The sequence below is a fragment of the Paenibacillus sp. DMB20 genome, assembly GCF_000987955.1.
Taxonomy (GTDB): Bacteria; Bacillota; Bacilli; order Paenibacillales; family Paenibacillaceae; genus Paenibacillus_AQ.
This window is the reverse complement of sequence record NZ_LAZU01000021.1, coordinates 461,372-518,485: the sequence shown is the minus strand read 5'-3', so window position 1 is coordinate 518,485 and position 57,114 is coordinate 461,372. Positions and strand designations below refer to the sequence as shown.

Annotated in this window: 60 protein-coding genes and 3 pseudogenes (2 of these 63 only partly in view); 25 read left to right on the top strand and 38 right to left on the bottom strand. The window is 48.4% G+C overall.

Annotated elements, in window-relative coordinates; genetic code table 11:
- From XI25_RS09615 to XI25_RS09575, 9 genes and pseudogenes are all read right to left on the bottom strand, one after another.
- On the bottom strand, positions 1–34 hold the beginning of the coding sequence (locus tag XI25_RS09615) for a glycosyltransferase (protein ID WP_046678360.1). Its footprint begins 1,169 nt before the window's first position; only the first 34 of its 1,203 coding nucleotides appear in the window; it begins with the start codon at positions 32–34; its stop codon lies beyond the left edge, outside the window.
- A gap of 18 nt (positions 35–52) precedes the next feature.
- On the bottom strand, positions 53–295 hold the full coding sequence (locus XI25_RS09610) for a hypothetical protein (RefSeq protein ID WP_046678359.1): 243 nt from the start codon (positions 293–295) through the stop codon (positions 53–55).
- Between the two features lie 20 nt (positions 296–315).
- Positions 316–1,644: a glycosyltransferase family 2 protein gene (locus XI25_RS09605; protein WP_046678358.1), complete on the bottom strand. Its 1,329-nt coding sequence runs from the start codon at positions 1,642–1,644 to the stop codon at positions 316–318.
- Positions 1,641–2,693: a GT-D fold domain-containing protein gene (locus tag XI25_RS09600; protein ID WP_235439785.1), complete on the bottom strand. Its 1,053-nt coding sequence runs from the start codon at positions 2,691–2,693 to the stop codon at positions 1,641–1,643. The genes XI25_RS09605 and XI25_RS09600 overlap by 4 nt, the downstream gene beginning before the upstream one ends.
- Positions 2,694–2,777: 84 nt before the next feature.
- Positions 2,778–3,877: pseudogene (locus tag XI25_RS09595) on the bottom strand (glycosyltransferase family protein).
- 84 nt (positions 3,878–3,961) lie between these two features.
- Positions 3,962–4,672 (bottom strand): sugar phosphate nucleotidyltransferase, encoded by a 711-nt coding sequence (locus tag XI25_RS09590; protein WP_046678357.1) that lies wholly within the window; start codon positions 4,670–4,672, stop codon positions 3,962–3,964.
- Between the two features lie 31 nt (positions 4,673–4,703).
- The gene (locus tag XI25_RS09585) at positions 4,704–5,432 is read right to left on the bottom strand and encodes a glycosyltransferase family 2 protein (protein ID WP_046678356.1); all 729 of its coding nucleotides are present in this window, start codon (positions 5,430–5,432) and stop codon (positions 4,704–4,706) included.
- Between the two features lie 11 nt (positions 5,433–5,443).
- On the bottom strand, positions 5,444–6,433 hold the full coding sequence (locus tag XI25_RS09580) for a glycosyltransferase family 2 protein (RefSeq protein WP_235439782.1): 990 nt from the start codon (positions 6,431–6,433) through the stop codon (positions 5,444–5,446).
- A gap of 169 nt (positions 6,434–6,602) precedes the next feature.
- A complete protein-coding gene (locus XI25_RS09575) occupies positions 6,603–7,409 on the bottom strand; it encodes a glycosyltransferase family 2 protein (RefSeq protein WP_046678355.1) in 807 nt (268 codons plus the stop codon).
- Between the two features lie 441 nt (positions 7,410–7,850).
- Here XI25_RS09575 and XI25_RS09570 point away from each other — a divergent pair, with 441 nt between their 5' ends.
- The 5 genes from XI25_RS09570 to XI25_RS09550 all read left to right on the top strand — a co-directional run bounded on the left by XI25_RS09570 (position 7,851) and on the right by XI25_RS09550 (position 13,140).
- Positions 7,851–8,678, top strand: a complete 828-nt coding sequence (locus tag XI25_RS09570) for a right-handed parallel beta-helix repeat-containing protein (RefSeq protein WP_235439781.1) — start codon at positions 7,851–7,853, stop codon at positions 8,676–8,678.
- Between the two features lie 258 nt (positions 8,679–8,936).
- Positions 8,937–9,857, top strand: coding sequence for a right-handed parallel beta-helix repeat-containing protein (locus tag XI25_RS09565; RefSeq protein ID WP_046678354.1), 921 nt, complete (start codon positions 8,937–8,939; stop codon positions 9,855–9,857).
- A gap of 53 nt (positions 9,858–9,910) precedes the next feature.
- Positions 9,911–11,014: a right-handed parallel beta-helix repeat-containing protein gene (locus XI25_RS09560; RefSeq protein WP_235439799.1), complete on the top strand. Its 1,104-nt coding sequence runs from the start codon at positions 9,911–9,913 to the stop codon at positions 11,012–11,014.
- A gap of 143 nt (positions 11,015–11,157) precedes the next feature.
- Entirely contained in the window at positions 11,158–12,165 is a 1,008-nt protein-coding gene (locus tag XI25_RS09555) for a glycosyltransferase family protein (protein WP_046678352.1), read from the top strand.
- 27 nt (positions 12,166–12,192) lie between these two features.
- Positions 12,193–13,140 (top strand): phosphotransferase, encoded by a 948-nt coding sequence (locus XI25_RS09550; protein WP_046678351.1) that lies wholly within the window; start codon positions 12,193–12,195, stop codon positions 13,138–13,140.
- An 85-nt stretch (positions 13,141–13,225) separates the two neighbouring features.
- On the opposite strand, the gene XI25_RS09545 is transcribed toward XI25_RS09550, so the two are convergent.
- The 14 genes from XI25_RS09545 to XI25_RS09485 form a co-directional block, all read right to left on the bottom strand.
- Positions 13,226–14,824, bottom strand: a complete 1,599-nt coding sequence (locus tag XI25_RS09545; RefSeq protein WP_235439780.1) for a glycosyltransferase — start codon at positions 14,822–14,824, stop codon at positions 13,226–13,228.
- The gene (locus XI25_RS34460; protein ID WP_235439798.1) at positions 14,757–15,281 is read right to left on the bottom strand and encodes a UDP binding domain-containing protein; all 525 of its coding nucleotides are present in this window, start codon (positions 15,279–15,281) and stop codon (positions 14,757–14,759) included. Before XI25_RS34460 ends, XI25_RS09545 begins: the two co-directional genes overlap by 68 nt.
- Before the next feature lie 50 nt (positions 15,282–15,331).
- Positions 15,332–16,132 carry a nucleotide sugar dehydrogenase gene (locus tag XI25_RS34455; RefSeq protein WP_268794484.1) on the bottom strand — a complete coding sequence of 267 codons (801 nt, stop codon included), beginning with the start codon at positions 16,130–16,132 and terminating at the stop codon, positions 15,332–15,334.
- 349 nt (positions 16,133–16,481) lie between these two features.
- Positions 16,482–17,069: a GNAT family N-acetyltransferase gene (locus tag XI25_RS09535; protein WP_046678350.1), complete on the bottom strand. Its 588-nt coding sequence runs from the start codon at positions 17,067–17,069 to the stop codon at positions 16,482–16,484.
- Entirely contained in the window at positions 17,066–17,299 is a 234-nt protein-coding gene (locus XI25_RS09530; RefSeq protein WP_046678349.1) for an acyl carrier protein, read from the bottom strand. The genes XI25_RS09535 and XI25_RS09530 overlap by 4 nt, the downstream gene beginning before the upstream one ends.
- Positions 17,296–19,008, bottom strand: a complete 1,713-nt coding sequence (locus XI25_RS09525) for an HAD-IIIC family phosphatase (RefSeq protein ID WP_046678348.1) — start codon at positions 19,006–19,008, stop codon at positions 17,296–17,298. Before XI25_RS09525 ends, XI25_RS09530 begins: the two co-directional genes overlap by 4 nt.
- Before the next feature lie 33 nt (positions 19,009–19,041).
- Positions 19,042–20,220 (bottom strand): phosphotransferase, encoded by a 1,179-nt coding sequence (locus tag XI25_RS09520; protein ID WP_046678347.1) that lies wholly within the window; start codon positions 20,218–20,220, stop codon positions 19,042–19,044.
- Positions 20,221–20,525: 305 nt separating this feature from the next.
- Entirely contained in the window at positions 20,526–21,617 is a 1,092-nt protein-coding gene (locus XI25_RS09515) for an aminoglycoside phosphotransferase family protein (RefSeq protein ID WP_046678346.1), read from the bottom strand.
- A gap of 107 nt (positions 21,618–21,724) precedes the next feature.
- Positions 21,725–22,072 carry a hypothetical protein gene (locus tag XI25_RS09510; RefSeq protein WP_046678345.1) on the bottom strand — a complete coding sequence of 116 codons (348 nt, stop codon included), beginning with the start codon at positions 22,070–22,072 and terminating at the stop codon, positions 21,725–21,727.
- Positions 22,069–22,395 (bottom strand): hypothetical protein, encoded by a 327-nt coding sequence (locus XI25_RS09505; RefSeq protein WP_046678344.1) that lies wholly within the window; start codon positions 22,393–22,395, stop codon positions 22,069–22,071. The genes XI25_RS09510 and XI25_RS09505 overlap by 4 nt, the downstream gene beginning before the upstream one ends.
- The gene (locus tag XI25_RS09500) at positions 22,392–22,709 is read right to left on the bottom strand and encodes a hypothetical protein (RefSeq protein ID WP_046678343.1); all 318 of its coding nucleotides are present in this window, start codon (positions 22,707–22,709) and stop codon (positions 22,392–22,394) included. Before XI25_RS09500 ends, XI25_RS09505 begins: the two co-directional genes overlap by 4 nt.
- A gap of 35 nt (positions 22,710–22,744) precedes the next feature.
- Positions 22,745–23,080, bottom strand: a complete 336-nt coding sequence (locus XI25_RS09495; protein WP_046678342.1) for a hypothetical protein — start codon at positions 23,078–23,080, stop codon at positions 22,745–22,747.
- Positions 23,081–23,161: 81 nt separating this feature from the next.
- Positions 23,162–23,824 (bottom strand): glycosyltransferase family 2 protein, encoded by a 663-nt coding sequence (locus XI25_RS09490; RefSeq protein ID WP_052759539.1) that lies wholly within the window; start codon positions 23,822–23,824, stop codon positions 23,162–23,164.
- Between the two features lie 183 nt (positions 23,825–24,007).
- Positions 24,008–25,042, bottom strand: coding sequence for a glycosyltransferase family 4 protein (locus XI25_RS09485; protein ID WP_327204755.1), 1,035 nt, complete (start codon positions 25,040–25,042; stop codon positions 24,008–24,010).
- Positions 25,043–25,331: 289 nt separating this feature from the next.
- On the opposite strand from XI25_RS09485, the gene XI25_RS09480 reads away from it, so the two are divergent.
- Positions 25,332–26,432 (top strand): YheC/YheD family endospore coat-associated protein, encoded by a 1,101-nt coding sequence (locus XI25_RS09480; protein ID WP_046678340.1) that lies wholly within the window; start codon positions 25,332–25,334, stop codon positions 26,430–26,432.
- A 61-nt stretch (positions 26,433–26,493) separates the two neighbouring features.
- Here the strand turns inward: XI25_RS09480 and XI25_RS09475 are convergent, their stop codons facing one another.
- The 3 genes from XI25_RS09475 to XI25_RS33680 form a co-directional block, all read right to left on the bottom strand.
- Positions 26,494–26,895 carry a helix-turn-helix transcriptional regulator gene (locus tag XI25_RS09475; protein ID WP_046678339.1) on the bottom strand — a complete coding sequence of 134 codons (402 nt, stop codon included), beginning with the start codon at positions 26,893–26,895 and terminating at the stop codon, positions 26,494–26,496.
- A gap of 182 nt (positions 26,896–27,077) precedes the next feature.
- Positions 27,078–27,761, bottom strand: coding sequence for a hypothetical protein (locus XI25_RS09470; protein WP_235439797.1), 684 nt, complete (start codon positions 27,759–27,761; stop codon positions 27,078–27,080).
- A gap of 558 nt (positions 27,762–28,319) precedes the next feature.
- Entirely contained in the window at positions 28,320–28,478 is a 159-nt protein-coding gene (locus tag XI25_RS33680) for a hypothetical protein (protein ID WP_200901404.1), read from the bottom strand.
- 241 nt (positions 28,479–28,719) lie between these two features.
- Between XI25_RS33680 and XI25_RS09465 the strand changes: the two genes are divergently transcribed.
- The 6 genes from XI25_RS09465 (at position 28,720) to queF (ending at position 32,664) form a co-directional block, all read left to right on the top strand.
- The gene (locus tag XI25_RS09465) at positions 28,720–29,151 is read left to right on the top strand and encodes a hypothetical protein (protein WP_052759538.1); all 432 of its coding nucleotides are present in this window, start codon (positions 28,720–28,722) and stop codon (positions 29,149–29,151) included.
- Between the two features lie 47 nt (positions 29,152–29,198).
- Positions 29,199–29,891, top strand: coding sequence for an AIM24 family protein (locus XI25_RS09460; protein ID WP_200901407.1), 693 nt, complete (start codon positions 29,199–29,201; stop codon positions 29,889–29,891).
- Positions 29,892–30,183: 292 nt separating this feature from the next.
- Positions 30,184–30,864, top strand: a complete 681-nt coding sequence (gene queC / locus XI25_RS09455) for a 7-cyano-7-deazaguanine synthase QueC (protein WP_046678336.1) — start codon at positions 30,184–30,186, stop codon at positions 30,862–30,864.
- The gene (gene queD, locus XI25_RS09450) at positions 30,861–31,352 is read left to right on the top strand and encodes a 6-carboxytetrahydropterin synthase QueD (protein WP_046678335.1); all 492 of its coding nucleotides are present in this window, start codon (positions 30,861–30,863) and stop codon (positions 31,350–31,352) included. The genes queC and queD overlap by 4 nt, the downstream gene beginning before the upstream one ends.
- Complete coding sequence (gene queE / locus XI25_RS09445; RefSeq protein ID WP_152669105.1) at positions 31,345–32,142, top strand: 7-carboxy-7-deazaguanine synthase QueE; 798 nt, start codon at positions 31,345–31,347, stop codon at positions 32,140–32,142. Before queD ends, queE begins: the two co-directional genes overlap by 8 nt.
- A 24-nt stretch (positions 32,143–32,166) precedes the next feature.
- A complete protein-coding gene (gene queF / locus XI25_RS09440; protein WP_046678334.1) occupies positions 32,167–32,664 on the top strand; it encodes a preQ(1) synthase in 498 nt (165 codons plus the stop codon).
- 145 nt (positions 32,665–32,809) lie between these two features.
- Here the strand turns inward: queF and XI25_RS09435 are convergent, their stop codons facing one another.
- From XI25_RS09435 to XI25_RS09425, 3 genes are all read right to left on the bottom strand, one after another.
- A complete protein-coding gene (locus tag XI25_RS09435) occupies positions 32,810–33,709 on the bottom strand; it encodes an EcsC family protein (RefSeq protein ID WP_442950374.1) in 900 nt (299 codons plus the stop codon).
- Positions 33,710–33,861: 152 nt separating this feature from the next.
- Positions 33,862–34,335 carry a Dps family protein gene (locus tag XI25_RS09430; protein WP_046678332.1) on the bottom strand — a complete coding sequence of 158 codons (474 nt, stop codon included), beginning with the start codon at positions 34,333–34,335 and terminating at the stop codon, positions 33,862–33,864.
- A gap of 188 nt (positions 34,336–34,523) precedes the next feature.
- Positions 34,524–35,996: a potassium/proton antiporter gene (locus XI25_RS09425; RefSeq protein WP_046678331.1), complete on the bottom strand. Its 1,473-nt coding sequence runs from the start codon at positions 35,994–35,996 to the stop codon at positions 34,524–34,526.
- 246 nt (positions 35,997–36,242) lie between these two features.
- Here XI25_RS09425 and XI25_RS09420 point away from each other — a divergent pair, with 246 nt between their 5' ends.
- Together XI25_RS09420 and XI25_RS09415 are read left to right on the top strand one after the other, a co-directional pair.
- Positions 36,243–37,376: a GNAT family N-acetyltransferase gene (locus tag XI25_RS09420; RefSeq protein ID WP_046678330.1), complete on the top strand. Its 1,134-nt coding sequence runs from the start codon at positions 36,243–36,245 to the stop codon at positions 37,374–37,376.
- Between the two features lie 40 nt (positions 37,377–37,416).
- Entirely contained in the window at positions 37,417–37,677 is a 261-nt protein-coding gene (locus tag XI25_RS09415; RefSeq protein WP_200901403.1) for a hypothetical protein, read from the top strand.
- 104 nt (positions 37,678–37,781) lie between these two features.
- Here XI25_RS09415 and XI25_RS35745 read toward each other — a convergent pair whose 3' ends face one another.
- The 5 genes and pseudogenes from XI25_RS35745 to XI25_RS09395 all read right to left on the bottom strand — a co-directional run bounded on the left by XI25_RS35745 (position 37,782) and on the right by XI25_RS09395 (position 41,727).
- Positions 37,782–37,916 carry a hypothetical protein gene (locus tag XI25_RS35745; protein ID WP_268794482.1) on the bottom strand — a complete coding sequence of 45 codons (135 nt, stop codon included), beginning with the start codon at positions 37,914–37,916 and terminating at the stop codon, positions 37,782–37,784.
- 109 nt (positions 37,917–38,025) lie between these two features.
- Positions 38,026–39,020, bottom strand: a pseudogene (locus XI25_RS09410) (C40 family peptidase).
- 53 nt (positions 39,021–39,073) lie between these two features.
- Complete coding sequence (locus tag XI25_RS09405; protein WP_046678329.1) at positions 39,074–40,135, bottom strand: dipeptide epimerase; 1,062 nt, start codon at positions 40,133–40,135, stop codon at positions 39,074–39,076.
- Between the two features lie 21 nt (positions 40,136–40,156).
- Positions 40,157–41,323, bottom strand: coding sequence for a DUF819 family protein (locus tag XI25_RS09400; protein ID WP_046678328.1), 1,167 nt, complete (start codon positions 41,321–41,323; stop codon positions 40,157–40,159).
- Between the two features lie 83 nt (positions 41,324–41,406).
- Positions 41,407–41,727: a DUF3870 domain-containing protein gene (locus tag XI25_RS09395; RefSeq protein WP_046678327.1), complete on the bottom strand. Its 321-nt coding sequence runs from the start codon at positions 41,725–41,727 to the stop codon at positions 41,407–41,409.
- Positions 41,728–41,887: 160 nt separating this feature from the next.
- On the opposite strand from XI25_RS09395, the gene XI25_RS36805 reads away from it, so the two are divergent.
- A complete protein-coding gene (locus XI25_RS36805) occupies positions 41,888–42,076 on the top strand; it encodes a DUF6431 domain-containing protein (protein ID WP_442950370.1) in 189 nt (62 codons plus the stop codon).
- Here the strand turns inward: XI25_RS36805 and XI25_RS34450 are convergent.
- Positions 42,071–42,244 (bottom strand): annotated as a pseudogene (locus XI25_RS34450) (transposase); the annotation flags it as partial. The gene XI25_RS36805 and the pseudogene XI25_RS34450 overlap by 6 nt on opposite strands.
- A gap of 110 nt (positions 42,245–42,354) precedes the next feature.
- On the opposite strand from XI25_RS34450, the gene XI25_RS09385 reads away from it, so the two are divergent.
- From XI25_RS09385 to XI25_RS09375, 3 genes are all read left to right on the top strand, one after another.
- On the top strand, positions 42,355–42,729 hold the full coding sequence (locus XI25_RS09385; RefSeq protein ID WP_046678326.1) for a PilZ domain-containing protein: 375 nt from the start codon (positions 42,355–42,357) through the stop codon (positions 42,727–42,729).
- Between the two features lie 334 nt (positions 42,730–43,063).
- A complete protein-coding gene (locus XI25_RS09380) occupies positions 43,064–44,017 on the top strand; it encodes a class 1 isoprenoid biosynthesis enzyme (protein WP_046678325.1) in 954 nt (317 codons plus the stop codon).
- Between the two features lie 69 nt (positions 44,018–44,086).
- On the top strand, positions 44,087–44,326 hold the full coding sequence (locus tag XI25_RS09375; protein ID WP_046678324.1) for an NHLP leader peptide family RiPP precursor: 240 nt from the start codon (positions 44,087–44,089) through the stop codon (positions 44,324–44,326).
- Between the two features lie 96 nt (positions 44,327–44,422).
- Here XI25_RS09375 and XI25_RS09370 read toward each other — a convergent pair whose 3' ends face one another.
- Together XI25_RS09370 and XI25_RS09365 are read right to left on the bottom strand one after the other, a co-directional pair.
- Entirely contained in the window at positions 44,423–46,189 is a 1,767-nt protein-coding gene (locus XI25_RS09370) for a sensor histidine kinase (RefSeq protein ID WP_235439778.1), read from the bottom strand.
- A 378-nt stretch (positions 46,190–46,567) separates the two neighbouring features.
- Positions 46,568–48,535, bottom strand: a complete 1,968-nt coding sequence (locus tag XI25_RS09365) for a sensor histidine kinase (RefSeq protein ID WP_235439777.1) — start codon at positions 48,533–48,535, stop codon at positions 46,568–46,570.
- Between the two features lie 228 nt (positions 48,536–48,763).
- Between XI25_RS09365 and XI25_RS09360 the strand changes: the two genes are divergently transcribed.
- The 6 genes from XI25_RS09360 to XI25_RS09335 all read left to right on the top strand — a co-directional run bounded on the left by XI25_RS09360 (position 48,764) and on the right by XI25_RS09335 (position 54,477).
- Entirely contained in the window at positions 48,764–49,948 is a 1,185-nt protein-coding gene (locus XI25_RS09360) for a carboxylate--amine ligase (protein ID WP_046678323.1), read from the top strand.
- A 27-nt stretch (positions 49,949–49,975) separates the two neighbouring features.
- A complete protein-coding gene (locus XI25_RS09355) occupies positions 49,976–51,460 on the top strand; it encodes a UDP-N-acetylmuramoyl-L-alanyl-D-glutamate--2,6-diaminopimelate ligase (RefSeq protein WP_046678322.1) in 1,485 nt (494 codons plus the stop codon).
- Positions 51,450–52,172 (top strand): aspartate/glutamate racemase family protein, encoded by a 723-nt coding sequence (locus tag XI25_RS09350; protein WP_046678321.1) that lies wholly within the window; start codon positions 51,450–51,452, stop codon positions 52,170–52,172. Before XI25_RS09355 ends, XI25_RS09350 begins: the two co-directional genes overlap by 11 nt.
- Positions 52,173–52,440: 268 nt before the next feature.
- The gene (locus XI25_RS09345; RefSeq protein WP_046678320.1) at positions 52,441–52,980 is read left to right on the top strand and encodes a hypothetical protein; all 540 of its coding nucleotides are present in this window, start codon (positions 52,441–52,443) and stop codon (positions 52,978–52,980) included.
- Between the two features lie 278 nt (positions 52,981–53,258).
- Positions 53,259–53,651 (top strand): hypothetical protein, encoded by a 393-nt coding sequence (locus tag XI25_RS09340; protein WP_046678319.1) that lies wholly within the window; start codon positions 53,259–53,261, stop codon positions 53,649–53,651.
- A gap of 133 nt (positions 53,652–53,784) precedes the next feature.
- Positions 53,785–54,477 (top strand): peptidylprolyl isomerase, encoded by a 693-nt coding sequence (locus tag XI25_RS09335; RefSeq protein ID WP_046678318.1) that lies wholly within the window; start codon positions 53,785–53,787, stop codon positions 54,475–54,477.
- Positions 54,478–54,606: 129 nt separating this feature from the next.
- Here the strand turns inward: XI25_RS09335 and XI25_RS09330 are convergent, their stop codons facing one another.
- Entirely contained in the window at positions 54,607–56,775 is a 2,169-nt protein-coding gene (locus XI25_RS09330) for a class I SAM-dependent methyltransferase (RefSeq protein WP_046678317.1), read from the bottom strand.
- Positions 56,776–56,940: 165 nt separating this feature from the next.
- Between XI25_RS09330 and XI25_RS09325 the strand changes: the two genes are divergently transcribed.
- Positions 56,941–57,114: the 5' end (the start) of a 3-ketoacyl-ACP reductase gene (locus tag XI25_RS09325; protein WP_046678316.1), read on the top strand. Its footprint extends 546 nt past the window's final position; 174 of the gene's 720 nt are visible here — the first part of the coding sequence; the start codon lies at positions 56,941–56,943; its stop codon lies off the right edge, out of view.

The window sequence follows — 57,114 nt, the reverse complement described above, 5'->3', positions numbered from 1 at the left end:
CGGTTTTTATCCTCTGTTTTTTTCTCAGAGCCATCTTATCCTTCTCCTTTATTTAATTGGCTTCTTGATGGCCTGTGTTCATACCCTCCGTATAGCCAACGTTAAAACCTTCATTGTAAGCTTCATCAAACCCCTTGTCATAGGCTTCATTGTATTCAAGCGCTTGTTGCTCAGGCGTGACTGCGCTTACTACCCTTCTCGCTCTGACCCTTCTTCTTCCTATTAATTTTCTGCCTTTAGACACTCTTCTTTTCGGTCCTAATTTCGCATTACGGCTTTTTTTCACTCTTCTCATTAAATTCACCCTCTGCACTTTTAAATGTTCTCTGCCTTAATCACCGGAGGAGGTATAATCGGGGGACCCTCCTCGTAAACCTGCAGCTCGCAAGGATTCATGGACATCGGTTGATAGGAGTCAAGCTGCCAGACTGCTAATGTGAACGGATTGATAAACCGGTGAAGCTTCGCCCCCTTACGCTGATAGACGCTGCCATCCTGCATTCTCACAAGCCTGCCTTCTATAACCCTGTTATCATCGAACGCACGGTATACAGCATTCAAGCGACGGTTTACTTCCTCGACAGAGATAACCTCACCAAGCTGCCAGTTGTAAAGATCAATCCGGGATACCCGAACGGCCTGTTTGCCGCTGGTGCCATCGATCGGATAACGCGTCCCGTTTTCTATCCAATAGGTTTTAGAGCTTGATTCTTGCACAATCACGCATGTTGGGTAGGAATCGATCGTTTTCAGGTTAGGCATTTCCGCGCTGCACTGCCAATCAAGCAGCAGCATACCGTGAGGATCACTCCATTTATTGGAGTAAAAGCTCAAATTGTTGGCATATACTTCATCAAACCTGGAGTTTAATGATTTCATGCTTACACTGCCGTAATGATGAATAAATGTATCTTTGGCTATGATTAGCTGCATTCCCAGAAGCCGTGCCCGCAATCCGTAGTCATCGTCTTCACAGTTCCCGATCTCAAATCCCTCATCGAAATAACCTAATCGAATGAAATCCTCCCGCCGAAACAGCATGCAAAAACCTGTCAACCGTTTGGTTACGAACCATCGCCGCGCATCCGACTGATTATATAATTGGGAAAACCGCTGCATCTCCGCCATATCCGCATAACTGACATCGATCAATTGGTCGCCGCTGATGTAATTCGTGACGGGTCCGACAATTCCAAATTGAGAATTGCTGTGAAGGCAGGCGAGCAGGTTGGAAAGCCAATTGGTCGTAACGACTGCGTCATTGTTCAGGATCAATAATGTTGTTCCCTTTGCCATCAAAAGCCCCTGGTTTACGGCCCCTGCAAACCCCAAGTTTTCCGGATTGATCCGAAACCGGATCCCTTGCGCCGACTTCAGATACTCTGCTGTTCCGTCTGCCGATGCATTGTCGATAATAATCAATTCGTATGGCTCATTTGTGTATCGAACAATACTTTCGACACACTCCTTTAAATAACCAAGCTGGTTATATGTCGGTATAATGATGCTCGTACCTTCAAAGTAAGTTGTGCTGCGAATGGATCCCTCTGTTTTTCCACGGCTGTAACCGTCAGCGTAACCCGCGTCAAATCCTTTCGCGTATCCGTCCTTATACCCCTGATTAGCGTATGCCCCGTTGTTCATAGAACGGATTCTCCTTTAGCTAGTGCATCAGCCAGATGGCCGAAGTCAATGGCAACTTTTCCAAACCCGGAAGCAATGCGCTGAACGATAATTACGGCAGGGATCCCCGCTCCTACGAGTGCGATATCGAATTCGCCGGCATACGATATTTCATCCATGACTCTGGGGATATCCCGCATTCCATCCACAGGGGCAACAACACCTGTTACGCGCACGCCGCTGTCCTTAAGGACCCTGGAAAGTCCGGGGGCAGAGTTTCCCACGACCAGGACACGATAGCCCGCAAAGATTCCCCGCAATAAACCTTCCACATGCAATGCGTAGTTTATGGTTGATAAAGTCAAATCGAGATTTCGGTAATCAATCCCATGGGCCTTCAATACGGAGAACGCCAGAGGTTGAAAGTTCGCAAGACGCAGCTTTGGAATTCCTACGATATCTGCTTTTTTAATCGCCGCAGCCAGCATATCCCGGGCAGCAAGATCAGGCAAATCCACGCCGGAATAACTTAAAAAAAAACCTTCTTTCCTCACCTGTTCCTCACTCATAACAACTTCTTGCGCGAGCGTCAGCAGTTCTCCATCGCCAAGGCGAACAACGGACAAGGCGGAGTTCGTTCTCAGGGCATTTCTGACCCTTGCCGCAACTTCCGAGGTGCTGAGCAGCCTGTAAAAGCGTGAATTCATTTGCTCCAAACCCGCTTCGATAATCTGGCGAACTGAAACTTCCGGGAGAATTTCAAACTCCGGGAGAATGGAATCCACGATCCCTTCCCCTCCCTCATACACTCCTTTCTTGTATTCATCGCCGGAACGTTTCGGTTCAACTTTCTCCGGCACCTGCTGCTGCATCGTCGGCATCGTTTGCATCGCTCTCGACCATGCCTCGTCATACCCGGAATCAAAGCCTTGATTAAAAGAAACGGAAGCTTGCTCCAACAGCTTCCGTTCGCAATCGCAATCAGGCTTGCTGACGGATGTTCTCCGCTGCTTGTAGAATCCTCGCTTAAGAATGCGTTTCCTCGCTCGCTTATGATTTTTTTCCCCCAAGCGCCGCTGTATGGTAATCCCCCCATTCTTACGCTCAATATATTCCTCTTCCATACATTAAGAAACGGGTATACCTATCCATTTTCACGAATCGATCTGAGGGAAAACGATATCTAGCATGGCGGTTAATCTTTTGTGATAGGTATGGTCTCTTCTCGTTCTTATCAAACCGTTAAAGGCCATTTTCTGCCTTTCTTCCTCATGCTGCAAATAGTAATGAATCTTATCTGCCAACTCATCAAGTGAACCGTAGGTTCCAATCTCATTGGCGGAATAAACCTGACCTAAATCCGGACGATGATCCGACAATTGAAGCGTGGCGCAGCGGCTATTTCAAAGGTTCGCGGATTGACGGAAAATGCCGGGGTTTTGCGGCTGTTGGCATTGATCGTATCATCATCAGCCGCACGGTGAAGGTTAATCACTATTTTGGCTCCGTTATAATAACTGGCCGTTTCCTCGGGGGTCATCCAATCGCCGAGTTTGATTTTGCCTGCAAGGAGGGAATAGCTTTGCAGCCGATCCCACCACCAGCCGGAGATGACCACTTTCTTATCCTTTAAGATCGGAGCAAGCCGGTCGATGGCTTCTACCCGATTCCAATATGCCGTTCCGATAAAGCAAATATCGGATCGATAAGAAGTCGGTACGGGTTTGGGATGGAATACTTTGGGGTTAACCGCGAACGGAAGGTGATAGACATGCTGACACCCCAACTTTCGGTAAAAGGGCAGGCAGCTTGATTCAAGCGTAAAAATATATTCATATCTGGGCGCGATCGATATTGTCCAATCCGTATAATACGGGTCGTCGGTAAACCAGACGGCCGTTTTGAATCCGCTTTGCCTCAGCCGCTTGACGGTGTCGGCTTCCAGGACGACTCCATTAAGAACGAGAACCAAGTCAGGCTCCGCATTTTGGGCCGCGGCTGCGACATCTTCCCCGGGATTAACTACCGTCACTCTTTGGACCAAATCCCCTAATGCGTCAATCACCGCCTGATCGAGCGCCGGATACGGAACGCCGATGCCTGCGGTTACATAGAGAATATGGAGATTCCGGGCTGGCGCTTTGTCCTGCGGTATTGTGCTGAGAGCAGCTTCGGAGAATCCGAGCCGGTATCCGGCTCTGCGTCCTTGCTCGAAACCGTCCTCGTATCCTTTTTGTTGTGCGGATTGCTCCATTAACCACGCTCCCTGCTGTAGCAAATTCGCTTCTGTTGTTTGCATGCAGTCAATCCTCCGGATTCATTCTTTAGAGCCTTCCCTTCACTTCAGGAGCCGATCGCTGGCTTGATGCAAGGACTGGAACGTTCCTGCATCCGTCCACCATCCGGCCAATACGTCATAGGCAAGTTGTCCCTCGGAAGCATATACGTTATTTACGTCGGTAATCTCCAGTTCGCCGCGATCGGAAGGTTTAATGGACCGAATCTTATCAAAAACCGCGGTATCATACATATAAATGCCGGTGACGCAATAATCCGATTTGGGTTCTGCCGGCTTTTCTTCAATCTTTATGATTTTGTCTCCTTCCAGAATGGGAACTCCGTATCGCCTCGGGTCATGTACCTGTTTCAATAGCACCCGGGCTCCTTCTGCTTGCTTGCGAAAGAACTGAACATAAGTTGTGAGCGGATCTTCAAACAAATTATCTCCGAGCAGCACAACAAATTTTTCATTCGGCTCCATGAAAGGTTCGGCGAGTGATAATGCTTGGGCAATCCCTCCGGCCTCTTCCTGAACCTTATAGGTAAGATGAACTCCCCACTCCTTTCCGCCGCCCAACAGTTCCGTGTATAAGCCTGCCGATTGCTTGCTGATCACCAGTAAAATGTCTACGATCCCGGCATTCCGCAACTTCTCTATCCCGTGACAAATCATCGGAATTTTCCCGACGGGGAGCAAATGTTTATTTATTATTTTTGTCAGCGGGTATAGTCGGGTGCCTGTACCTCCTGCAAGTATGACGCCCTTCATATAACCCTCCCTCTCTCGCACGGGAATCGACCTATACGTAAATCGTCGGATCGATTCCCCATTTATCGATAAATTTTTGCCGATTCCTCTCGATAAGGTTTTTTATCTCGCTCGTTCCCTGTTTGCCGAAGCTGGCACTCCCGCGATGATAAATGAAGACATCCCCGGCAATCCGGAACGTATACCCCGCATTCCTTGCCCGATGACAGTAATCATCATCTTCAAAATGGCCGGGGGAAAAACGTTCATCCAGGAAACCGATCCGTTCCAGCAACTGCCGTTTAAACAAAAAGCAAAAACCGACAAGGCGATCCACCTGAAGCCATTTCTGCGCATCCGATTCATTCAACTGATGTGCCATGTCGTCCACATTGGTATATGGCATATCGATCTGCTGCTTTCCGCTCGCATAGTTCGTGAGCGGCCCGACGATACCGATTTCAGGACTGCTGTACAGGCAACCCAGCATGTTCGTCAGCCAGTTCCGTGAAACGATAACATCATTATTCAGAAGGAGCAGCGAATCGCCGGTTGCGATTCTCAAGCCTTTATTGCACGCTGCGGGAAAACCGGCATTACCCGCCAGCGAAATGAAAGTGATGCCCTCCTGCCGGCAAACGTCGGCCGTTCCATCGGTCGAACCGTTATCGACAACGATGATTTCATACGGTTTATCCGTATATTTTTTAATAGAATAAATACAATCTTTAAGCAGTTCCCTTCCGTTATATGTCGGGATAATAATGCTCGTTAATCTCATGCCCTCCACCTTCATACCCTGATTATTTGGCGGTGCCTAATCTGATCCGGAAACGATAACCTTGAGCCTTTCGAATCGATTACCGCCTTTAAAGCTTCGATATGGTCTCCGATGATCATGTCGGAAACGACGTTATTAGGACCGACATTCCGGGCTCTAATCCGATTCCTTGTAATGACATCCACGCTGGCGGGCGCGCTTATGGACAGTCCCTTCTCTATGGCAATGACCTGCGCTTTCGGAGGGATCGCGAGGTTACCGTATCCGATCATGCCTGCCGCTTCCTTCCTCATTGCATGCGGAACGGCAGTCAGCGAATTGGCTTCAAGGTCCCCCCTCGACATCGACCGGTTTAAAAATTCTTTGACGGTGGTTACGGCATCCCGGCCGGAGAATAAGCCGATATAAGGAGTAATATTGTTTAATGCAATATCCGTTCCTCTTTCTATCGCATCTATAAAAGGTACGAGTTGTTCCGCCATCACCGGAAAATCGCCGTCCAAAAATAGCAGAATGTCGGAATCGGCCAGCTTCGCCCCTATAGCCCTGCCAACATCGTGACCTAAAGCACGCTGGTAATGAACGATGGTGGCATCCGATTGGTTTCGGATCATTTCAAAGCTCTCATCCGTTGATCCGTTCACCACAAATATCATTTCATGCAACGGCATCCGCTGCAGTTGTTCGATTACTTGAAGAATGGTATCCTTTTCATTCATGACCATAACGATCGCAGCCACCGTTTTATCTGTCGGAAGCAATACGCGATTGCCGAAATACACTTTTGCATGTTTGCAGTATCCTTCCGCAAATTTGGCAGCGGCAGCGAAGTAAAACGGCCATGACCGTTGTTTTACGGAATGATGCCAGCGATTCCAACTCTTGTTTATTTGTTGATAAGGACTCATCTTGTGCGCTTCAGACTCCTTCTCAACCGAATGTGCGCTTTCGGCTGCGATCGCCGCCTGAAAACCGGCTGAATAAGCATTTTCCTTCCACACGCTCGGGATATCTTCTGCATTCAACGGTTTCATTGCGGAAGGTTGGAATCGAAAGTTACGATCATTCCGTTTTTTCCTGTTGATTGATGTTCCGGTTCGTTTGAGTTTTCTTCTCCGGAAATTTGAGTTCCTCTTCCTGATTCGTCTCCGTTTTTTAATCATCATCGGATCACAACACGCTTTCTCTGAAACGTTTAAGATCTGGCCGATTGCCCCGCGCGCCGGCTTTGGAAATAAACCAATCTATAGCCTCCAAATGATCGCCGACGATTAGGACTTCAAGGGGATCGTTTCCTCTGGTTCTCCCTCTTCTGGGGTTGCTGGTTCCAACGTCGATTTCATGAACACCCCGAACTTTCAGCCCATGATATACGGCAACAGCCATCGCCTTCGGAGGAACAGCCAAATTTTCAATGCCGATCAGATCCCTGGCACAGCGGCTCATCGCATGCGGGATCGTCGTTAAGGATGCACCTTTCAGCCCGGGATTGGAGACCAAAATATTTAAGGCATGCTTGGCAAGTACAACGCTGTGAACGTGCATCTTACGGGTCGGTCCCAAATACTTGTTTAAGGCTACATCCACGCCGTCTTCAACCGCTCTTATCAAGGGTATGAAATCCTTGGTTTTAATTACGATATCCGCATCGGTAAACAGCAGGATGTCCCCCTTGGCCTCTTTGGCACCGATGCTTCGGCCTACATCCTGTCCCAGTGAATGGGGAATACGGATGACTTTCGCGCCGACCTTTTGCGCAATCTCGGCCGTGCCGTCCGTGGAACCGTTGGCAACGACGATGATCTCCGTCTCGGGATGCACCTGGTAGGCTTGATGGATTACAGCCGCAATGGTCTTCCTTTCATTCATGGCAGGAATGATGACTGATACCTTGGGGATTTCCGAATTACGGATCATGGACGGATTTTGCCGTCTTGTTAGACGCTTTGAGGGGCTCGCAGGAATTCGTTTCAACATGTTTCTCACCTGCCAAGTTTGTAATAAGAAACGTGTTTTGATTGAAATTCTTATATGATAAGGAACTTCTCCCCTCATATTATGTATGGTTTTTTATCCTGTAACGGCATTCGTACCTTAAGGCGAAAAAAACGAAACTGGTAACTACCCTAGAGACTAACGAACATACCATTCTATTTTTCTTGAATAAAATACAACATGACTTATAAGGAGTGGACAGGAACCCTATTTTTCCTTCCATATATTTCAAAATGTGCTCTTTTTCTCATTCATCTGCCTTGTACAAAACTCTTTCTCCATGCATTAACTGTTACTAGATTAAGAAAATCTTAATCAAATCATTTTAGGAGGTTAATATATGGCCACAATTCATGTCTTTCCTTCGCCAACGGGAACACCGATTGCAAATGCGGTAAATATAGCCGCGCCGGCGACGTTGTATTGGTACACGAGGGAACGTATCCGGAAGCGGCCGTTACGGTATCCGTTGCCAATGTTAAAGTGATAGCCAAGAATGAAGGTGCAGCGATACGTGAAGGAGCCAATGCTGTAGCCAGTGCTTTTATCGTCACAGCTGCTTCGGGTGTTGAAATCAACGGATTCGTCATTCGGAACTATACTGCTGACGGCATTGATGTTACTACCGGCTCGAACCACCGCATTATTGGAAACACCGTCATAAATGCAGGAGGGATTGGAATCGATCTTACTGGCGGTACCGGGCACCTGGCTTGGAGAAATAATGTGCAAAATGCCGGTGGCGCCGCGGGTATTAATGTAGGAAGTGCCAGCAGCTGGATCGCGCAAAATGTAGTCACCGATAATACGGGCCCCGGAATCTTGTTGGCCGGCGCAAACAACGCAGCTGTCGGCAATGTTGCTTCTGAGAATGACAGTTACGGCATATCGAGTACAGCAGCAAACCATTTCATCTATGGAAACACGGTTACGCTTAACGGAACTGGAGGAATTAACGTAACCTCAACCGATGCCGTTCTGCTCCGTAACCAGGTAGAAAAAAATACAGGAAACGGGATCGTCATCGGCGGCACGAACGGAATCTTGGGCGGAAACGATTCGGAGGAGAACACTCAAGCCGGGATATCCGTAACCTCAAACTTTAGCAGCGTTCAATTCAACGAGATGGAGCTCAACCAAAACTTTGGTTTGTCCATTTCCGGTAATGAAAATACCGCATTCGGAAACCAGTTCTCAGGCAACCAGCCTACTCAAATTTCGATTACTGGTGTGGACAACAATTTGTTCTAAAGCAACTCCTTGGCTATAGCCAATCCATCTGCTTGCTCTCTACCTCGTGTAGAGAGCAGGCACTTTTTTTGGGGCAGCGGGCGTTTAACATTCATCAAAGGTTTAGAAAGGATCCACGTTAACCTATTTTTTCTATTAAACGTTTCAAAATATGCATTTTATCTCATCCATCTGCCTGTACATAACTCTTCTACATTGCATTAACTGTTAGTAGATTAAAAGTTTTTATCAATCCGTTTTACAAAGGAGGCAGAAGAAATGGCCACGATTTCAGTCTTTCCTTCACCTACAGGCACACCGATTGCCAATGCGGTAGCTCAAGCCGTTGCCGGCGATATTGTATTGGTGCACAACGGAATCTATACGGAGCCGGCGGTCACGGTATCCGTTTCGAATGTCAAAGTAATCGCTAAAAATGAAGGGGGAGCGATACGCGATGGATCCAATGGGACTGCTGCCGCTTTCATTATTTCCGCTGGCACAGGTGTCGAAATTAACGGATTTTCGATTCAAAATTACACCGCTGCCGTTGCCGGCATTATTGTTGTTGCGGGTTCGAATCACCGCATCGTCGGGAACGCCATCAACAACATAAGCGGTATCGGCATTAACCTTAATGTTGGTACCGGACACGTGGTCTGGAGAAACAAGGTAGAACATGCCGGCGGCCTTGCAGGTATTTTTGTATCAGACTCATATAACTGGATCGCGCAAAATGCAGCCGGCAAAAACACGGGCTCCGGAATAGTGATCGGCGGTTCAGACAATGCGGTTGTCGGAAATACTGTTTCCGATAATGGCATTGTCGGCATATCCGTTAATGGATCGAACAACAATTTCATTTATGGCAATACGGCGACGCTTAATAAATTGGGCGGGATGGGCGTTATCTCGGCAAATGCCGTACTGCTCCGCAATTTGGCAGAAAAAAACATAGGAAACGGGATCATCGTCTCTGGAACAAACGGAATTCTGGGCGGAAACGACTCCGATGAAAACACGCAAGCCGGGATATCCCTAACCTCAAACTTTAGCAGCGTGCAATTCAACGAGATGGAGCTCAACCAAAACTTTGGTTTGTCCATTTCCGGTAATGATAATACCGCATTCGGAAACCGGTTTACGGGCAACCAGCCTACCCAAATTTCCATTACGGGTCTGGACAACAATTTGTTCTAACCCAATTGCCGGCTCTCAACCTTTGTGTTGAGAGCCGATTTTTTTTGCAACAAATGTTTGCCATGCACGATAATCGGTTCGGAACGTCCATCGCAACCTATCCTTCTACTTGTTATTGCAAAATGTGCGTTTCGTCTCATCCATCTGCCTGTACATCATTCTCATCCAATGCATTTACTATTAATAGATTAAAAATAATCCTGCTATACCAGTATGAGGAGGCGGATATAATGGCCACGATTTCAGTTTTTCCTTCACCAACAGGTACCCCGATTGCCAATGCGGTAGCTCAAGCCGTTGCCGGTGATATTGTATTGGTACACAACGGAACGTATCCGGAGCCGGCGGTCACGATATCCGTTTCGAATGTCAAAGTAATCGCTAAAAATGAAGGTGGAGCAGTACGCGATGGATCCAATGGGGCTAATGCCGCTTTCGTTATCACCGCTGACTCGGGTGTCGAAATTAACGGATTTTCGATTCAAAATTACACCGCTCCCTCTTTCGGCATTATTGTTGTTGCGGGTTCGAATCACCGCATCGTCGGGAACGCCATCAACCACACGAATGGTGTCGGCATTGCCCTTAATATTGGTACCGGACACGTGGTCTGGAGAAACAAGGTAGAACATGCCGGCAGCTTTTCAGGTATTTATGTAGCAAGCTCACATAACTGGATCGTGCAAAATGCAGTCGGTAAAAACACAGGCTCCGGAATAACGATCGGCGGTTCAGACAATGCGGTTGTCGGAAATGTTGTTTCCGACAACGGCTTTCTCGGCATATCCATTACTGGATCGAACAACAATTTCATTTATGGCAATACGGCGACGCTTAACAATATGGACGGGATAGGCATTGCCTCGGAAAACCCCGTATTGCTCCGCAACCTGGCAGAAAAAAACATAGGAAACGGGATCATTGTCAGCGTCACCGGAGCGAACGGAATTCTGGGCGGAAACGACTTGGATGAAAACACGCAAGCCGGTATATCCCTAAACTCAAACTTTAGCAGTGTGCAATTCAACGAGATGGAGCTCAACCAAAACTTTGGTCTATCCATTTCAGGCAGTAAAAATACAGCATTCGGGAACCGGTTTACGGGCAACCAGCCTACACAAATATCCATTACAGGCCTGGACAACAATTTGTTCTAACATTTTTTGTCTCCATCCAGTCATCTGCTTGCTCTCTTCTTTTGTGTTGAGAGCAAGCACTTTTTTTGAGGTGATGCGTTTACAATCATCCTCGCATAGGTTCACGTTCCAGGTGTTCATCATCGCGATCGGAGGTCATTTCGGTGGTAAAAATACTCATTATCGGTTCGGAACGATCCACATCGTACCAGATCATTCTGTTTCAACCTCTTCGTTATCTGCAAGAATTGGGGCGCTGCACCTTTGATATCAAATCACATAAACAGGTAACCAGGTCCTCGATGGCCGCCTTCGACATCATCATATTTCTGAGAAGCATCGAACCCGATACGCTCCGGTGCTTGGAGTGGGCACAACGGATGGGGAAGAAGATCATTTACGTCCTCGACGATCACTTCCTTGCGATTCCAGCCACTACCCGCTTAGGCCAGTTATACACCCAACCCTCATATCAAAAGACCTGCATCGCCTTTTTAAAGACAGCGCATGTTGTTAAGGTTGAATCCCCGATCATGCATGAGTTGATCCGACAGCAGTACAACCCCAATGCGATATATTTTCCAGGATGTATTGATTTCTCTTATTTCAAGCCATGGAGCAGAAGAACGAAGCATGACGGGACGCTCGTCATCGGATATGAAGGCGCCAAGAAAGAAAGTTCTTTCCAACCTGTCATAGCCGCCATGAAAAAAATAATGAAAGAATACGGAAACCGCATCCGGTTGGAGTTTTACGGCTATTGTCCCTCGGAGTTGATAGGCTACCCTAATGTAAAACATATAAAACATAACGAGAACTACGGCCGGTTCATGAAAGAATTGTTTCAAGCCAACTGGGATATCGGTTTGGCCCCGATGGAAGACCATTTTTTCTACCATTGCAAGAGCAATGTGAAATTCCGCGATTATGCCGCCTGCCATATTCCGGGTATATACTCCCTATCTCCTGCGTATCGGGATTGCGTTATCCATAAACAAACCGGTTATTTCGTACCCCATTCCAAACAGGGATGGTATCTGGGAATTCAAGAAATGATCAATGACCCGCAACTGCGCAGATCCATTGCCAAAAAAGCTTTAGCCATCGTGAAGAAGCACCATACGCTCAAACACTGTGCCGCTAATTGGAAGAAGCTCCTTTATGACCTTTAAGAACATTTTCGCGAAAAGGGTGATACGATGCGTTTATTGAATCAGGCCTTATCCGTACTGAGCCAACATTATGAGCTTCACCGCCCGAATATCGAATGGATTCAGAACGAACCGGACAAAACAGTATGGAAAGTAATCGACAAGTACGGGACATATATTTTAAAAAGCGATCTCAAAACAAATCCCTCTCTCATTCCTTCCATTTATCTTCAGTACGATCTGTCCCTTCAAGGGTTGAATGTTCCCGAGATTATTTCGACCAACCGGCGGAAATTATGCGTAAAGCTGAATAATCGGGTTTATTTTTTATGCAGGTACATTCATGGCCAAACGGCTACCGTACTCGAACGAACGAAAGCCATTGGGGATTTCCATCAACAGGCCCGTCCGCCCCATTCGTGGCCAGCCTATCGAAAGAACCTGACCAGCCCGGTGGCCCGCGCTAAAGAGTGGGTTGCCGATTACGAAATAAAATTAAACCAATTGAAACAATGGGAACAAGACTACGCTCTGCCGCAGATTCGACCGTGTATACAATTGGCCAAAAAAAGCCTGAAAGTCTCTACAAAAAGAATCGGAGCTCTGGAGGACCATTTCAGAAAGGTGAATGAAAAGAAATGGCTGGTGCATGGCGATTTAACCCATAGGAATGCGATAAATACGAAATCCGGCGATGTATGGCTCATTGATTTGGAACATTCGAAAGTGGATTCTCCCGTGAAGGATATTCGTTCTTTATTGCCCAAAATCTTGTTGTCTTCTATGTACGAAATTTACTTTTCACGATTTTCGGACGGCAGATCTTTTGAGGAACTCTACTACATGGACGCCATGTTCCCGCATGGCCTCCATTCCTACATTGGGGGGGTAATTAGACAGCATAGGCTTCCAATGAAACCCTCATCTATTCAAGAAATTGTATTAGACGAGCTGCATAAAGATGAAATCATTAGCAAATTGTGGAGTGGCCATTGATCGCAAGAACGTGAAACAAAGGTTCCGGACAAATAAATGGGGCAGGTTGTTTTTCAACCGCCCCAATTACATATGCTTATGGTCGTCAGCGCCTTCTTCCAGTCTTCTTTCGGTCCACTGTCGACTTTTGGTGGTGTTTGCTCCATTTAAAAAACTTGTTATCACGGATATTATCATCAATGAGGGTAAATGGAGTCTTGGTTTTCCATGCAATGTAATTAAAACTGATCTGATCCCGCTTGCTGTAACTTATAATTTGCCTCCACCAGGCGGTCATGGTTTGAATCACGCCGGCATCATTGTGGCGCCTGAGAATGACTCCGGATTCAATCAGTCCATTGCCCGGAGGGTATCCCGCCTTCTTATACTTCGAAATCTGTTTTAAAATCACATCTTTCTTATCCTTCTTCAAAGTTATGCACGCCTCGGCTTCTTTATATATACAATTTCGGAGAGAGTGTTTATAGAACGCGGACGGAAATGGAGAACTGTATTTTTCGATAAAAGCATCGATATCTCCGATCACCCTAATGTTTCCGTCTACCCAAACGCTATGTTCATAATCTTGAAAAAATAGATGCGGCATAATTTTCACCCATCGTGCTTGCCTTGCCGGATCGGCAAATATCTTACCCAGAACAATGATTTTCCAGGAGGATGATCTCAACAAAGGATTATCGGTAAAACAATAATAGTCGCAATTTTTGCTCTTGCGTACAGGAGCCTGAAGCCTGTCATAATTTCCGGTTATGGCGGTATAAATTACATTCTTCTTCTGTTTTCCTTTATGAATTTGCTGCTTGCATTCTAACAGCCATTTTATTTTGGCCCTGGTCTCTTTAAGATGCTGATGATCGACCATTTTTTGTATGGATCGCTTTACTTCTTTCATGCCATGTTTTCGAAAAAGGGCAGCTTTACCGCTTCGGGCCAATTGCAACCTTCGTGCCGAGCCGAAACTGGCCGATTTCTGATGGAAAATATAACAATGCGTAGCAATTTTCAATTTAAAGTTGGCGCCTCGGGCGCGAAGACAATAATCATCCTCTTCCCCGTATCCGATAGGAAAATTAGTTTCATCCAGATAGCCGATTCGTTCGATGACTTCTCTCTTAATCATCAGGCAAAAGCCGTTTAAAAACATCGCTCTGGGAAATATCTTCTCCGAAGCCTGGTACACAAGCTCAGCCATCTGATCCAACGTCATATTGGGCCCCAATCCATTTTTGCTGCTGTCCATGCTCGGTACGGACTGCCAGCTGGCGGCATTGGACAGCGGTCCGACGATTCCGATTCTTTGATCCGACTCCATCGTTTCCGTTAATCTGTCCAGCCAATGGGGGGGAACGATCGTATCGCTATTTAAGAGTATGCAGTAACGGGAAGTTGACTGCTTTAACCCCTGGTTAGCAGAGGCGGTATATCCCCGCGCTTTCTCGTTTCTTATAATCGTGCAAGGATAACGCTTGGAGAACTCCCCTAAATATTGTCTCGTCGTCTGGTCACTGCCGTCGTCGATCACAATCAAGTTGAAATCTTGAGTCGTTTTAGTACGCCGGACAGAGTCAAGGCATTTCTTTACTGCATCCAGCTGGTTATGCACGCATATGACAACATCAATCAATGCCGCTCCTCCCTCCATGCCCGTCTGAACCATTTCCTGCCGGAGAGGTGTGCTTCTCATATCTCCTGTGACCGCCAAGCAACACAATATTTCCCTCTAAGGCCTTGGTCACGTTTCTGGTGTCATAGAGTAAAGCAGCGTTATCCGTTATAAAAGGATAATCGATCGAGCTGTGATCGGTTATGATGACAACGAGATCAGCCTCTGCGATTGCTTTCGATGTCAGCTCAACAGAATATATCGTTTGGTCATCGTTTTTAAAAAAAGGAATGTGGGGGTCATGATAGGTTACTTTCGCCTCTTTTTGCTGGAGAAGCTTGAACACTTCGAAGGCAGGAGATTCGCGAAGATCGTTAATATCTTTTTTATAGGCCATGCCGATGCATAAAATATTGGAGTTTTTAAGAGGTTTTCCTTCGCGATTGAGTATATCTGCCATTTGGGCCACCACATATCTGGGCATGCTGCTATTGATGTCATCGGCTAATTCAATGAACTTGTTATGGAATCCGAACATTTTGGCTCTCCATGACAAATAGATAGGATCAATCGGTATGCAATGCCCTCCTATGCCCGGCCCCGGAAAAAAGGAATATACCCAAAAGGCTTGCTCGAGGCTGCATCGATTACCTCCCATATGTTAATCCCCATACGATCGCACATCAACGTCAGTTCATTGACGAGCGCAATGTTGACGCTGCGAAACGTATTTTCCAATAATTTGACCATTTCAGCAGCAGCCGTTGAGCTTACGGGGATCACGTTTTGCAGGAAGGAGCCGTAAAACCGAGCCCCAAGCTCCACGCATGCAGACGAGATTCCTCCAATAATTTTGGGAGTGTTTTTAACATTGAATGTACGGTTTCCGGGATCGATTCTCTCAGGGGAATAACATACGAAAAAATCTTCCCCCGCCTTCCATCCTTTCTGATCCTCGATAACCTTCTGGATTAATTCTTCGGTCGTTCCCGGATAGGTTGTACTTTCTAAAATGATAAGCGTATCTTTCGTCAAATACCGGAGGATCGAATCAACGGCGGATGAAATCATGGACACATCCGGTTCCCTGGTTTTATTCAGCGGCGTCGGCAAGCAGATGATCACAATATTGGCTTCCGCGATCAGAGAGAACTCATCCGTAACAAGCAGACGTTGATGAATCAACGTTTGAATGTCTTCATCTTTAATGTCCGTTACATACGATTTCCCGCTTTGCAGTTGACTCACCTTATCCTGATCTATATCGATACCGTGCACCAAATAACCGGCTCGCGCAGCTTCAACGGCCACGGAAAGTCCGACGTAACCGAGACCGATTACGGCTGCTGTCGCTGTCCGATTCCTTATTTTTTGCATGATTTCATCCATCTTCTTAACCGTCCTTTCTTAAGGAAACAATTTCATGTGAATTAATGGACATCAACACTTTGGGTTATAAGAGGGTCATGGTTATCGGTGTACGATACTAGTATCCATGATTCGGACGCATCCATAGCCAATCCACTTTACTTATTAGAATATGAAGTTGTTTCGGAAGAGAAACGGCGGTTTCATCAGTCATATTACCCATGTCAAACATCATTTTTTTATAAGGTTGATCGCCCTGGAATTCGGATGCTGCATGGATGGCTGTCCCGGCTCTGCGACAAAAAAGACAGCGAAAGTTCGCTGCCCTCGAATTTGCAAGAAAATGGACCGTGCCAATCCTTCCCCCGGATCAATCATCGTCGGCCTCTTCCATAAGCAAACGCTCTGCCATGATAGCCGGTTTCTTCAATCGTTCCTGAATGATAGGCCAGTTTTCCTTGGTTGCCGTATGGATGACCATATCATAAGAAACGCCTCTAATGGTTAAACCGCCGCGTTCAATCCCTGTACGTGGCAGACCACAATGGTCATGAAAAGACACGACGCTTGCATTGTCAATCACCGTATTCGAATAAACGCCGGACAAGCCTAAAATATCAAATGCAACATGAAAAATAAGCCACACGCTGGCTGGCGCGGCCGGAATGAAAGGGGAAATAATCCACCTGCCCCAGTTACCGGTTTGATCGGCAATGTTATAGATCGCAATGGTGCCGACCGCCTTACCTGATAACAGCTCGATGCAGAAGTAATAATCGCCCTCACGCTGAAAGTACTCCTCCAGCCACGATTCATGGACGGAGAATCGGGAGTCGACCTCCCCGATATATTTGGACAATTCAGGGGTTCTCCTCAGCTTGAATATAAACTCGGCATCGTCCATCGTAATCGGCCTTAATCGAATCCCGAAGCGCTCTACCATGATGTTATGTTTCACGATTTCACCTCTATAATCTCAACTAAATCATGCAGACTCTTTATTCCGGCTACCTCTCTGATCGAGAAACGGACATTAAATTGCTCTTCAAGACGAAGAATGAGCTCCATGTGCTTCAATGAATCCCAGCTCGGCATTTCCTCACGTTTCGGATTATCACCCGGCGGCAGTGCCGTGTTCAGCACCTCGGACAGAATGTTTCCGATTTGCTTGCGCAACTCATTATTCATGCTTTCACCTCCACCTTGGCCGGATGGTCACGGCATGCTGCTTTGACGCGTTTCAACAGTTCATGAAGGGATTGCGGTTTTGAAGGGTCATCGACAAAGCGCTTCAACCAGTCCAGAGCGGGAGCGTTTCGCGGTCCCTGGATGGTGTCGATTTGCAAATGCTGAACACCGCGCGCCGCTAATTTCTCCAATACCCAAGCGAATGCTACCGTTTCAATCTCCCGGCCGAGCGCTCTGCAGCTAAAAAGCGTTTCAATCAATTGCGCTTGCTCTCCTTCGATCCGGCATATAAAGGCACCGATCACCCCACTGTCGGACAAAACATCCGAGAGAGAAACGGCAGCACTTAGAAAATGGTTGATATCCATCGCTTCGTTTACTTCGCGTTCGGTCATACGCCTTAAAGCGAGGTTGAACTGATTCGTTTTACGGCTTAATTCGTACAGCCGCTTGGCATGGGAAGAATCATTCTCATAAACCGTTATCCGCATCTTCAGACTGGCTAAATAGGCGTTATAATCAGACGCTTCATGCCGGATTCTCTCCCGCTGTTGATTGGCTTGAATATCCGCTGTTCTTGATAAAGCCGCATCGTCCGGATGAAGTTGATAGAGCCCCGGATAATGACATAACCCCTTCATTGTTTCTATGCCGTTTCGCTTGGCCCGAAGAAGATGAACTTCAGGCCGAGCGGCCGCCATCTTCAATAATTCAGCCGGATTATCATCCACAAACAAAAAAGCGGAAGGATCAATATTCAATATCTGCGCCAATCGATCGAGATTTTCCGCTTTCGTCCGCCAGTTGGCACAAACCGCCGCAAAGTCATCCCACTTTAACGGAAAATCATCCCGCTTCTCAAACAAGGCTTTTACATCTTGTTCCTCATTACGGCTGCATAACGTTAGCAGCATCCCGGATTGCTTAAGCCGGAGCAACAGTCTCTGCAAAAGATGATGGCCTTCCGTCAGCAATACCGCTTCCGGCCCCTCTTCTCCCAAAACCCCGTTGTATAGGGTGTCGTCAAGGTCCAGAGCAATTGCTTTAAGCCGTGGTGCAAATGCAGCCGGAAGGAGATGTACGCTCAAGTGGCGGGAAACCATAATCGTTGCCTCGTTTGAAAACGGATAATTGCTTATTTCTTCATTTCGGTAATCGTGGAAAGGTTCCGGGCAGCCTTGGGCCAGCGCAGCCAAATCAATCAGCATACAGTCCGTATTCCGTTCAATCCATTCCGATATGTGCATGTTTAGCTTGCGGAACCATCCCCGATCGCTCGCAGAAAAACTGAACAGGATATCGGTTTCTACGAGGGATTCCGGCCAGTTATTTACCCATATCGGTTTATTCGTTGCAGCGCGTAATTTTTGAATTCTCTCATGCAGCCAATGGACGGCTTCCTGTGCAGTCATGGATTGTGAATAGATTCGCCAATCTATCCAAATGATGAAAACATCAGCCTGCATATCTCCGCCAAGTCCCGTCAAAGCCGCATCGTATTCAGAATAAACAAAGCGAACGTCAGCTTCCCATAACCTGCAAAAAGGAGGCATTAAATTGGCAATAAATTCAAAGGGCATCGTTCTGTCCACTCTGATCTGATAGGTTTGACGGAAGGCAAGCTTAGGGCTTCCGGCAATTTGGGCTCGAGTGGGAGTGGAACACAACAAAGAATCTGCCAAATCAAGATAGGTTAATACATGATTCATGCACATCCCTCCTTCTTGAGTTATGAAGCAACTTCAATACAATCCCAATTCCTTACCCCAAACTTTGATTTTCTCCGCATATACATCCAGCAGATGGGCAGGCTTGGCACCATCAACTCCCCAGAGAAGCTGATGATACAAGCCTCGTTCCAGCACGCGTTGCAGATAAGCCATTTTATACAATTGGATCGGGCTTCTGTCGAAGGAGATCCCGTACTTGAGCATCTCGGCGGCATAAAGGTTCGAGCATCGTTCGATCACCAAATCTTCGTCGGCTCTCCAGTCCTTGCGGTAAGCAAAAAACACGCCTACCAAATTGAACATGTCGAACCAGCAAGGTGAGAAACGCGCGCCTTCCCAATCCAAAAATTTAATGCTCCAGTTTGGTTCAGCTACATTGTGACATCCCATGTTAGGGGTCTGCAGATCATTGTGGATAATGCTTTTGCCCGCCTGAATCAGCTCAGGGAAATAAATCGGCCCTTTTTTCAAAATGCCCTTCAAATCATTATAAAAAGAACCCAGTCTCTGCTTTAACTCCGGATGATCCTTTGCTTTTTCCAAATACTCCAAGGTTTTCTCATGATGCTTCACACGTTCGGATGACAACGGTTCCCCTTCATATCGAGGAAGCCACTCCTCAAAAACTTCCCATTTGCTGTAAAAGTTATTATTATAGGTTAAAGCATGAAGCTTGGCTAAGGAAGGAATAATCCGGTCAAAATAATCCGGCGTAAAAATGACTTGGCCTTTCAGTTGGGGAACATACTCCATAAACACCCATACGTCATCACCGTTTATTCCCTCGACCGTAAAATAGATTGCCGGCATCAAATCGGGTATCACCGAAACGGCCTTACGATACATGTTCAATTCAATCAGCTTCTGATCAATGATTGGCGCTTTAAAAATTTTTAAAATCATGGGGTGCGTTCGTCCGTTCGCCGTTACCTCCAACTTCCAAATCACGCTTTTAAATGTTTCTTTCAAACACTCCATCTTCCTGTCGTTTAACACAACAGATGAGCCAAAATGGGGAGCAATTTGCTCTGCGCAATGGAGTTCTCTCCATTTCAGGCTTATTTCATTAAGCGGCGGGTTATCCAGCAATGTTTTGGCATCCTCAAGCCCTTTTGCATACCCGTCTTCTTTACCCTTGTTAAATCCATCGTTTCTGCCCTGCTCGTAACCACCAGCATGCAAGTTCGCCATATTCATAGTCCTCCACTCCATAATCCTTTTATATCCTATGTTGAGAAGGGTCAGCGTGACACCTCGGAAAAACGGAGTAACGACGCACATCAAAAATGGCAAAAAAAACGAGCACCGGGCTCATCCAAGCTTACTTTAGCTATAAGATTCGCTTACGAGCAGGCCAACCTTATATTGTTCTCTTCTTACCTCCTCTTTCTATCAACAAGCTTGGTCTATACTATGCCAGTCTTCTACAGATTGAAGGGTATATTTGAACTATTGATTCGCAAATAGGTCATGTTAAACGAGCATGGCATCAACGCCTATGAATACAAGTCTAGTTTTTTCCCCAGCACTCTTATTTTCTCCAGATATCCGGTCAGCAGTTTCGCCTCCTTTTTGCCGGTTACTGCCCAATTCAACTGAAGGTACAAGCTTTTCTCAAGTACTTTTTTCAAATAGGCCATTTCGTATAATTTCACGGGATCCAAATGAAAAACAACCCCGTTCTTTCTCATCTCATCCGCATACAAATGCACGCAGCGATGAGTGATCTCCTCTTCTTGATCTTTCCACTCTTTGCGATACGCCAAAAAAACGCCTATCAAATTGACAAGATCATACCAGCAAGGAGCATATTTCGCGCCTTCCCAATCGATAAATTTAATGTCCCATTCGTTCTGATGCACATTGCGGCAGACGATATTGGCCGTGTGCAAATCACCATGGATAATGGAGCAACCTGCTTTTCTCACCTCGGGAAAATATCCGGGCCCTTTCTTCAGTACAGCCTGCAATAAGGAGTAATATGGCTTGATTACCGTATGAAGATTTTTCTTCTTCATTGCCTCATCGAGATAGTAGCGGGTTAATTCATTAAGACGCATTCTTTCCTTGCGTGCTTCCTTGGAATCATATCGGGGCAGCCAATCCGCGAATATGTGTTCCTGCTCTAAAAATCGTTTATCTATCGTAATCGCATGGAGTTTTGCCAATGTGGGAATGATCTTGTCAAAATGATCAGGATTATACTGTACCCTCCCTTCAAGAGGTTCGATATATTCCATGAACACCCATAATCCGCGGCCGCTTACGTTTTTTTTGGTCAAATACACTTTGGGCATGAACGGTTGCAGGACTTGGGTCGCTTTACGATATATTTTTTTTTCAACGATGCTTTCCGGCCGTTCTTTTTTCAGTTCTTTAGAAATTTTAAGTATGACGGGAAGGCTATTGTTGTCGGCATGAATGACCAGCTTCCAGATACTGCTTTTATATGAGTCTTTTAAGCACTCCATTTTCCGATGGTTAAGCGTTGCCTTCTTTGCCGAAAGAAACTGGAATGATTCATATAATTTTCGTTTGCTCCATGTTTTTCGAATCAATCGCTTGTCTATTGAGCTGGTCCGATTCACTAGCCCTCACTCCATTTTTTTGCTTTTCCTTATTTTATGTCGAGCGGAGCGATGTGCATCATTTAATTGCCTACAAAAAAGAAAAACGGTCAACTATGGAAAAACAACTATTCCACATTTGACCGTCTGTATGGGATTGATGAAGTAGCTGCTGCAAAAGCCCCATCTTCGTAGCCTTGGGCAAAACCAGCTTTAAAATCTTCGATGTATGCTTGATCATATCCTTGACAAAAAACCTTGGGACTTTCCGGAGACGCAAACTGTCTTCGCCGGGTTTCCCGCCTCATTCCGTAACGCCCTTGGGCACCGCGACGTTTGCGCTGCCTGAATTTCATGCCGTAACGTCGTTTAGTTCCCGCGATCGCATTGCTGCGCCGGACCCTTGACGACGATTTTCCGCTGCCGGAATGAAGCGTCAACCTGCTGTCTTTGTATGGCTCCTTTAATGCCTTCATACCGAATCCTCCCGCAGTCCCGGATTCCTCTCCTCCAACCTATCGTCGTTTCGGTTTGCCGTACACCCAGGCTTTAACCAGGGTAATGACGGCTTGCCAAATTTCGTGCGATTCAGACGAATGCCTGTCAGCATTTCGGCCATCACAGATTGATAGGCGCTAAGCAACCGGATATTCTCGGCGAGTTTGCGTGCAGTAACATCGGAGTGCGCTGATATTTCCGCGATATTAGCCAAAATGCCAGCCAATGCATCCTGACTTCTTGCAATAGATGAGATAACAGCGACTTTAGCCTCATACTCCCGGTGTATTCGTGCTTTCATCCATCCATATCTCCGAAATTAAGCGCATCAAACCCTAAACTGTCGGCATTTTGATCATCAGAAGTTCCCATGGCAATACGCAGATTGCGGCACAAGCCGTTTCCGATTCGTGTCAATCCCTCGATTTGCTCTACAATCTGCTCATGAATAGATAACGATTCCTTCAATTCGCCATCCGCCTCCGAATACTGCTTCAAAACCCATTGGCGAACTTTATCCGCTTCCATGGCCTTGCCCCGCAAAATAAGATAGGTGTTTCGCTGAATCACAACCGATGCATCCAAAATGCGCATGAAAGACTCTTCTTTACTCATATGCGTCCCCCCTATGCCAACCGACGTGGTTTCATCTATTCTTCAGCCTGCTCATTTGCTCTAAGCTCTTTCATGGCGACCTCGAAAATATCAGCTACCATCTGCTGCATGTCGGCCATCGCGTTCAAGTAAGCTGCAATGCTTTCATTTACTTGCTCCACCTGTCCTCCTTGCGATTTCGGTTCATCAGGGAATTGAAGTTTGGGATTGGGCAACGAACTTATAGTAGGGGGTTCAGGTTGGTGATCCGGTAACGAATGTATGATCTCGGACATGCGAACCGCTGCATGCCGCTGAGCTTCAAAGATTCGCGCCATCTGCTGCTGGGAATGCGATAGATGCTCCACCATATCATTAATTTTATTTTCCAATTTGGAACCCTCCTTCAATTACTTGCTATACAGCATATGCGTGAACAAGCTTCCCGGTGCAAACACCTATGCACGATCCGATCAATGCTTCGGTCGGATGAATCTATCGCTAGCCTCTACCATCGACTTGTTTTGTTTGGGAATTCGACTTAACCATTCACTGACGCTTTCCCCCAAGGTTCCAAGATTTTCATCCCACAAGCCAATATCGGATATCAGCCCCTTCCGAAACAGAAGGCAGCAAACATTCAATTGAAAACGGACATCCTCATCCCCGGATAATGAAGTTAAGTGCGCGCCCGCATTATGAATGCAGGGAGCAGAACGAACATAAATTGTTCGCATCGATGAATCTCTCTCGAGTTCCGCTATCAGATCAGCCAACCATTGATCGATGTTAGGAGAGACGCCTATCAAAACCGCCAATGTCTGACCATGTGCAGCGAAAACCGCCTTGTTAAGGACACCGACAATATTTTCGCCGTTTCCGGCCGCAATATGTCTAACGGCTCCGACTCGCTTCCGCAAGTATTGCATGGTAACCTCTGAAGATCCGGCGTTTGCAACAATCAATTCATACGGGTGCGGAGTTAAGGCCTCTATTTTTCGTATGGTTGTTATTGCATTTTCATCAGGCAGGCAGGTCGGCAGAATGATACTAGTCCCGTTAAACGGATGAAAACCGCGTTTTTTTCCAATCTCATATCCTAAGTCATAACCAGCCTGAAACCCGGTTTTAAACATCTGCTATGCCTCCATTTCAGAAAAAGCAATGAAAAGCCTGCCCAAAATCTATTCTTATTGTATGCCCCCGCTCCCGCTCTGTAACGGCATCTGTACGGTCTGTTCGCAATATCAGTCTATGTATGGAGTTCCATTGAACAGGACTAGCGTATCCTATTCCGAAATAGACTGTACCCGCCACATTTATATATTTTGCATCAACCGGCTCCATCGTTCTGCCGTATGGTCCCACCTGAAACGCTGACGTACCGATTCGCGTCCTGCCATTCCGACTTGCATCCGAAGGGACTCATCCTCCAGCAAATCGTTTATACGTTCAGTTAAACCGGCCGTAAAATCTTCCAACGGGATCAAAAAACCGTTCACTCCATTTTTCACGATTTCCGGAATACCTCCGGAACTTGCTGCAATGACGGGCACTCCCGCTGCCATTGCTTCCACATTTACCAATCCAAAAGCTTCTCTGGACGAAGAAGGAACGACTACAATGTCAGCAAGTGCATACCAATCGGCAATTGCGGGATAAGGTACAAAGGGAAGGAACGTGATCCAAGACTGATAGGATATGGCTGCATTTTTCAATTCACGGACGTAAGATGTTTCACGATCCGATCCATAAGAGGCACTGCCGATGATCAGCAATAGTACCTCAGGGTGTTTATAAATTATCTTGGGAAGAGCCTCAATCAGATGATGAACTCCCTTGTCTGGGATCAGACGGCCGGCAAACAGCACAATACGCCGCCCGCTCCATCCATAATGGGTTATCCTGGCCTCTTTGAGAGCTGCCGCCAGCGGGCTGAAGGGAGGCGTGAAATGCTCAATGTTTACGCCGAGATGATTAATCGTTATTTTATGTCCTATCCCTGGATGACGCGAAACAATATACTCTAACAGAAAGCGGCTGTTTACTATGATTCCATCCATCAAGCTTGCAATTTTGCCAAAGCGTTGTTCGCTTATATGCGGAGGACGAATAAACGTATTCGAATGCAAATTAAGCATAACCTTAACACCCGGAAGATGTTTTTTGAGCCGAAGTGCAAGAATTGGGCGGTTGTGCACTTCCACGACATTCGGCCTCCACTGGTAAAGTCTCCGTAGTAAAGATGGATAGTATAAAGATCCAAACGGCAATCGATAGCACGGCACCCCGTTAATGGTTCCTTTGGACGGGAGTCCTTTTCCCGCAACGCCATATATCCGAACCTCTATCATATCCCGAACCAAGGGCATCGTCTGTTCGACAACCCGTTCAACAGAGCTGCTTCTTCCCGATGGAATAACAAAAGACCCCGGTGTCACTACAGCAACCTTGGGCAAACTCATAGCTCCACATCCTTCTCACATCGTTCATTAGCCTGTACTGGAAGATGTCTGTTGGTGATGTATATTGAAGACAGATTAGTCATTCGCTCTCGGCACCCGTCCAAACCGGACAGTTCTCCTTCGCATAAGCTGTGATATACGTTAAGGACTCACGACCCGTTCGAGAAGGAGGACGTCCATGCAGCTGGAATATGTGGGAATCCTGTTTAACGACAGCACGCACCGCGGCATTCCCAGCGGTAAGACCGGAACGGAATCGGTTCTAAATTATGAAGGAGCCGCCAATTCATTCGGACTGGTCCCTTGTTATTTCCGCTTGCAGGACATCTCGCTGGAAGCCGGGACGGCTGTCGCGTACATCCGAAATTCTACCGGCTATATAAAGGCGACGGTGCCTATTCCGAGAGCCATCCATAATCGGGCCTTCTATCGCGACAGGGGTTCCCTGGAAAAGATACAACAGCTTATATCCCGGGGGATATTTATCTACAATGCACAAACCCGCTATGGAAAAGATACGGTTCATCATATGCTGCAGGAGGACCCGTTGATCCGCCCTGCACTTCCGGACACCGTCCGTGCCGATCCGGTTTCGATCCGTTCCATGATACAACGTCATGGCGACCTCGTCCTAAAGCCCTGCCGAGGCAGCGTCGGCCTCGGCATTATGCGGCTTTGCCGGGGAGAATTTCATGATTATTTTACGTTTTCCCGTTCTTCTCCTTCCGCCAGAGGCTGGAGAACGGTGCGCCTGCCCAAAGACAAATTGCCATTGCTTCTCCGAGCCAGAATCCGCAGGGTTCCCTTTCTCGCCCAGCAGCGGATACCGCTGGCCCAATACAGAGGAAGGCCGTATGATGTCCGGATTACCGTCCAAAGAGGACTCCGCGGGGAGTGGGAAGTTACGGGGATGTTCGCAAAAACATCGCCGCCGCGAACCTTTGTTTCGAATATCGCGCAGGGAGGTTCTGCATATCCGGCCCACGACATTTTCCGCGACTCGATTCCCGGCATTTCGCCCGATCAGATGATCGAGCGAACCGCGGAATTTACGATAAGAACGGCCCAATCCCTTTCTCGTCATATGCCGTTTGCCGCAGACTTTGGCATTGATGCGGGGATTACGGGGGATGGCCGGCTATTCTTTATTGAATGCAACGGCCGCGACCAACGTTACGGCTTTCGGGAAGCGGGCTTGGAGGACGTTTGGAAAGAAACATACCGAAAACCGATGGCATTTGCCCGCTATTTGATTGAAACCGGAAGCTGGCCGTTATAAATACGGATGCATTTTCAACAACCCAAAAGAACGGTTCGGACAGAACCGTTCTTTTGGGTTGTTATATGCTGCGTTCGGGACATTCTTCCCGCTCTCCGTTTTGAAACTCCGCCTTTTCGGCATTTTGCTTGTAGACGGCGGCAAGCACCTTCTCATAGGCCCCCTCGAAACTGTCCGGCAGCATGGGTTTGATTTCGTCAAGCAAAGGCAACAGCTTATACAGCGCTTGAACCTCATCCTCCGTTAAACCGAACGGATACATCGCGAAATGGCCGATAAACGAATACCCGCGTCCGCGTCCCTGATGGGTGATCGGAATATGCATCGCGCTCAGCGCGTCCATATCTCGGTAAATGGTTCTCTCGCTGGTTCCGCACCGCTCGGCAAGCTCTCTGGCTAAAATGCCGGGTCTTGCCTGAACGAGGATAATAATTTTCATCAGTCGGATCAGTCGGTCAGTCATATGCATTCTCCCTATCCATCTAGTAAATTAGACTTATAAAAAAGACTTAATAATAGTACATTCGACCCTTTTTCTCATATCCCTTCTTTTCCGACTGCTTTCACATAACTACCACGACTTACTTTTTCCTTCTATTTTATAAGCCTAAAGTCCTTTTTTTGAACATCGATTTGCATGAACCTTCAAACTGCGGCAACTGAGGCATAGGTATCCATAAACCTGCTTCCCAGCCCGTACAGCAATTCCGCTTCTTTTAAATAGTCGCCGTCATTCAATCGCGCAGCGTACAGGAGCATTTCGTCCGCTCTCCTGCGGATAATTTCCTCTCCGCGCTCATAACAGCCCCTTTCAAAAGCCCTTAGAGCGTTTTCAAGAACTGCCGGATTTTGCAGCAGTTTCAAGTATTTCTCCACACGCTTATCCATCATTTTATTCAGAACCGCCGTATGATTGCTAAACTGAAGAGACTGCGTAATAGAAGAAACAACAACCTGTTCTTCCCTCTCGTCCTCATATGTCCATAGAGCAGTAACTACCGGATAAACTCCTGACGGCCGAGCCGTTAGTTCAAATCCGAGAACAATCTGTTTTTCCATTCCCTGCCAAAGGGAACCCAGTATGAACGTGAAACTTCTGTCATTTAACATCTCGGCCTTACATCCATATACTTTAGCAAGCCGGACGCCCGCTCCAAGCTGAAGGTGCAGCTGAATCCGCCCTGCGACAGGCCTGAAACCCAAGTTGTCGTTTCTCGGTTGTCCCGGCATTCCTCGCCATTCCACCAGCAAATAGACCTGATTGGTCCCGCTTGCGGCTACATGGTTTCTGCTCCACGTAAAATCCGTATACAAGCCCGACTGCAACACACCCACCTCTTTCCTGTTCTTCTATTAATGTACCAATTCGGAAGGACAGCTTTCTGTCACGGAACATATGTTCGAACGCCCGTTTTCGACAAAAATCCCCCGATTCCTTAGAAGAGCTCGGTAATAGCGCAAAAAAGGGGCCTCCCAAAACCCCCTTGGTTGTTGAAAGACGCTGCTTCGTGCATAGCCCACCTAAAAAACGACAAAAAGAAATCGCTCTTTGATAAAATGGAAGTGTCAGGCAACCATCTTAAAGAAGCGATCATCTCGTTCGTGTCATCCATACCGCTGTAGATAGACAAATGAAGAGCAACCGGAACTCCCGGCGATTCCTGCTCCAGGCCTTATCCAAAGTGAGCCTGGAGCCCCTAGTGGCCTTCCTTTCTCCATAATCTGCTTAAGTAGGCACAAATGAGTCAAAAAGGTCAAGGGTTGGAGCAAGTTTAGCTCCAGTCCTTGACCTTTTTGCTTGAACAAAGAAAAGGGAACGGTCTCACAGAAGAAAAAAATCTACTTCTGGGACAGCCCCTTCATCTTTCCAGTTATTGCAAAGCTGGGTTAGCTGATAGCCGTTTCGCCCGACGCGTTTTGGCCGGGATATGAGTCGGCCGCTCGCTTCACCGGTGCATAGGTAACTTTATCAATCAGAAGCCCGCTGCCGACAGGCTTTCCGTTTACCGTGATCATAATTTTTTTTACATTGTTCTCTTTCGTCATATTCATTCTCCTTTTATGTTCCATACGTTTATTTTAATGGTGGGGGAGTGTTCGTCCGTTATGCGGTCCCGCCTCATTCGCAGCGCTTCCTGACTTCCATTACCCCTCAAAGCCGCAAGTTAAACCCCCTCATCCTTGTTTCTTCCTTCATCCTATGAAACGGGTATATGATATTATGGAAACATGTCAGGGCATGGTCCGTATATATGTTCAACAGACCTAAGCAAAGGCGGTGATCCCGGTGGACAAGCCCCGACCCTATAAAGCATATGTGATCCTCCCGCTGCTCGTGGCGGCCGGTATCCTCCTTCCTGTAGGTGAAGGCACCACACAGGCAGGTTATTTCAATGATATCTACAATAATTTCCAGCAGTTCTCCGAACTGCCGGACGAGATCAACGAGTTAAAGGACAGCTATCGGCGGGCGCTTCAAGACCTCGACCGGGCCCGGATCGATACGGAAGTATACCGGCAGCAAAATGCCGATCTTGCCGAACAGAATCGGCAGCTCACGGAAATGGTCAGCCAGTTGCAGGAGGCCGAGGCTGCCCGTAAACGCAATGCCGAACGGTTAAAAACCGTAGGCATTACGGCGGCAGCGCTTCTAGCCGGTTACTTCATCCTGACCCGGGCGCTCCGTTTCGGCATGCGGCGGAGCAACCGTCGGTTTTAGCGGCGGCACATCGTTCGTAAAAGGGGGAATCCGAATTGATCATCCGCATGGAAGAAACCGCTGCCGCCGGCGCTGGCCAGGCTGTCACCTTCTCCCTGCAAGAGGGCGATCTCGTCCATGTTCTGCACCCGGACCAAATCGTCGCCTATAGAGGGCCATCCCAAGGCCGCAGTGACCGGCTGATGAACGTAAAAGGAATGTACCGCAAGAAAAAGCTGATCCGGGCCGACGTCAGCGGGCCGAGCCAGTTCACGGCCGCGTTGCCAAGCGGTTACAGCATGCGGGAAATTCCCATTGGGAACAACGAGGACTTGTTGTATGATTTTCGCCATGTCTTCTTTTACACCCGGGGCGTCAGCATGCAGACCCGGATCCTGAAAATCAAAAACATGCTGGTTACCCGCGACGCGGTTAAAATGAAATTCAGCGGCAGGGGAAGCATCGGCATCCTGACGCAAGGCCCCGTCTGTGAGGCAAAGCTTCACCCGACCGAGCCTCTTTACATTAATGCCGGCAGCATTATCGCATACCCCGAGAACGCCAAGCTGGACCTGACGGTATACGGCAATCATCTGGCCAGCCAGCATATGGATTACCACTGGAAGCTGACGGGCGAGGGCTATGTCCTGTTTCAGGCAGGCAGACAAAATCAGCGGCTGGAGCGGGATATGAATGACGATGGCATCATCAAACGCTTTCTAAGGGAAGTAATCCCGTTCGGCGGAGTATTTATCAAATGAAGCGTCCGTGTTATAATTAACGGCATATGGTTACAACCGCAGTTGTTAACCGTCACGACAATAGAAGACAATCCATGCGTTTTACGCATGGGAGAGGTTCGCGAACTCCCTCTATAAAAAACTACACCGTCTTATTCATATGCAGTACCGCCGATCCTTCCAGAAAGGAAGATGGCGCTTCTGCGATAAATATAAGGCTTGTTTTTTTACGGACTCAGTTCAAGAACTTCTCTTTCTTCTTCGGGCCGGCACGGCGCCGCCTGCAATTTTGCGAAGAATGAGGGGTTTTTTTATGCTTAAAAACGAAAAAGCGGTCGTCGTGTTCAGCGGCGGCCAGGACAGCACCACCTGCCTGTTCTGGGCCAAGGAACAATTCGGCGAGGTGGAAACCGTCACTTTCGATTACGGCCAGCGCCATAAGCTTGAAATCGAATGTGCAGCCGAAATCGCCCGCGAGCAGGGCGTTAAACAAACGGTGCTGGATATGAGCCTGCTGAACCAGCTGGCACCCAATGCGCTCACCCGCAGCGACATCGAAATCGAGGAAGGGGAAAACGGCATTCCGACAACCTTCGTCGATGGCCGCAATCTGCTGTTTCTGAGCTTTGCTGCCGTGCTTGCCAAACAACTCGGAGCCAAACATCTGGTTACCGGCGTATGCGAGACGGATTTCAGCGGCTATCCGGACTGCCGCGACAGCTTTATCAAATCGCTTAACGTAACGCTCAATCTTGCGATGGACTACCCGTTCGTCATTCATACGCCGCTCATGTGGCTCGATAAAGCCGACACCTGGGAACTGGCGGACCGCCTGAACGTCCTGGACTACGTCCGCACGCATACCCTTACCTGCTATAACGGCATCAAGGGCGACGGCTGCGGGGAATGCCCTGCCTGCCAGCTGCGGGGTGCCGGATTGAATAAATACCTGAGCCGGCGTACGGCCCGGATGAATGGAGGCATCACGTCATGAGCCGGGAGCCTGGAGCTTTTCGGATCGTGGAACGGCTGCAGAAGCTTGGAGAGGACATCGATGCCGGAAGCTTGCGGTACCACAGGAAGCGCGTGCTCGTCTCTAAGGAGTTTACCTTTGACGCAGCCCACCACCTCCATGCCTATGAAGGCAAATGCAAAAATTTGCATGGCCACACGTACAAGGTGGTATTCGGCATATCCGGAAAACCGGATGAGGTCGGAATCACGGTCGATTTTGGCCAGATCAAAGAGATATGGAAATCGGAGATCGAGCCATATCTCGATCACCGTTATCTGAACGAAACCCTCCCGCCGATGAATACGACGGCCGAGAACATGGTCGTGTGGCTGTACGAGAAGATGGAGCAGGCTCTGGCCAAAGGAGAAACCTTTCGGGAGCAGGAGACCCGGACCGAGTTCGTCCGCCTCTTCGAAACGCCGACCAGCTATGCCGAAGTCAGACGGGAGTGGATGGAACATGAATAACGGTCAATCTCCGGCACCTGCTGCCGTTTCAAGCGAAAACCGGGCTTTCACAAGCGTGATCGAACGTCCGATTCCCATCATGGAAATTTTCGGCCCGACCGTACAAGGGGAAGGCATGGTTATCGGACGCAAGACCATGTTCGTACGGACAGCCGGCTGCGACTACCGCTGCGCCTGGTGCGATTCCGCGTTTACCTGGGATGGCTCGGGGACGGACTCCATCCTGCGTTTGAGTCCGGTCCAAATTTGGGAAGAGCTGCTCCGCCTGGGCGGAGACCGGTTCGACCATGTCACGCTTTCCGGCGGAAATCCGGCTCTCCTGTCCCAGCTCGGCGGCCTGGTCGATGTTCTGCACAGCCACGGCATAACGGTTGCCGTTGAGACTCAAGGCTCGCGCTGGCAGGATTGGCTGCTGGATATAGACGAGATCACGATTTCGCCAAAGCCCCCAAGCTCTGGAATGCATACCGATTGGGGCAAGCTGGACGATATCATTTCCCGTTTGTCCGCACGGACGCCGGGCCGTTCCTTCAGCCTGAAGGTCGTTGTCTTTGACGATGCCGATCTTGCTTATGCAGAAACGGTCCATGAGCGCTATCCGAACGTTCCGTTTTATGTGCAAACCGGGAATCCGGATGTAAGCACAACCGACGCCGACGCGCACGTCAGCGATCTTCTCGGGCGCTACGAGCGTCTTGTGGACGCGGTCATGCAGTCGGACCGGCTGAATGACGTGCGGGTGCTTCCGCAGCTTCATACTCTGGTGTGGAGCAATAAACGGGGTGTCTAATTCATGAAAAAAGGAGTTTTGAACATGGCTGGAAGACAGCGCCAGGAAATGGAAGATATCACCCTGCTCGGAAATCAGGGAACCAAATATAAATTCGAGTACGACCCAAGCATTCTTGAAAGCTTTGATAACAAGCACCCTTACCGGGATTATTTCGTCAAATTCAACTGCCCGGAATTCACGAGCCTGTGCCCGATCACGGGCCAGCCGGACTACGCTACCATCTATATCAGCTATATTCCCGATATCAAAATGGTAGAGAGCAAAGCCCTGAAGCTGTACCTGTTCAGCTTCCGCAACCATGGGGATTTTCACGAGGACTGCGTGAACATCATCATGAACGACCTGATCAAGCTGATGGACCCGCGTTATATTGAAGTATGGGGCAAGTTTACGCCGCGCGGCGGGATCTCCATCGACCCTTACTGCAACTACGGGCGTCCCGGCACGAAGTATGAGGAAATGGCCGCGCACCGCCTGATGAACCATGACATGTACCCCGAAAAAGTGGATAACCGCTAATCCAAGCAGACAAGACTTCATCGCTCCTTCTCCGAGAGAGGAACGCCGAATCATCTACGAGAAATATTAAGCAAATTATTGATTGGACACAAAACCGGAGCCGCCTGCGGCGCTCCGGTTTTGTGTTTGCATCGCTTTATAAGCGCTACAGCGGATATTCCGTGTTTCGCAACCGATACGCCACCCGGCGTTTTTTATACAGCATTTTCCCCGTCTCCGCCACATCCCCGATCGTTCCCTTGTTGCTGATGGATCCAAAGAAAATGCCGGCGATCGGTATGAGCTGGAACAGCTTTTTCATGCCGAAGCTGTCGGTATACGATTGCACTACCTCCCTCCAGCCCTGCAGCTGTGAAAACACCTGCTCCGAGCCCTTTTGTTCGTCAAAGGCGGCAAGCTCTTCCAGTACGGATTTTTTGCCGACGATATCGGCCGAAGCAAATTGCAGGCACTTGACGATAAACACCCGTTCCATCGGATCATTCGGGTCATAACCGTAACAAAGCGCCATCTCCTGAAGGACCTTGAGCGACTGTCCTAGTACCAGCGGAATGTCCGCAGCAATCGTGAACACTCCGCCGATGCCTGTGGCGGCGCCTTGAGCCGCGGCAAACTTCACCCTTTTTGCCGTTATTCCATCCGCCGTCATGTCCATGACGGAAAGAGGGAGCTTCGAGGCTTCCTCCAGTGTCATGACGGCTTCTTCCGTTCCCGGACCGGTAAACGTCTCTTCGTTCCCCGGCAGGCCGCTGCGTTCTTCCGTGTCCATTAAGCGATCCAACCCCGATTTTCCCTGAGCCGCCGTCCGGGCAAGCAGTCGGATGACCGTCTTCTCCCGGACAAGGTATTTGCCGCCGGATTGGACAAAACCCCCAACCTCATTCAGCGCTTCTCCTATTTTGTCGCGGACTACTTTGGGCGTTAAACGGTCCAATAGCATAAACGGAATGCGCCCGATTTTTTCCCAGAAAAACACGTCTTTCTGTTCTTTTTCCCATTTTAAGATCTCGTTCAGCTCGGCTTCCAGTTGGTTCTTGGTTTCCATCGTGTACATGTTTGCTTCTCCCCTTTGTCTTAGCTAAGAGGTATATACGCAGCGGTTGACATAAAGACTCGACTTTTTTCCTCCGCAATTCATTTCCGGGCATGGAAAAAAGCCGTCCCTTTAAAAAGGAACGGCTTTGGAGTTATCGCCTCTTATTTGCCGAGAAACGCGCTGAGCATCCAGGCCTGTTTTTCCACATCCGCCTTCATGCCGGTGAACAGATCCGCGGTGACGTCGTCTCCCTGCTCTCCAGCGGCTTCGATGCCGGCTTTCAAGCCTTCCGCAATCGTTCCGAGATCGGCTGCCAAAGCTTCAACCATCTGATCCGCGCTTGGTTCGCCCGAAGCCTCCTGAATTACGGACAGTTTTAAATATTCGCTCATTGTTGCAGCGGGTTTGCCGCCGATTGCAAGAAGGCGTTCCGCCAGCTCATCGACATATTCGGCAGCCGTGTTGTACAGTTCTTCGAATTTGGCATGCAGGGTGAAGAACTGGGGACCTTTCACAAACCAATGATAGTTGTGCAGCTTTACGCCAAGCACGCTCCAGTTGGCCAGCTGGGTATTCAATGCGGAGTTCAATTCCCCCGTCGTACGAATTTGATTATTTGCAGTCATGTTGCTCATGTTATCCTCTCCTTTTTATATTGTATTTAGACTTAATCTAAATCCTTGTCTTTATTATATCAGCTTTTTTTTCGTATTGCAAAACTCTTGGAATGATTTTTAATGAAGTTAGGATGAAGTTTTCCCATCGAATTTATACCTTCATCTTAAAACGATGGAAAATTTTCGACAGTTAGCTGCGTCACAAATCATTTTGGGCTTTTCGTTCCCTGCGCGTCCAATCCTAAAATGGCTTTCATCTGTTTCCGTTTCGTTTTCGGGCTCATCACGTACAGGGTGTCTCCCTGCTGGATGACCGTGCTGCCCCGTGGCGTAATAATCCGGTCTCCCCGGATGATCGCGGTAAACAATATATCGTCGGGCAGATGAAGATCCTGAATTTCCTTCCCGGCAATCGGCATATTTTGGTTTACTTGGATATGGTTAATCTCCGAATGAGCTTTGCCCAGCGCAAACAGCTCCAGCAAAGACGGCTGCTGCGGCCTGTCGTTCTCTACCAGATTCAGCTTTACCGCCAGCGGCGAGATCGTGGTTCCCTGAATGACGGCCGATGTCAGCACAACGAAAAAAACGACGTTAAAAAACATCTGTCCCCCTTCGATCCCCGCCATTATGGGATAAGTGGCAAGCACGATCGGCACGGCTCCGCGAAGGCCCGCCCATGCCACCATCAGTTTTTCCTTATAATCGAATTTCGCGAATGCCAGACTCGCCAAAACGCCGACCGGACGGGCCACGAACATCAACAGCAAGGATAATATCAGCCCCTCCCAGGCAATCCCGGAAAGCTGGCTCGGGAACACCAGAAGACCAAGCAGCACAAACATGGCGATTTGCATCATCCACGCAAAGCCCTGATTAAAAGCAAGAATCGTCCGGCGGTAGGTCAACTCCGTATTTCCCACGACGAGTGCCATGACGTATACCGCCAGCAGGCCGCTGCTGTGAACGACCTCGGCCGCGCCATAGGTAAAGATGGCAAATCCCAGGGACATGACGGGGTAAAGGCCCGACGAGTCGAAATTAATCCGGTTGATCACAAACACGGCAAGCAGCCCTACAAGCATGCCCACGATCAGTCCAAGCCCCATCTCCATCACGAAGGATAAGAGCATGCCTAATAAGGTCATGTTCGGAGACTGAATCCATTCAATCAAAGACACCGTCAAAAACACGGCCATCGGGTCATTGCTGCCGGATTCCGCTTCGAGCGTGCTCGTTATTTTCCGCTTGATGTTCAAACCGCCCATTACCGAAAAAACGGCCGCCGCATCCGTTGAACCGACAATGGCACCGATCAGCAAACCTTTTTCCAAAGAAATATCGAGTATGTAGGTTGCGCTGATCCCTACCACCGCCGTCGTGAGAAGAACCCCCAGGGTGGCCAAAGACAACGCAGGACCAAGGACCGGCTTGATCTCCTTGAAATCGGTCTGCATGCCTCCCTGAAATAGGATGACAATTAACGCAAAAATCCCGACCAATTGGGTAATTTCGGCATTGTCGTAATAGATATACCGGCTTAAAATCATGCCGATCGCCATAAAAAGCACCAAAGCCGGCATTCCGAACTTTGATGAAAACTTGGTGGTAAGCACCCCTGTCAACAGCAGCAGCGCGGATAAAATGATGACCGAATCAACAAAGCTGAGCAAAGGCATCCCTCCGATCTTGAAGACTTACTATAGATTACCCCAAAAACGGGCTGCTTAAGTCGATGGCGCCCAAGCCCGGCGTAAGGTTGAATAAGGCTTTACTAGACCGCCGGCCCGGGTCAGGTAAAGTGTTCTCTGCCTTTTAAAGGTGCGAGGTCTGGCTTTCAGGGAAATGGAACTTTATACTGGTTTTAGTTGGATTGTAAGGAATGGAATAAGGAATTGCATTTTAAAAAGGAGGAATAAAACATCATGCATGTTACTCGAATGGAATCGAAACAATTAAAGCAAGCCGTGGAGCTGTCGGACCGCATCTTCCTCAAGCAACCGGAACAGCCTTCCATGGGGACCTCCTTCCCTTTTATTTTTGATCCCGGCGTCAGCCATTCCTACGGCGCTTTTGACGAGGAGGGGAAAATCGCTTCATTTATGGGGCTTGTCCCGTTTACGATCCGGATTAACGCCGCCGAACTCCGCGTATATTCGATAGGCTCGGTCTGTACCGATCCGGAAAGCCGCGGAAAAGGCCTCGCGGGCGAACTGCTGAACCAGTGCTTCAAGCATGCCGAACGGGCCGGGGCATCGCTGGTTTTTATATCGGGCGGACGTTCCTTGTATACACGGGCGGGATGCCGTCTTTTCGGGCGGGCATCCGAACACCGCATGACGCCGGAAACGGCGGATCGGTTGTCGGGCTCCCTGGACAACGGCTGGGAGGTTCGCGAGATGGAGGCCGAGGATTTGTTCAGGGTTCATGAATTGCTGGGGAATCGTACTGCGGCGTATGCCGCCAGCCCAAACGAGTTGGACAAACTTCTCGGGGCCAGCGCCTTTGCCAATGTGATCCGGTTGGAACAAAAAGTTCTTACGGCGGCAAAAGACGGGGAGATAAAAGCCGTCGCCGTGTTGGGCGTGCCGGGAACGAGAATGACGCCCTCGAGGCCAGCCACGCTGATCGAATGGGCTGGGAACGGCCAAGCGGCTGCGTTCCTGCTCTCCCAGGCTCTCACCCTTTACGGGCTGCAGGAGCTGATCGTTCCGCTGGCATGGCAGGACCGGGAACTTTCGGGTTTGCTTGAAGCTTCGGGTGCAGCTAAAGAGAACATCCGCAACACCGGCACGGTTTACTTGGTCAACGGCCGCGAGCTTCTTCGCCAAATTGCACCGCTCTTTCCCGAGGAAACCGCGGGCATGCTTCAGGCCGAAGGAGAGCACGGACCATACCGCTACTCGTCCGGCGGGAAAACGATCATGCTCGATGACGAGGGGCTGTTGTCCCTCCTGTTTGATCCGCAGTCCCCGTACCGGGAGCAGGAGCAGGAGAATGGACGTCATGCTCTGCCTGTCATTCCCCTGCCTTACACTTCGGGTCTTCAGTATATTTAGCGGTTAAAAACCAGCCCATTTTTCCGGAATGGAGATTGGAATGAATAAGCATCAAAACAGAGGTTTGCCAACGACGGGGCCAAAGTTCGGGTATCCCGGCTTTCCGGGATATTATCCTTATCCCTATCCTTATCAGCCGTTTCCTTTCGGCTATTTTCCGCATTCCCCTCCATACTATCCCTACCCGCATTATCCCTATCACGGACATCATTACGGCGGGCATTGGAGACATGGCGGGGGCGATCACGGCGGTTTGAAACGCGAAAGCTGGCAGAAACAGATCCGTTCGGGCAAAAGCTAATCCGCCGTGCTGCAATATCCAAACGCAAGCAGTCCTAGCGAGGGCTGCTTTGTTATGGGCAGACCAGAAAAAAATCCCGGCCGCAAGAGTTTTACCAATCTGTACTATCGCGTCAGTCGGTACCCTTTGTTCGTCATTTCGTGGTCGAACCGGTTCAGGTAAATGTTACTGAACAGCGGACTAACAACGCTTCCTTGCGATGTTCCGTTTGGAGTAGCGAATTTCTTTCTGCTTTCCATATATCCGACTTCTCGCCATGCGTCCGGTATGCACTTTGGCGTTTCCTTATAGCATCCGTTACTGAAACTGCCGCGCATTCAATAAACCGAATTGAATATGATTATTTCCTCACTTATTATTTGGAAAATAACGGCGAGCGTTTGCTAATTCTTCGATATATCCTTTTGTGTTAACAGGAATGATTTCAACATCCCTTTTTGAATTTGGTGAGTGAATCATCATACCATCTCCGGCATACATCGCAACATGATGGACTCTTCCTTTACCATTATCATGGGCAAAGAAGAGTAAGTCACCAGGTTTTAATTCATCAAGTGGCACAGGATCCCCATATTTTGCTTGAACACTTGAATCACGCGGGATGGTAATGCCATGCGATTGATGGATGGTGAACGTAAATCCTGAACAATCAAATCCAAATCCACTCATCCCAGCCCATAAATAATGAAGGCCTAAAAACGTTTTGCCTGTTTCCACTAAGTCTTCTCCTGTCGGTGTTGGAATTGTGGATTGCGATTGATACATTTGTGCATCTTGTTTTTTTACCCAGGCATGATGGCCATCTGTCTTTAACACTTTAAAAGCTTGCTTTGTTTCTCCTAAATAAGGTAGGCGAGTATTGTAACTAATTTCAATTCCTTTTTGATTAAAAGAAGGTGTTGTAAAAAGATAAGTCGTTGGTGCTGTGATTAAAACAAATGGGTGATTTTCCTTCTCAGCATATTTTTTACTGTATGTTAACTGCGAAGCCGGCATCCAGCAGGATATCCCAAGTCATTACGCGGTGTTGGTTGACCATCTACTGCAACTTTTACCCATTCACCTTTTCTTTCAAGAATCGTGACCTTATTGCCGTAAAGGGCCTCCGTTTCTAGCATCCCATCATCAGATAATTGTACTTGCTGTTCATATGTCATAGAGCTTGTCCATTTTCTCATATCCACTGGATTTGTCGCGGATGGTGCATCAACAGGGCGTAGGATATCTGGAGCTGTCCAAAGTGTTGCGACGGAGACATCGACATAAGCAGTTTCCCCTATGTTTTTTTCCTCGGCATGAATCGGTGTATTTAACCCAACACCTGCTAGTAAAACAACCATCATAATCAAGAACCAACGTTTCATTTCCATCCCCCCATTTTATTCATCCAACATATCTAACCTTTGACTGAACCGATACCAGGTAAATCAGATAAAATAACTTCTTCAGTAACATAATAGAGTTCCTCTGGTTCTTCAGACAGCCACAATGGAGCATCTAAATCAAAATACTTCACGTTTGGATGGGCCGCCGCAAAATGAGCTGCAGCAGCGACCGAAAGTGCAGGTTCCATCATGCTTCCGATCATGCAAGCAACACCATTTGTCTCGGCAATACTGGCAATCTTCCAAGCATTTGAAATACCGCCACATTTCATAAGCTTAATATTTAATAGATCAACATAACGTCCGGAAACAAGCTTTAATGTGTCTTTGGCTGAAAAAAGACTTTCATCTGCCATAACTGGGATGCCAACACGTTCCGTGACGAATTTCAATCCTTCTAAATCATGACTTGCAACAGGTTGTTCAATAAATTCGATTCCTAAATCCCTTTTTTCCATATCATTTATCAATTGGACGGCTTGTTTTGGCGTCCATCCCTGATTAGCGTCAAGACGAAGTTTAACCGTTTTCGGAACAACATCTCGAATAGCCTCGATGCGATCAATATCAAGACCAGGGTTCGCACCTACTTTTACTTTTAAAATCTTAAACCCAGAATCTATATTTCTTTTAGCGTCATCTGCCATCTTTTCTGGTGTATCGACCCCAATAGTCATACATGTTTGAAGTGATTTTTTATCTCCAAGAAAGGCATGTAACGGCACATTTAGCAATTTACAATAGGCATCATGCAAAGCGATATCTGCCGCAGCTTTTGCACTTGGATTACCGACACAGCAAGATTGAATGCCCTGAAGTGCAGTTTGAAAATGACCGATATCACTTCCGACGAGCACATCTTTTATTGGCCCCATGAGAGCTGTCTCAATGCTTTCGGAAGAGTCACCCGTAATAACGAAGGTCGGTGCAGCAGCCCCCCTCCCTATGAGCCCATTCTCAAGAGTCAAGGTAACATCAATACTTTCTATTTCCGTTGCCGTTCTTAAAGCTGTTTTAAAGGGCATACATAAGGGTATTTTTCTGCGGCCTACTTGTAAATCTTTGATAATCACGGTTGTACACTTCCTTTCTTTTTATAGAAGGGCCAAAATTTTAGCGACAAACATGCCAAAATAAGTACCGAGGAATGAACCCATGAGAGCCATGATGACGCCAATTGGAATTAGTGTCCGATTATATGCAGCAGCTAACATTGGTGCTGAAGCCATACCCCCAATATTTGCCAGACTCGCAACTCCAAGTGTAAATAGATCATATTTAAATAGTTTCCCTAAAAGTAACATGATGATTAAGTGAACTAGCATGATAAGAAAACCAGACACTAGATAAATTGGTGCTTGAGCAATATTTGAAAAATCAGATTGTGATGCAATAAGAGCAACAATGATATAAAGCATGACATTAGAAACATCAAGAGCTCCTGGAATTTTAGCTACCGGTGTTTGAGCTAATACTAATCCAATAACCGAAGCGATCATAATGGTCCAGCTTGTTCCATTAATAACAGCTCCAACTTCAGGCAAATGCTCACCCGCAAAGGTTGATAAAGAAGATATTAAGAGACCAATACCAAGTAAATACAAGATATGCTGGAACTCCGGTCCTGTTTGCTCCTCTTCACTTGCAGCTGCAATCTCATTAAATCCTTGTTGGATAAATCCGTCATCTGCCTTTGTCCAGCGATTAAATGCTCCAGCGAATGGAACGAGCCAAAACATGAACATCACCCAAACGGCATAATTGATTGTGTCCATCATAAGTGCATAACCAAAAATATTTTCAGGAACTTTCAATATGTCTTGAAGGGCCACCATATTTGCTGATCCACCTGTCCAACTTCCGGCAAGTGCCCCGAAAGCTTTCCAAGTATCATCCACATAGAAAGGTTGGAGAACAGCATACACGATGACAAACCCAAAAAGGATACTGACAACTGCAACAAGATATCCACCAAACATTCTTGGACCAAGCTTAATGATGCTTCGCATATCGCATTTTAATAACATGATGGCGAGCATTGCTGGGAGTAAAGCACCTTTAACCCCCGAATACATAGCTGAAGTAGAATCATTATCCGCAAATAACCCGCATGTCTGCATCACAGCAGCTCCGATATAAATCAGAACAATGCCCGGTATAAATTTAAAAAATTTGTTCGTACTAAATCGCTTCTCAAAAGCTACCATCAAAGCTGCCATCGCAACAAGCACACTTAGATACATAAATCCATCTTCAATCATTGATAGTCATCTCCTTTTTTCCTTTGTACAAACTAAAAAATCCAGCCTAACAATGAAACAGTTAGACTGGATTTCGCCTAGGTTTAATTAGGCAAAGCAGTAATTGCTTGATATTTTTTTAGAGCATCATTAAATGCAACGATTAACGCTTTTTGGGATGATCCAAAATAACGCTGGCTAATGTCTTCTACAATCGAAGGATCATCCATATTGCGTCCAATAAAAAGCGATTGCACAAAACGTTTAGTTATGTCCACTGTCGCCGAACATTCAACATCTATGATCTTTCCATCTGTCTGGGCGACCACCATTGCCAGAAAATACTGATTATATTTTTTAGTAATCGGATTATTTTGCGGCGCTTTGGCATCACCGATAATAAAAATCGTATTCTTATCATACATACGGTTAGGTTCCTTTCAAGCGTATTATCAGATGATACAAGGGACCGACAAGGGAAAACTTGCAGAAGCTTGTATCATGAAACCGTTCTCAAGGATTTTTTATAATATATCATCTCTTCCTTTTCTAGGCAATAATAATGTTGCGGCTAGAAGATAACGAGTGGGAACGGAGATTGCCGCCAGCTCTTCATACGCCGGATGCGTTGCACAAAACTGCCGGAAGATCCATCATGAACTTCCGGATTGCGTGGTGCGGTACAAGCGGTACGAATCCGAATACATAGAAGAAGTTGTTTCGCAACCGGAAGCGCATGATAGGGGACGCCCTTGGTTGGCTGGCGCGAATTAGAAATTGCAGTGCGATTACGGTTTCGCTGGTCGATGAAAGGCGTACTCGAATACGCCCAAGTCTAAACTCGCGCTTGCCTTCACCGAATTTTCCTTCTATTGCGTTGCGCTCGCTGGCATCTTGTTGTGAAAGCTTGCGATGTTCGGTTTGCTTTTCTTTAGTTGGCCGTACCATCCTCTACTGGTTCCCTTGATTTCCAGTTTTGACGGTAGATGACGATAGATTTGCCAGTGGCTGTCCATTATAATGAGAGCATAAACCGACTGGGAGGAAGATCGTTGAACCACCGTAAAGAGCCTTTTCGATATGTATTTTACCAGCCGCTGCCCTGTTTGCTGGAACTCAAGGAGTTGAACGGAACGCCCGTAAACAGCAAGCCGGCGGAAGCGGAGCTTTTAAATATCAGCAAGAGCGGCTGCAAAATAACCAGCGGTTTGAATCTTCATGCCGACACGAACGAAGTGACGGTCGTTCTGCATTTGACGCTTACGGAGACTCCGATTCATTGTCCCGCCGAAATACGATGGCAGCGGAACGACTCCTCTTTACGTTTTGAGTACGGCCTTCGCCTAAACCTCCCGCCTGCCGAGAAAGAAAGTATTTTGATAGGCTTGCGGACCCTGGCCGCAGAACGCAGAATCGTAGTTGAATAAAAAAAAACGTCCATCGACGTACTTTCTCAGAAGACAGACCGCGTTTATCGGAAGTTTTTCTTGCGAGATAAGGATGGCATACCTCTGTTGTTTATACTATCCTAACTCTTAAAAGCCGGCGGAAGTCTTTCGGGGACTTGGGGACTGATCCCATAACTTCCGCGGGCTTTTTTGTCATGTTCAGAAAGCATGAAGCGATTGCATCTATCCTCTTATCAAAGAAGAAATTGTAAATATTTAACTCAATAGGAATATGTGGTAATATGGGAGAGCAACCAGGCAAAAAAACACCTTTGAAGTTGTCAATTGTAAAATATTTAAGGCTGGTGATGCTATGGACTGGTTTCAACCGTATGAAAGTGATCTGGCGGAAGTATTTGCGGAATGCGGCGCGGTCATCGCCGACTTCCCTCCTCCTCTGGATCAGATGGGGCTTCGGTATATGCGGCAATTTGACGTATTTGAGCAAGGAAGCGCCAAAAACTATATTTGCTACCTCCTTCCCTTTTGGATGAAAGACCTCACATCTCTGCCCCCGGCTGTATACCGCAAACTATCTGTCGCTAATATTTTCGGGATGCTCTACTTTTTTATTCAGGATGACATTATGGACACCGCACCGGAAGAATACCGTCCGGGTCAATGGAAGTTTCAACTGGCGCTTGCCAACCTCCTTCAAAGTGAATTCATTCGGTTGTATCAAGAATTCTTCCCATCAGACAGCCCTTTTTGGTCCTATCTGCGAAACTACGTTCAAGAATGGGCCGAAGGGGTCATTTACGAATGCGACTACGATGACTTCCGGCACCATCCCATCGGAATTGCCAAAAAAGCGGCCCCGGTTAAACTGGGAAGCACCGCGGCCTTGCTGCTTGCCAATCGGAGCGATCTGATAGCCCAAGCCTCCGAGTTCATGGACCATGTGCTCCTCACCCTGCAAATGATGGATGATTGGGCCGATTGGGAGCAGGACTTGGCGGATGGCAGCTACAACTGTCTGCTCTCCCTGATTAAAGCCGAGAATAATCTGACGAAAGACCACCGTCTATCCCGTGCCGAGGCGGAACAGGCGATATACCTCAACGAGACGCTGCGCCGTTATGCGGAAATCGCATCCGATACACATCATCGCCTGCTCGATTCGCCGATTCATGCCCCCCATGTCCTATCCTTTCACCAAACCTTGCTTAACGAGTTGAATGCAGATGCCGACAGCATCGAAAACGGACGCAAAATGCTGGAGCATGGCGGACTGAATTACTATCTGTCTATATTAAACAAAAAATAATAGATTTTATATTTATTCCATGGTATTCTTTAAGAGTAATAAATAACCAATTTTGAAAGGGTGATTCTAATGACGACAGAAGCCATCTTTCAAACGCAATTGATTCAAAAAGCATGGGAGGATCCTAGCTTTAAGGCAAAACTGCTGAGCGATCCGAAAGCAGCCATCAAGGAAGTCCTTGGGGTATGGATTCCGGACCACATCCAGGTAAGAACCGTGGAAGAACAGTCCAACGAGCTGTATCTGGTCATTCCGCCCAATCCGTCCGGAGTCATTAAATCCGAAGCCAAGGAAAAGGCCATGTGGTAACACCTACATAATTAATAAGACAATACGCATAAATCGGATATATTTCCAAACAAGCAAAAGGAGTGGGACGGGCCGTCCCCCTTCGCAGCCAACGGCTTATCCGTTGGCTGCGGGCAAGGTAATGACGGCATCCGTTCCCGCTCCTTTTTTGCTGCTGTAATGAATTTTGCCGTTCATGGCTTCAATGATCCTGAAGGTAACCATTAAACCAAGCCCGGTTCCCTTCGTTTTATTGGAGAAATACGGTTCCCCCAGGCGGGCCAACTCATCGGCTTCCATCCCCTCTCCGTTATCGCACACGTGAATATATACCTGATCCTGCCGGGCGTAAGCCCGGATATGTATTTGTCCTTCATCCTGAAGCGCTTCAATGCTGTTTTTAATGATGTTGATGAGCGCCTGCTTGAACTTGGATGAGTTCCCCCGAATCCATATTCCTTCCGGAATATCCACCGTGATCCGGCCTCCCTGGAGATGGGCGAGAGGTGTCAGAATCCCTTCGATGTGTTTGAATTCATCCGATATTTGCAGCGTGGATACCCTGCCGTATTCCGGCTTCGCAAAGGTCAGAAAATCCGTTATGATTCCGGCTGCCCGATCCAGCTCGACCAGAGCCATATCAAGATATTCACGCTCCGAAGGATGGGACCTTCCGCTCAAAAGCTGCAGGAATCCTCTCGTTACCTGAAGCGGATTGCGGACCTCATGGGCAACCGAGGCAGCAAGTTCACTGATGATCTCCATTTTTTCCGACCGCTGAAGCTCATGATTGAACATTTTCAATTCTTGGGAATACTTCATGATCTGTTCATGATTTTGCGCAAAAAGACGGCCCAAAATAATGATCAGCATGACCACGAAACCGGCGACTCCCCATTTCCAGTAAACCAGCTTGTAATCCCCGCCGCTGATAAAGAACCGGAACAGCTCACCCAGACTAACCCCCGCAAAAACGGCAAAACCGATATTAAAAATAAACGCATCCTTATTGCCCTTGAACGCATAGACCATTGAGCTTCCGATCAGCAGCATGAACTGCACAATCATCGTCAGACCCAGCACCTTTACGGAAAACAGGTAATACAATTCATCATACCGGCCCAAGGACAGCTGGTTTACAATCAAGAACGCCAGACAGAAGACGGAGTACCCGATCTGGAACTTTCGCAGTTTTCGAAGCAGTCCCTTCCTTCCCGGCCCGAATATTTTCTCGAAAAAGAGGCTGAAGGACGGCAGCAAAATCAAAAGAGACAGATCGTAAAGCTTGGTAAACAATTCCCCCTTGTTCTGGAACAGGATATACAAGAAAGGCGAATATGTAAAAACGAGTATCCCAACGGACAAAATCACAAGCGAGAGAGACAGCACGCTCAGGATGTACCTTCTGTTGAGAAAGATCGACCAGATCAGCATCGTCAGGGCAATGAAGATAAACGTGCTGCCGAGGACGATATCCGCAAGGTTGCTTTTGACAAAACGGGTGAGCAGCGTATGAAAATCGCCGATAAAAACTCGGTTATTCAAATTCGGCTGGTCGTTTTCCGTTTCCAGCCACAGATAGATGTAGGGGGCCGATAATTCTTCATGGAGGGGTAAGAGGATCTGACTCAGCTGATAATTGTAGCTTGATTCATAAATTTTCTCCGTACCTGCAAAAACCGTAATTCGCTTGCCGTAGATTTTATCGAGCAAAATGGCTTTGGTGGAAGTATGAAGATCGGGGACTTTCAATCGAATCCACACCGCATTTTTGGTTTTCGTATGGTTGAAAGCAGTCTCAGCCGGCAACCATTGCTTTTCCGCTGCATGTTCCGGGGCTTTCTCGGGGGGCTTCCCGCGGAATCGATCCACATCAGGGACCATTCCGATATTTCCTCCGCTTCCTCGGAATGGCTGCCGTAAGCAGTGTTCCAAACGCTTAAAAGCAGCGCTGCCGATAATGTCCAAAGGACGAATACTCTTGCATTAAACGCCATCTTCATGCTACACCTCAACAATAAGGATGGAAACGACATCATTAAGAGAGTTGTTCCTTCTCGGTGCCGAAAGCTCGTTTTTTTGATACAGAATGAATGGTTATACATTCGATATTCAAGGTCCATGTACCTTCTAAAAATCGGAAATTTGAAAAATTATTCCTAAATTGTACGGAATAACATAAAAAACGCCCTTTCGAGGGCTCCAGATCCTTGAACCAAAAAGGAGGCCCCCAAAGGGTGCCTCCTCCATTGATGCTTATGGTTACGCCTGCTCCATCTCCCGGGGCTTTTCGGCAAGCGGGATGGTAATCATGACCTCCGTGCCGATGCCTTTATGGCTCGTAAAAAGAATTTTCCCGTTCATCGCTTCTATTATTCGAAAGGTGACCATCAGCCCCAGGCCGGTACCTTTGGTCTTATTTGAAAAATACGGCTCGCCGAGCCGGGAAAGCTCGTTCATATCCATACCGATGCCGTTATCCCTTATATAGATAACCGCCTTCCCTCTATCCTTCACCGCCCATATCTTAACGGTGCCCTCATCGTTCAATGCTTCAATGCTGTTTTTCACGAGGTTGATCATCGCTTGCTTCAATTTGGACGAGTTGCCGGCAATGTAGATGTCATTCGGAACGTCCAGCTGAATCGTGCCTCCTTCAAGGTTGGCAAGCGGATGGAGTATCCCTGCAACATGCCGCAGTTCTTCCGATAAATTCAGCAAGCTGATCTGTTCCATTTCGGGCTTCGCAAACGTTAGGAAATCCGTAATAATGGCGGAGGCCCGGTCCAGTTCTTTAAGCGCGAGGCCCAGATACTCCTGTTGGCCCGCATTTGATTTTTCGGTCAGCAGCTGCATGAACCCTCTTGTTACCTGCAGCGGATTGCGAACCTCATGCGCGACCGAAGCGGCCAGTTCGCTAATAATTTCCATCTTTTCTGACCGTTGAAGCTCATTGTTGAACAGCTCCAGCTCTTTCGAATACCGGACAACCTGTTCGTGGCTCCGCATAAACTTCACGCCGATCATGACGATCAGGGAAACAATGAACCCGAGAACTCCCCAATTCCAAAGATAGAAATGATAATCGCCGTTCTTGGCATAAAAGCTGATCAAATCGGCCAGAGAGGCAGCGGCCAGAACAACGAAACCAATCGAAAAAATGTAAGCGTCCTTATTTTTTTTCGCCGCATATGCAGCCGTTACGCCGATAAGGAGCAGCATTTGCAATATCATGATCAAACCCAAAACCTGGACGGAGAACACGTAGTATATATCATGATATCGATTGCCGCCGATCAAGTTAACCGTCATGAATGCGGCGCACCCCGCGGAATAAACCGACTGGAATATTCTAAAGCGCCGGATTAAGCCAAAGGGGCCAGGACCGTATATTTTTTCGAAATAAAAGGTCAGCGATGGAAAAAGCACGAACAGGGCAAGATCAAACATCGTCACCCATATTTTTCCGTGGTCCGCAAAGAACGTATACATAAAAGGCGTATAAGTGATCAGCAAAATTCCGCTGGAGCCGCTGACGGCGGTCAGGGCAAGCCAACTGGACCTGTAATGCCTAGGCAGGAAAAACAGGCAGAAAAACATGACGACAGCGATAAACAGAAACGTGCTGCCCATAACAAAGTCGCTTAAATCCTTCCGGATAAACTCACCCCGCAGCTTTTCGTACTCCCCGATTTTAAGGCTTCCTTCCATTCCATGCGATTTGCCAGGAGAGTCAATCCTCAAGTACAAGGTTTTGCCCGCATCCTCCCGGTGGATCGGCAGAAGGATTTTGTGGCTTGTATACATATAATCACGCCGGGACTCATAAAGAAGACTCTCATCCAGATAAGCCAGAACCGTCAATCCCTCCACCCGTTCGAGCGAAATGGCGGGACGTTTCCAAATAAGCTCCGGCAGCGTGGTCCGAAACCACGCAGACGCTGCTTCTTTTGGCCTTATGGCGGATTCCCTTTCCCGGGCCAGGCTCTTCCAATCCCGGTTGTTTTTTATTGCAGCCGGCGTAGCAGGCTCTGTTCCCCCAGACTCCCACAGGACCTGCCATTCAGGGTTAAACGTTTGCGTCTGCGTTTTGTGTCTCTCGGCATCCGGTGAGCATCCCGGCAGAAGAAGGGTGAGCGGCAACCATAACCAAAGCCATGTGATGATTTTTTTAGGCACAGCCTTCATTTCGGTAAGCACCTCAGCCTCCGTTCGTAATCCATACACCATTGTCCAATCCTTAATGATTCGACACTCTCCGTATCACCTACCAATATATCATGAAATCCGAATCGTGTTATTTAAATTTTATGCCGGGAACATCCGGCTTTTTTTCCGAAACAAATTGTTCCATTGCATCAAATCTATTTGTAATATAAGAGGCGAAGAAGTATTATTATTATTTGATATACTTAAGAGGTTGTACTTTCTATAAAATTTTGATCGGGATGTGCTTTCATGAACAACAAGGCGGTTATTTTAGGTTGCAACTATTATATTGGCCTGAGCACGATTCGCTGCTTGGGTATTCATGGCATTCACACGGTCGCCGTCGACTATTCCAATAAACACGCTTACGGCGCAAAGTCGAAATATACCTCCGAACGGCTGATTGTTCCCCATTATAAGGAAGAAACGGAAGCGTTCATTAACTACCTGCTCGATTATGCACGCAAGCAAAGCGCTCCGCCGGTTCTCATTCCGTGCCATGATTCTTATGTGGAAATCATCGATGAGTACCTTGACGAGTTAAGAGAGTTCTATTTGATTCCGCAGACGGAAAAAGGTTTATACACGCGGATGATGAACAAGGAAGTTCTTCATCGCCTCGCCCAGGAAAACGGAGTGAACGTTCCGGAAACGGTGCGCGTAAACGAAGACCATTTCTTTGAAAAAATCGAATCCACGATCAAGTTCCCTTGCATCGTGAAACCTACCGATTCCCCTACGTTTGTGGCAAAGTTCCGCCGCAAGCTGTTTAAAGTGCACAATAAACAAGAGCTGATAGAAGCGCTGGAGAAGGCGGAAAAAGCCGGCCTCGAAGTGATTGTGCAGCGCATCATTCCCGGCTTCGACGATCATATGCATACGTTCGATGCCTACCTGAATCAAGACTCCAAAGTGACCAACTGGGTGACCTGTCAGAAGTTCCGCCAGTATCCGATCAACTTCGGGGCTTCGGTATATACCGGGCAAAAGTACATTCAGGAGCTCTATGACATCGGCGCGCCGTTCCTTGAAAAGATGGGTTGGAAAGGCTTTGCCGAGATCGAGTTCAAAAAAGACGCCGAAACGGGCAAGTTTTATCTGATCGAGGTCAACTGCCGCATCACGAATCTGAACAATCTTCTGTTCAAAGTCGGCATGAACGTCCCTTACCTCACGTACATGGAGCTCACGGGCTCGCCGCAGCCGCCAAGCGCGCTGAAAGACAACACGAACCGCGTCTTCTGGTACGGTTATGAAGACATGCTCGCGGTCCGGGATTATATCAAAACCAAACAGCTTACCGTCGGACAAGTCTTCAAGTCACTGTTTAAGCCGAAGGCCTACGCGATTTGGGATTGGAAAGATCCAAAGCCGGCCTTTGCGTATGCCTCCATGATCGGCGGAAAAGTATTCAAGAAAGTATTCAGAAGATAGGAACCCAGGAAAGGAGTTGACTGCGCCTTGCGATTATTATCCGTATTGCGGGATTTGGATTTCGACCTTGTCCAAGGCGATCCGAATGTTGAAGTGGAAGCCGTGTCTTTCGACTCCAGGGAAGTGGTTCCGGGCGGGGCCTTCGTGGCCATCTCAGGCTTTACGGTAGACGGGCATGCCTTCATCCCGAAGGCGCTCGGTCTTGGCGCATCCGTCATCATCGTCGAAAAGGATGTCCGGATCGATGAGCCGGTCACCGTGGTGAAAGTCAAAGATACCCGCGATGCGCTCGCCCGCGTATCCTCCAACTTCTACGGCAGACCGACGGAAAAATTGAACATGGTCGGAATTACCGGAACGAACGGGAAAACCTCGATCAGTTATTTTATCAAGTCCATACTGGAGCATGCCGGTAAAAAAGTCGGAATTATCGGCACCATCGGCACAGTGATCGGCAGCGAGCTTCGCAAAAACAAAAATACGACGCCGGAGGCGCTGTATCTTCAACAAATTTTTGCCGAAATGGTCAGTTCGGACATTCAAACCTGCGTCATGGAAGTATCCTCCCACGCGCTAAGCTTGAAAAGGGTGGCGTACAGCCGTTTCAGCACGGGCATCTTCACGAATCTGACGCCGGATCATCTGGAGCTTCACAACAGCATGGAAGAATATTTTGAAGCGAAGTCCCAGCTGTTTGAGCTGACGTCGGATTATAACATTATCAATGCGGACGACCCCTACGGCAGAAGGCTCATCGATAAGGTTCAAGTTTCCCCTGCCAAAACCATTACATACGGAATCGATCATAAAGCGGATGTGTACGCCACGGACATCCGTTATTTTATCGACTCAACCGTATTTACGGCACATACTCCGGACGGAAGCATTGAAATCAAGGTGAACCTTCCGGGGGACATTTACGTGCTGAACAGCCTGGCGGCCATAGCTTGGGCGCGCTGCAGCGGCATTCCGCTTGAAGTGGTCAAGGACGGGATTCAGGCGGTCGAAGGCATTAAGGGCCGCATGGAGGTTGTGTATAGAGATGACAGCAATTTGGTCATTGTTGACTTTGCCCACACCGAGGACAGTCTCGAAAAAGTTCTGACGACGCTTAAACCGTACGCCAAGGGGCGGATTATTCTCGTGTTCGGCGTTTATGCCGCTCCCGGCGAGCTCGGGCTCCCCAAACGAAGGGCCATGGGCAAAGTCGCGGCGCAACACGCCGACCTGTCCATCGTCACCTCCGACAACCCGAAGGATCAGGATCCCGATTCGATCATCGCGGATATCGTGGACGCCGTGGAAGAGGCGGGCGGGAGCTACAAAGCGATCGTGGACCGCAAAGAAGCGATCGAGTATGCCCTCTCGGCTGCACGGCAGGATGATATCGTTCTGATCACCGGCAAAGGTCACGAAACCTCCCAAATTATCGGGAAAACTGAAATTCCCTTTAATGAAGCGGAGATCGTGAATGAATTTAAAAAGAGGCAGTTGTTGAATAATGGAAAATAAAAAATTAGGCGTGATCGGGGGCATGGGCCCTCAAGCCACCTCGGTCTTTTTTGAAAAGGTCATCGAAAATACCGCAGCCGAGCGCGACCAGGATCATATCCACATGATCATCCTGAATCACTCTACCCTCCCGGACCGCACGAAAGTCATTCTTGAAGGACGCGGCGATCTGTTTTTGGACGCCGTAGCCAACGACTTGAAACTGCTGGAGTTGGCCGGCGTGTCCAACATCGCGATCCCATGCAATACATCCCATTATTTTCATGACGAGATGCAGCAGATGACAAGCGTGAATATCATCCATATGGTGGACGAGACCGTCAAGGAAATCCATGATCGTTTCGGCGGCAGCGCCAAGGTAGGCATTTTGGCCACCAACGGCACGGTCAGCAGCGGCATTTACCGCAAGAGCTGTGAAAAGTACGGCATGACCCTGCACGAACCCGATGCCGAAATGCAATCGAAGGTCATGGACATTATATATAATGATGTTAAGGGCCAGAAAAACGTGGATCCGAAAAAGCTTGAATCCCTGATCCACCGGCTTGTGTACGAGGAGCAGTGCAAATGCGTCATTCTTGCCTGCACCGAGCTGTCCTGCATTGAGCTGGACGGCTTCTACAAGGAATGCTCCATCGATGCGATGGAAGTGCTTGTAAACCGTTCCATTACTTTGTCCGGCAAGTCGTTGGCTGCCGGGACGGCAAAATAAGTCCGTTCGAAACAGCCGGCTATTATATTCTCTCGCAAAGCGCTTCTCACGGGTTATGTACCCGCATGAGAGGCGCTTTTTTTGATGAAACGGGTTTCTGCCGGGCGGGAAAGGCGTTCCCCTTTTCTTGCCGTTCATGGTTCATAAAAGACGCCGAACCGGGGCAAAGCTAAACCGAAAGCTTTCGATTCCTAAGACGGCGGGGATTCATTCCCTGCCCAGCGGTTTAAGTCGAAGTATAAACCTATCCTGAAAGGGGACGTGCAAGATGCGCGACGAAATCAACCGGAATACCTACGGTGACTTGGTGAACAAGCAGTACGAACAGATGGATCCTATGGACCCGATGACCGATATGCCGGAGGAAGAACCCCGTGGCAGCGCCGCGAACACAAGCCGGGGTCTGAACGGAACAAACGGGCAGTCCCCCATCGATAAGGACGGACTGGAGGAGGAAACGGCCGGGAAGCTCCCGCTGGATCATGTCCCCGCGGACACCGCCTTTTCGCTTGGCAAAGACGCGAATGCGACCTATCCCCGGCGGAATCCGCAGTACGATCCGGCCTACAGGGAGGACGCCCGCTTGATCCAGGAGCGGGATCAGGATAATGGGCAAGCAGCAGCGGATTCCGGCATAACCGAAGAAGAAGCTCCCTTGGAGGACATTCCCGATGCGGATGAGCTTCAAGCCGGCAGCCCTGTCGATCCGGCATTCCCTCAAGGAACCGACCAGCTCGGAATCGATCTGCTGAACGGCGTGGGCGGGGTTGACGATGAAACAGGGCGAAAACTTCCGGAAGATTTTTGATATAGCGCGAGTTCAAAAAGAAGGTTTTTGTATTAGTTCTGGAATAGGAAATCAAGCAGCCAAAAAATGGCCGCCCATAAAAGGATACCGATCAGGGCTCCCCACAGCAAACCCGTCCAAATGTTTCCTTGTTTATCCATGCCCGGTTCCTCCCGACTGCTAAATAGATTAGTAATCAGTATAGTCTAGCACTTTGGAAACTATACTGATTTATTTTGAAGCACCCCCCTCCCTCCCTTCGTCATACAATATGGCATATGACCTTGGAGGGATCTTGCATGAAAGGATTGAAAGCATTGCGGGGAGGACCGGGCATTACGCTTCAGCAGCGGCTGGCCGCGCTGAAGGGCCGTCTCGTCGAAATCAATGCGCCCCATACCGGACTTGAACCGGGACGCCTTGAAATCGTATATAAGCATAATTTTATTCGGGTACAAGGCGAGCTGTTCGTGCCTGCTAGCTTAAATTCGATTCGGGTGTTCGATACAAAACCGGTTGAAAAAGGCATTCGGGTCGGGGTTCGGACGACGTTCGCCAGCGGAAGCTCGTTTGACCGGATGCGGCTTGTCCGCATCGGATCGGATTTTATCGAAGTCCAGGGGAAGGGAAAACACCCGTCCCGCATTCTGTTTCCGCTGAATAAAGTGGAGGGGATATACCGGGTCAAGTAGATCTCCTATTTATCTTCCATGCGAAAACCTGCCTTCGGGCAGGATTTTTTTGTGTTTAGTCCCGGCTGTTTTTCGGTAAGGACAGATATGATAATATACAATCATGAATCTACTTGAGGAGGAACGTAACACGATGAAATCCAAAAACAGGCTGATGACCGTCCTTCTGCTGCTTTTGACCATGCTGGTCGTCACGGCCGGCTGCGGAAACGACAACGCAAGGAAAGATGAAGGCAGTACCAACGGCGCTGTGCCTGCCCCGGCCGAGCAGCCCAAGCCCAAGAAAAACGTACCGGATCCGAATGCAAGCCATCCGGTCGTAACCATCGAGATGGACAGCGGCAAAACCATCAAAGCCGAGCTGTATCCGGAGGTTGCCCCCAATACGGTGAATAACTTTATCTCGCTCGTGAAAAAGGGCTATTACGACGGGACAGGCTTTCACCGGGTCATCCCGGGATTCATGATCCAGGGGGGAGATCCCGAAGGAACCGGCGCAGGAGGTCCGGGCTACAGCATCGCAGGCGAGTTCACGCAAAACGGATTTCAGAACGACCTGCTGCATACCCGGGGCGTGTTGTCCATGGCACGCTCGGAAGCCCCCGATTCCGCAGGATCCCAGTTTTTCATCATGCATGCCGACTCGCCGCATCTCGACAATCTGTATGCCGCCTTCGGAAAGGTAATCGAAGGAATGGATGTCGTCGATGAGATCGCTGAGCTTCCCAGAAACGGTATGGACCGTCCTGCCGATCCGCTGCCTACGATGAAAAAGGTGACGGTGGACACGCTCGGCAAGGATTATCCCGAGCCCGAGAAGCAATGAGTTATAAAGCCCTCCTTAATCGCGGAGTAGCCCTGCCAGCAGAGATCATGCTTTTCTGAAGCGAAGACGGGAGTTAGAGTTAAACAAAGGGAGTACAAGCCGGCATGCCGGATGTACTCCCTTCCTTTTTTAAATAATCGAAATAATTGAACCATTCACGTTTTTCGGCTTGGAGATCACGATCAAACAGGTACTGTCCGGCAGCCGTACCGATTTTCCCTCTTCATCCGTAAGTTCTATGCGGCCTTCCAGCGCCTCCGCATACCCATCCTGCAGGAAATGGCGGTTCACCAGCAGTTCCGCTTCGCCGCCCAGCGTCCTGCGGATAACCTCGGTATATTCCGTGGGCGTGAAATACCCGAATTGCTCCTGCACCTCATGAACATAGGCTTCCTCTCCCCAGGTGTAGGTGTACAAAAATTCCATCGCATCGTTGACCGGCAACCTGGCTTCATGATCGGAAAGTTTGGTATAGCCGATGGTTCTTCCTTTGAAATCGTCGGCGTATCTCGCAAGCCAAGCCATCCCGTCCTCTTCCAAAAAACGCAAACGCCTCATTTGCGCGACGGGCTCCGTCATGATGCCGTCCCTGATAATAATCCTTCCGCCCGGCGCCAACACGTCATATGCGCTCTTCAGCGCGGCCTCCACCGTTGCCGGATTAAACCGGGAGCCCTCAAACTCAATGTACGAATAAAGTTCATGCAAAATGGACGAAAAGATAACCGTATCCACGCTTCCCGGCTCCAGATATTCCCGGAGACGAAGAGCGTCTCCCTTCATCACTTCCCAAGTCCGTTTCTCAAGACGCCGGCGCTTTTCCAGCGCTTCGATCACATTGGAAGAGATGTCGATGCCGATGGCGTGAACCTCCGGCAGGCATTCCTCGATCAGATCGAGCAGAATGCCTCCTCCGGGCCCGATATCCACAACGCGGGTCCCTGTAACATAGTCCAGCATCATTTTTTTATGATCGCCGGACCGGTTCATATCCTGCAAGTAGGTTTCTTCGTTATGAAACCGGTCGTAGGCGTCCCGGCGCAGGCCGAACAGATCGAATAACATCAGGACGGCTTTCTCGTACAGAGGGGATTTCTCCGCTTCGATGCAGAACTGGATCAGTTTTTCAGCTGCAGGTGAAAATTCGAAAGTAAAAAAGACGGTGTCATTCACCCCGGGTCTCCGCGTAAGCTTATGCCGCAAATGCGGACTGGCAGCCGCGTTTCCCTGAACGCAGTCCGACCATTCCAGCTGGCGCAAATACGGCTCGATCATTCGTTTTTTGTATACGTTCAATTTTTTAACGCCTTTGTAATCGTAATACATATCATTCATTAGCGGCTCAAAGCTGAGGTGGCGGACTGGATTTCCGTCCTGCGTTCCTTGCCCGCCGGCCTCAAGTCCACAGCCGTCACCATGCTCCGGCATCCCGGCCTTATCATGAAGGCCGAGCAGCAGCACCTTCAAAAACTCCTCCGTCGAAAAATCCTGCAGTGCCGCCTCCACGAACCAAAGGGTCATATCCTCCATCGGCGAGAAAACAGCCGACAGGTCCATGTTCTCTCCTGCATGGGTAAGGCCGCTTCTAAAATCCTCCCCACGGCGAATGCTTCCCGCCCGAAGCCGCTCCAAACGTTGAAAGACGCTTTTTTCCCCAGGCACCCGGCCTTCGGCAATGGCCTTAATGATATCTGCCGTTTCCCGCTCTGCCCGTCTCCATAAATCCTCCGAAACCCCGCCTATGATGCAGCGGTTTAAGGGAGTCAACAGGCGTTCAAGCTCTTCCTCAGCCAGATGCCCTTCGGCAACCAGCCGCCCGAGCGGTCTATTTCCAGCGTCAGCAACCTCGCCTCGGATATACTGTCCCACAAGCCCATGCGTTTGGATAAGCGTGTATATGATATTGTGCCGAAGCCCCATTTCCCCCTGCAGCTTCTCGATATGACGCTTATACAGCTCCGCCGAGCCGTCATTATGAACAAACAGATTGATGCCCGATTCCTGCCATCGCATCCGCTGCCGCAGGGTGCCTCCTTTGGCGACTTCCGACCATGCCAGCGTTTCTTCAAGCAACTCCCTGATCCAGAAGGAAACCTCCAGACTGTCCAAAACACGCAGCGTCCTCTCCACGTAATCAAGAACCGGATTCGCTTCCGCGAGCTCGCCGATCGAAGCGATCCGCTCCAGATTGACGATCCGTTCCTCTGCCGAAACAAGCAGCGCCAGCCAGGCGTGCTGTTCCGGACTGCTGAGGTCGCCCTGCCTGAAGGCAGTAATGGCTTCCAATGATTGAAGCATATGATCAATCGCTCCCTTATATAATGTAGGTATCCCCGTTCTCTATCACCGCTATAGATTATAGCAGATGATTGCCCGCGTTCGCTGCACGTTTGGTAATGCCCAGCCGTACAGGGTATACTAATATACGGAAACCATAAACATAAACTCAAGGAGTGAACGCGCATGGGTTTGAAAAATAAAACAGCCGTCATCACCGGAGCAGGCAAAGGTATCGGCCGGGCCATTGCCGTGGCTCTCGCCAAAGAAGGCGTGCACCTGGGTCTCATCGCCCGTACGGCTGAGGACCTCGAGTCCCTCGGGAAATTCGTGACCGAACAGTACGGAGTCAAAGCCATA

What these genes read in the sequence shown, in the direction of transcription:
- XI25_RS09460 (WP_200901407.1), top strand. Translation starts at nt 29,199, where the DNA reads ATGGAAGAAACCGCTGCCGCCGGCGCTGGCCAGGCTGTCACCTTCTCC.
- queD (WP_046678335.1), top strand. Translation starts at nt 30,861, where the DNA reads ATGAGCCGGGAGCCTGGAGCTTTTCGGATCGTGGAACGGCTGCAGAAG.
- XI25_RS09375 (WP_046678324.1), top strand. Translation starts at nt 44,087, where the DNA reads ATGACGACAGAAGCCATCTTTCAAACGCAATTGATTCAAAAAGCATGG.
- XI25_RS09575 (WP_046678355.1), bottom strand. Translation starts at nt 7,409, where the DNA reads ATGTTGAAACGAATTCCTGCGAGCCCCTCAAAGCGTCTAACAAGACGG.
- XI25_RS09415 (WP_200901403.1), top strand. Translation starts at nt 37,417, where the DNA reads ATGAATAAGCATCAAAACAGAGGTTTGCCAACGACGGGGCCAAAGTTC.
- XI25_RS09370 (WP_235439778.1), bottom strand. Translation starts at nt 46,189, where the DNA reads ATGGTCCCTGATGTGGATCGATTCCGCGGGAAGCCCCCCGAGAAAGCC.
- XI25_RS34455 (WP_268794484.1), bottom strand. Translation starts at nt 16,132, where the DNA reads ATGGATGAAATCATGCAAAAAATAAGGAATCGGACAGCGACAGCAGCC.
- XI25_RS09585 (WP_046678356.1), bottom strand. Translation starts at nt 5,432, where the DNA reads ATGAGATTAACGAGCATTATTATCCCGACATATAACGGAAGGGAACTG.
- XI25_RS09380 (WP_046678325.1), top strand. Translation starts at nt 43,064, where the DNA reads ATGGACTGGTTTCAACCGTATGAAAGTGATCTGGCGGAAGTATTTGCG.
- XI25_RS09330 (WP_046678317.1), bottom strand. Translation starts at nt 56,775, where the DNA reads ATGCTTCAATCATTGGAAGCCATTACTGCCTTCAGGCAGGGCGACCTC.
- XI25_RS09425 (WP_046678331.1), bottom strand. Translation starts at nt 35,996, where the DNA reads ATGCCTTTGCTCAGCTTTGTTGATTCGGTCATCATTTTATCCGCGCTG.
- XI25_RS09510 (WP_046678345.1), bottom strand. Translation starts at nt 22,072, where the DNA reads ATGAAGGCATTAAAGGAGCCATACAAAGACAGCAGGTTGACGCTTCAT.
- XI25_RS09560 (WP_235439799.1), top strand. Translation starts at nt 9,911, where the DNA reads ATGTTTGCCATGCACGATAATCGGTTCGGAACGTCCATCGCAACCTAT.
- XI25_RS09545 (WP_235439780.1), bottom strand. Translation starts at nt 14,824, where the DNA reads ATGAGAAGCACACCTCTCCGGCAGGAAATGGTTCAGACGGGCATGGAG.
- XI25_RS09565 (WP_046678354.1), top strand. Translation starts at nt 8,937, where the DNA reads ATGGCCACGATTTCAGTCTTTCCTTCACCTACAGGCACACCGATTGCC.
- queE (WP_152669105.1), top strand. Translation starts at nt 31,345, where the DNA reads ATGAATAACGGTCAATCTCCGGCACCTGCTGCCGTTTCAAGCGAAAAC.
- queC (WP_046678336.1), top strand. Translation starts at nt 30,184, where the DNA reads ATGCTTAAAAACGAAAAAGCGGTCGTCGTGTTCAGCGGCGGCCAGGAC.
- XI25_RS09345 (WP_046678320.1), top strand. Translation starts at nt 52,441, where the DNA reads ATGCGCGACGAAATCAACCGGAATACCTACGGTGACTTGGTGAACAAG.
- XI25_RS09590 (WP_046678357.1), bottom strand. Translation starts at nt 4,672, where the DNA reads ATGAAGGGCGTCATACTTGCAGGAGGTACAGGCACCCGACTATACCCG.
- XI25_RS09530 (WP_046678349.1), bottom strand. Translation starts at nt 17,299, where the DNA reads ATGAATAATGAGTTGCGCAAGCAAATCGGAAACATTCTGTCCGAGGTG.
- XI25_RS09340 (WP_046678319.1), top strand. Translation starts at nt 53,259, where the DNA reads ATGAAAGGATTGAAAGCATTGCGGGGAGGACCGGGCATTACGCTTCAG.
- XI25_RS09605 (WP_046678358.1), bottom strand. Translation starts at nt 1,644, where the DNA reads ATGAACAACGGGGCATACGCTAATCAGGGGTATAAGGACGGATACGCG.
- XI25_RS09480 (WP_046678340.1), top strand. Translation starts at nt 25,332, where the DNA reads ATGCAGCTGGAATATGTGGGAATCCTGTTTAACGACAGCACGCACCGC.
- XI25_RS09430 (WP_046678332.1), bottom strand. Translation starts at nt 34,335, where the DNA reads ATGAGCAACATGACTGCAAATAATCAAATTCGTACGACGGGGGAATTG.
- XI25_RS09500 (WP_046678343.1), bottom strand. Translation starts at nt 22,709, where the DNA reads ATGAGTAAAGAAGAGTCTTTCATGCGCATTTTGGATGCATCGGTTGTG.
- XI25_RS09350 (WP_046678321.1), top strand. Translation starts at nt 51,450, where the DNA reads ATGGAAAATAAAAAATTAGGCGTGATCGGGGGCATGGGCCCTCAAGCC.
- XI25_RS09550 (WP_046678351.1), top strand. Translation starts at nt 12,193, where the DNA reads ATGCGTTTATTGAATCAGGCCTTATCCGTACTGAGCCAACATTATGAG.
- XI25_RS09475 (WP_046678339.1), bottom strand. Translation starts at nt 26,895, where the DNA reads ATGACTGACCGACTGATCCGACTGATGAAAATTATTATCCTCGTTCAG.
- XI25_RS34460 (WP_235439798.1), bottom strand. Translation starts at nt 15,281, where the DNA reads ATGTTCGGATTCCATAACAAGTTCATTGAATTAGCCGATGACATCAAT.
- XI25_RS33680 (WP_200901404.1), bottom strand. Translation starts at nt 28,478, where the DNA reads ATGACGAAAGAGAACAATGTAAAAAAAATTATGATCACGGTAAACGGA.
- XI25_RS09520 (WP_046678347.1), bottom strand. Translation starts at nt 20,220, where the DNA reads ATGGCGAACTTGCATGCTGGTGGTTACGAGCAGGGCAGAAACGATGGA.
- XI25_RS09395 (WP_046678327.1), bottom strand. Translation starts at nt 41,727, where the DNA reads ATGTATGATAAGAATACGATTTTTATTATCGGTGATGCCAAAGCGCCG.
- XI25_RS09435 (WP_442950374.1), bottom strand. Translation starts at nt 33,709, where the DNA reads ATGGAAACCAAGAACCAACTGGAAGCCGAGCTGAACGAGATCTTAAAA.
- XI25_RS09420 (WP_046678330.1), top strand. Translation starts at nt 36,243, where the DNA reads ATGCATGTTACTCGAATGGAATCGAAACAATTAAAGCAAGCCGTGGAG.
- XI25_RS09505 (WP_046678344.1), bottom strand. Translation starts at nt 22,395, where the DNA reads ATGAAAGCACGAATACACCGGGAGTATGAGGCTAAAGTCGCTGTTATC.
- XI25_RS09485 (WP_327204755.1), bottom strand. Translation starts at nt 25,042, where the DNA reads ATGATAGAGGTTCGGATATATGGCGTTGCGGGAAAAGGACTCCCGTCC.
- XI25_RS35745 (WP_268794482.1), bottom strand. Translation starts at nt 37,916, where the DNA reads ATGGAAAGCAGAAAGAAATTCGCTACTCCAAACGGAACATCGCAAGGA.
- XI25_RS09360 (WP_046678323.1), top strand. Translation starts at nt 48,764, where the DNA reads ATGAACAACAAGGCGGTTATTTTAGGTTGCAACTATTATATTGGCCTG.
- XI25_RS09365 (WP_235439777.1), bottom strand. Translation starts at nt 48,535, where the DNA reads ATGGTGTATGGATTACGAACGGAGGCTGAGGTGCTTACCGAAATGAAG.
- queF (WP_046678334.1), top strand. Translation starts at nt 32,167, where the DNA reads ATGGCTGGAAGACAGCGCCAGGAAATGGAAGATATCACCCTGCTCGGA.
- XI25_RS09525 (WP_046678348.1), bottom strand. Translation starts at nt 19,008, where the DNA reads ATGAATCATGTATTAACCTATCTTGATTTGGCAGATTCTTTGTTGTGT.
- XI25_RS09610 (WP_046678359.1), bottom strand. Translation starts at nt 295, where the DNA reads ATGAGAAGAGTGAAAAAAAGCCGTAATGCGAAATTAGGACCGAAAAGA.
- XI25_RS09335 (WP_046678318.1), top strand. Translation starts at nt 53,785, where the DNA reads ATGAAATCCAAAAACAGGCTGATGACCGTCCTTCTGCTGCTTTTGACC.
- XI25_RS09490 (WP_052759539.1), bottom strand. Translation starts at nt 23,824, where the DNA reads ATGTTTAAAACCGGGTTTCAGGCTGGTTATGACTTAGGATATGAGATT.
- XI25_RS09400 (WP_046678328.1), bottom strand. Translation starts at nt 41,323, where the DNA reads ATGATTGAAGATGGATTTATGTATCTAAGTGTGCTTGTTGCGATGGCA.